The 57,671-nt window shown below is 35.3% G+C and carries 58 protein-coding genes and 3 pseudogenes (1 of these 61 running past the window's edge); 49 read left to right on the forward strand and 12 right to left on the reverse strand.

The genetic code is table 11. From position 1 onward, the window contains the following. Positions 1–274: 274 nt before the first annotated feature. The gene (locus tag ACTDJC_RS13805) at positions 275–679 is read left to right on the forward strand and encodes a BsuPI-related putative proteinase inhibitor (protein WP_440603742.1); all 405 of its coding nucleotides are present in this window, start codon (positions 275–277) and stop codon (positions 677–679) included. Between the two features lie 520 nt (positions 680–1,199). Beyond that, on the forward strand, positions 1,200–1,772 hold the full coding sequence (locus ACTDJC_RS13810) for a hypothetical protein (RefSeq protein WP_440603743.1): 573 nt from the start codon (positions 1,200–1,202) through the stop codon (positions 1,770–1,772). A 121-nt stretch (positions 1,773–1,893) separates the two neighbouring features. Here ACTDJC_RS13810 and ACTDJC_RS13815 read toward each other — a convergent pair whose 3' ends face one another. Beyond that, a complete protein-coding gene (locus ACTDJC_RS13815; protein WP_440603744.1) occupies positions 1,894–2,916 on the reverse strand; it encodes an endonuclease/exonuclease/phosphatase family protein in 1,023 nt (340 codons plus the stop codon). A 517-nt stretch (positions 2,917–3,433) separates the two neighbouring features. Between ACTDJC_RS13815 and ACTDJC_RS13820 the strand changes: the two are divergent. From ACTDJC_RS13820 to ACTDJC_RS13840, 5 genes and pseudogenes are all read left to right on the forward strand, one after another. Next, positions 3,434–3,826 (forward strand): annotated as a pseudogene (locus ACTDJC_RS13820) (LytS/YhcK type 5TM receptor domain-containing protein); the annotation flags it as partial. A 6-nt stretch (positions 3,827–3,832) separates the two neighbouring features. After that, positions 3,833–4,687: pseudogene (locus ACTDJC_RS13825) on the forward strand (ATP-binding protein); the annotation flags it as partial. A 34-nt stretch (positions 4,688–4,721) separates the two neighbouring features. After that, positions 4,722–5,297, forward strand: coding sequence for a DinB family protein (locus tag ACTDJC_RS13830; RefSeq protein WP_440603745.1), 576 nt, complete (start codon positions 4,722–4,724; stop codon positions 5,295–5,297). A gap of 52 nt (positions 5,298–5,349) precedes the next feature. After that, positions 5,350–5,493: a hypothetical protein gene (locus ACTDJC_RS13835; protein ID WP_440603746.1), complete on the forward strand. Its 144-nt coding sequence runs from the start codon at positions 5,350–5,352 to the stop codon at positions 5,491–5,493. Between the two features lie 362 nt (positions 5,494–5,855). Next, the gene (locus ACTDJC_RS13840) at positions 5,856–6,806 is read left to right on the forward strand and encodes a nucleoside hydrolase (RefSeq protein WP_440603747.1); all 951 of its coding nucleotides are present in this window, start codon (positions 5,856–5,858) and stop codon (positions 6,804–6,806) included. A 141-nt stretch (positions 6,807–6,947) separates the two neighbouring features. Here the strand turns inward: ACTDJC_RS13840 and ACTDJC_RS13845 are convergent, their stop codons facing one another. Continuing rightward, entirely contained in the window at positions 6,948–8,291 is a 1,344-nt protein-coding gene (locus ACTDJC_RS13845; protein ID WP_440603748.1) for an APC family permease, read from the reverse strand. A gap of 504 nt (positions 8,292–8,795) precedes the next feature. Here ACTDJC_RS13845 and ald point away from each other — a divergent pair. The 20 genes and pseudogenes from ald to modB all read left to right on the forward strand — a co-directional run bounded on the left by ald (position 8,796) and on the right by modB (position 27,346). Then, positions 8,796–9,908: an alanine dehydrogenase gene (gene ald / locus ACTDJC_RS13850; protein WP_440603749.1), complete on the forward strand. Its 1,113-nt coding sequence runs from the start codon at positions 8,796–8,798 to the stop codon at positions 9,906–9,908. Beyond that, positions 9,905–10,903 (forward strand): bifunctional threonine ammonia-lyase/L-serine ammonia-lyase TdcB, encoded by a 999-nt coding sequence (gene tdcB / locus ACTDJC_RS13855; protein ID WP_098309747.1) that lies wholly within the window; start codon positions 9,905–9,907, stop codon positions 10,901–10,903. Before ald ends, tdcB begins: the two co-directional genes overlap by 4 nt. 353 nt (positions 10,904–11,256) lie before the next feature. Further along, positions 11,257–11,976: a YebC/PmpR family DNA-binding transcriptional regulator gene (locus tag ACTDJC_RS13860; protein ID WP_440603750.1), complete on the forward strand. Its 720-nt coding sequence runs from the start codon at positions 11,257–11,259 to the stop codon at positions 11,974–11,976. 653 nt (positions 11,977–12,629) lie between these two features. After that, positions 12,630–15,569 carry a formate dehydrogenase subunit alpha gene (gene fdhF, locus ACTDJC_RS13865; protein WP_440603751.1) on the forward strand — a complete coding sequence of 980 codons (2,940 nt, stop codon included), beginning with the start codon at positions 12,630–12,632 and terminating at the stop codon, positions 15,567–15,569. A 15-nt stretch (positions 15,570–15,584) separates the two neighbouring features. After that, positions 15,585–16,067 (forward strand): DUF1641 domain-containing protein, encoded by a 483-nt coding sequence (locus ACTDJC_RS13870; protein ID WP_440603752.1) that lies wholly within the window; start codon positions 15,585–15,587, stop codon positions 16,065–16,067. Between the two features lie 181 nt (positions 16,068–16,248). Continuing rightward, positions 16,249–16,593, forward strand: a complete 345-nt coding sequence (locus tag ACTDJC_RS13875) for a DUF2294 domain-containing protein (RefSeq protein WP_002168730.1) — start codon at positions 16,249–16,251, stop codon at positions 16,591–16,593. Between the two features lie 16 nt (positions 16,594–16,609). Then, positions 16,610–17,407: a formate dehydrogenase accessory sulfurtransferase FdhD gene (gene fdhD / locus ACTDJC_RS13880; protein ID WP_440603753.1), complete on the forward strand. Its 798-nt coding sequence runs from the start codon at positions 16,610–16,612 to the stop codon at positions 17,405–17,407. A gap of 65 nt (positions 17,408–17,472) precedes the next feature. After that, positions 17,473–18,489 (forward strand): GTP 3',8-cyclase MoaA, encoded by a 1,017-nt coding sequence (gene moaA / locus ACTDJC_RS13885; protein ID WP_440603754.1) that lies wholly within the window; start codon positions 17,473–17,475, stop codon positions 18,487–18,489. 265 nt (positions 18,490–18,754) lie between these two features. Further along, complete coding sequence (locus ACTDJC_RS13890) at positions 18,755–19,537, forward strand: formate/nitrite transporter family protein (RefSeq protein ID WP_440603755.1); 783 nt, start codon at positions 18,755–18,757, stop codon at positions 19,535–19,537. Between the two features lie 86 nt (positions 19,538–19,623). Next, positions 19,624–20,640 (forward strand): molybdopterin-synthase adenylyltransferase MoeB, encoded by a 1,017-nt coding sequence (locus tag ACTDJC_RS13895; RefSeq protein ID WP_440603756.1) that lies wholly within the window; start codon positions 19,624–19,626, stop codon positions 20,638–20,640. Between the two features lie 20 nt (positions 20,641–20,660). Continuing rightward, entirely contained in the window at positions 20,661–21,947 is a 1,287-nt protein-coding gene (locus tag ACTDJC_RS13900; protein WP_440603997.1) for a molybdopterin molybdotransferase MoeA, read from the forward strand. 32 nt (positions 21,948–21,979) lie between these two features. Then, on the forward strand, positions 21,980–22,444 hold the full coding sequence (locus tag ACTDJC_RS13905) for a molybdenum cofactor biosynthesis protein MoaE (RefSeq protein ID WP_429707511.1): 465 nt from the start codon (positions 21,980–21,982) through the stop codon (positions 22,442–22,444). A gap of 4 nt (positions 22,445–22,448) precedes the next feature. Next, entirely contained in the window at positions 22,449–22,685 is a 237-nt protein-coding gene (moaD, locus tag ACTDJC_RS13910; protein WP_440603757.1) for a molybdopterin converting factor subunit 1, read from the forward strand. Positions 22,686–22,756: 71 nt separating this feature from the next. Next, positions 22,757–23,242 carry a cyclic pyranopterin monophosphate synthase MoaC gene (gene moaC / locus ACTDJC_RS13915; RefSeq protein ID WP_440603758.1) on the forward strand — a complete coding sequence of 162 codons (486 nt, stop codon included), beginning with the start codon at positions 22,757–22,759 and terminating at the stop codon, positions 23,240–23,242. Positions 23,243–23,434: 192 nt separating this feature from the next. Beyond that, positions 23,435–24,484: a P-loop NTPase gene (locus tag ACTDJC_RS13920; protein ID WP_440603759.1), complete on the forward strand. Its 1,050-nt coding sequence runs from the start codon at positions 23,435–23,437 to the stop codon at positions 24,482–24,484. Between the two features lie 136 nt (positions 24,485–24,620). Further along, positions 24,621–25,147, forward strand: a pseudogene (gene mobB / locus ACTDJC_RS13925) (molybdopterin-guanine dinucleotide biosynthesis protein B). After that, positions 25,140–25,361 carry a hypothetical protein gene (locus ACTDJC_RS13930; protein ID WP_440603998.1) on the forward strand — a complete coding sequence of 74 codons (222 nt, stop codon included), beginning with the start codon at positions 25,140–25,142 and terminating at the stop codon, positions 25,359–25,361. The pseudogene mobB and the gene ACTDJC_RS13930 overlap by 8 nt, the downstream one beginning before the upstream one ends. Before the next feature lie 67 nt (positions 25,362–25,428). Next, positions 25,429–25,794: a hypothetical protein gene (locus tag ACTDJC_RS13935; RefSeq protein ID WP_440603760.1), complete on the forward strand. Its 366-nt coding sequence runs from the start codon at positions 25,429–25,431 to the stop codon at positions 25,792–25,794. Between the two features lie 67 nt (positions 25,795–25,861). Continuing rightward, entirely contained in the window at positions 25,862–26,680 is an 819-nt protein-coding gene (gene modA, locus ACTDJC_RS13940; protein ID WP_440603999.1) for a molybdate ABC transporter substrate-binding protein, read from the forward strand. A 9-nt stretch (positions 26,681–26,689) separates the two neighbouring features. After that, positions 26,690–27,346 carry a molybdate ABC transporter permease subunit gene (gene modB, locus ACTDJC_RS13945; protein WP_440603761.1) on the forward strand — a complete coding sequence of 219 codons (657 nt, stop codon included), beginning with the start codon at positions 26,690–26,692 and terminating at the stop codon, positions 27,344–27,346. Positions 27,347–27,591: 245 nt separating this feature from the next. Here modB and ACTDJC_RS13950 read toward each other — a convergent pair whose 3' ends face one another. Beyond that, entirely contained in the window at positions 27,592–28,077 is a 486-nt protein-coding gene (locus ACTDJC_RS13950; protein WP_440603762.1) for a hypothetical protein, read from the reverse strand. A gap of 129 nt (positions 28,078–28,206) precedes the next feature. On the opposite strand from ACTDJC_RS13950, the gene ACTDJC_RS13955 reads away from it, so the two are divergent. The 4 genes from ACTDJC_RS13955 to ACTDJC_RS13970 all read left to right on the forward strand — a co-directional run bounded on the left by ACTDJC_RS13955 (position 28,207) and on the right by ACTDJC_RS13970 (position 31,499). Next, on the forward strand, positions 28,207–28,332 hold the full coding sequence (locus ACTDJC_RS13955; protein WP_440603763.1) for a hypothetical protein: 126 nt from the start codon (positions 28,207–28,209) through the stop codon (positions 28,330–28,332). 74 nt (positions 28,333–28,406) lie between these two features. After that, the gene (pepT, locus tag ACTDJC_RS13960) at positions 28,407–29,639 is read left to right on the forward strand and encodes a peptidase T (protein ID WP_440603764.1); all 1,233 of its coding nucleotides are present in this window, start codon (positions 28,407–28,409) and stop codon (positions 29,637–29,639) included. A 618-nt stretch (positions 29,640–30,257) separates the two neighbouring features. After that, positions 30,258–30,704, forward strand: coding sequence for a GNAT family N-acetyltransferase (locus ACTDJC_RS13965; protein WP_440603765.1), 447 nt, complete (start codon positions 30,258–30,260; stop codon positions 30,702–30,704). Positions 30,705–31,073: 369 nt separating this feature from the next. After that, the gene (locus ACTDJC_RS13970; RefSeq protein WP_440603766.1) at positions 31,074–31,499 is read left to right on the forward strand and encodes a GNAT family N-acetyltransferase; all 426 of its coding nucleotides are present in this window, start codon (positions 31,074–31,076) and stop codon (positions 31,497–31,499) included. Positions 31,500–31,772: 273 nt separating this feature from the next. Here ACTDJC_RS13970 and ACTDJC_RS13975 read toward each other — a convergent pair whose 3' ends face one another. Then, positions 31,773–32,678: a DMT family transporter gene (locus tag ACTDJC_RS13975; RefSeq protein ID WP_440603767.1), complete on the reverse strand. Its 906-nt coding sequence runs from the start codon at positions 32,676–32,678 to the stop codon at positions 31,773–31,775. A gap of 110 nt (positions 32,679–32,788) precedes the next feature. Between ACTDJC_RS13975 and pdxR the strand changes: the two genes are divergently transcribed. Continuing rightward, positions 32,789–34,180: a MocR-like pyridoxine biosynthesis transcription factor PdxR gene (gene pdxR, locus ACTDJC_RS13980; RefSeq protein ID WP_440604000.1), complete on the forward strand. Its 1,392-nt coding sequence runs from the start codon at positions 32,789–32,791 to the stop codon at positions 34,178–34,180. Between the two features lie 268 nt (positions 34,181–34,448). On the opposite strand, the gene ACTDJC_RS13985 is transcribed toward pdxR, so the two are convergent. Both ACTDJC_RS13985 and ACTDJC_RS13990 read right to left on the reverse strand, forming a co-directional pair. Next, positions 34,449–34,961 (reverse strand): methylated-DNA--[protein]-cysteine S-methyltransferase, encoded by a 513-nt coding sequence (locus tag ACTDJC_RS13985; RefSeq protein WP_429707694.1) that lies wholly within the window; start codon positions 34,959–34,961, stop codon positions 34,449–34,451. Between the two features lies 1 nt (position 34,962). Beyond that, positions 34,963–35,517, reverse strand: coding sequence for a bifunctional transcriptional activator/DNA repair enzyme AdaA (locus tag ACTDJC_RS13990; protein WP_440604001.1), 555 nt, complete (start codon positions 35,515–35,517; stop codon positions 34,963–34,965). Between the two features lie 440 nt (positions 35,518–35,957). On the opposite strand from ACTDJC_RS13990, the gene ACTDJC_RS13995 reads away from it, so the two are divergent. The 3 genes from ACTDJC_RS13995 to ACTDJC_RS14005 all read left to right on the forward strand — a co-directional run bounded on the left by ACTDJC_RS13995 (position 35,958) and on the right by ACTDJC_RS14005 (position 38,511). Beyond that, the gene (locus tag ACTDJC_RS13995) at positions 35,958–36,263 is read left to right on the forward strand and encodes a hypothetical protein (protein WP_098311221.1); all 306 of its coding nucleotides are present in this window, start codon (positions 35,958–35,960) and stop codon (positions 36,261–36,263) included. Between the two features lie 430 nt (positions 36,264–36,693). Beyond that, positions 36,694–37,233, forward strand: a complete 540-nt coding sequence (locus ACTDJC_RS14000; RefSeq protein WP_098311219.1) for a DUF420 domain-containing protein — start codon at positions 36,694–36,696, stop codon at positions 37,231–37,233. A gap of 114 nt (positions 37,234–37,347) precedes the next feature. After that, positions 37,348–38,511 (forward strand): iron-containing alcohol dehydrogenase, encoded by a 1,164-nt coding sequence (locus tag ACTDJC_RS14005; RefSeq protein ID WP_440603768.1) that lies wholly within the window; start codon positions 37,348–37,350, stop codon positions 38,509–38,511. 320 nt (positions 38,512–38,831) lie between these two features. Here ACTDJC_RS14005 and ACTDJC_RS14010 read toward each other — a convergent pair whose 3' ends face one another. Continuing rightward, positions 38,832–39,074 (reverse strand): hypothetical protein, encoded by a 243-nt coding sequence (locus tag ACTDJC_RS14010; protein WP_098311217.1) that lies wholly within the window; start codon positions 39,072–39,074, stop codon positions 38,832–38,834. Between the two features lie 194 nt (positions 39,075–39,268). Here ACTDJC_RS14010 and miaA point away from each other — a divergent pair, with 194 nt between their 5' ends. Together miaA and hfq are read left to right on the forward strand one after the other, a co-directional pair. After that, positions 39,269–40,219, forward strand: coding sequence for a tRNA (adenosine(37)-N6)-dimethylallyltransferase MiaA (gene miaA / locus ACTDJC_RS14015; RefSeq protein WP_440603769.1), 951 nt, complete (start codon positions 39,269–39,271; stop codon positions 40,217–40,219). A 25-nt stretch (positions 40,220–40,244) separates the two neighbouring features. Then, positions 40,245–40,469: an RNA chaperone Hfq gene (hfq, locus tag ACTDJC_RS14020; protein WP_000813896.1), complete on the forward strand. Its 225-nt coding sequence runs from the start codon at positions 40,245–40,247 to the stop codon at positions 40,467–40,469. 366 nt (positions 40,470–40,835) lie between these two features. Here hfq and ACTDJC_RS14025 read toward each other — a convergent pair whose 3' ends face one another. Next, positions 40,836–41,654 carry a collagen-like repeat preface domain-containing protein gene (locus ACTDJC_RS14025; RefSeq protein WP_440603770.1) on the reverse strand — a complete coding sequence of 273 codons (819 nt, stop codon included), beginning with the start codon at positions 41,652–41,654 and terminating at the stop codon, positions 40,836–40,838. Positions 41,655–41,768: 114 nt separating this feature from the next. Beyond that, complete coding sequence (locus ACTDJC_RS14030; RefSeq protein ID WP_098311112.1) at positions 41,769–42,731, reverse strand: tyrosine-type recombinase/integrase; 963 nt, start codon at positions 42,729–42,731, stop codon at positions 41,769–41,771. Between the two features lie 119 nt (positions 42,732–42,850). On the opposite strand from ACTDJC_RS14030, the gene spoVK reads away from it, so the two are divergent. Beyond that, entirely contained in the window at positions 42,851–43,807 is a 957-nt protein-coding gene (spoVK, locus tag ACTDJC_RS14035) for a stage V sporulation protein K (protein ID WP_098311111.1), read from the forward strand. A 74-nt stretch (positions 43,808–43,881) separates the two neighbouring features. On the opposite strand, the gene ACTDJC_RS14040 is transcribed toward spoVK, so the two are convergent. From ACTDJC_RS14040 to ACTDJC_RS14050, 3 genes are all read right to left on the reverse strand, one after another. Then, on the reverse strand, positions 43,882–44,016 hold the full coding sequence (locus ACTDJC_RS14040; RefSeq protein WP_440603771.1) for a hypothetical protein: 135 nt from the start codon (positions 44,014–44,016) through the stop codon (positions 43,882–43,884). 12 nt (positions 44,017–44,028) lie between these two features. After that, the gene (locus ACTDJC_RS14045; RefSeq protein ID WP_176524747.1) at positions 44,029–44,166 is read right to left on the reverse strand and encodes a hypothetical protein; all 138 of its coding nucleotides are present in this window, start codon (positions 44,164–44,166) and stop codon (positions 44,029–44,031) included. Between the two features lie 327 nt (positions 44,167–44,493). Beyond that, positions 44,494–45,126 carry a trimeric intracellular cation channel family protein gene (locus ACTDJC_RS14050; protein WP_440603772.1) on the reverse strand — a complete coding sequence of 211 codons (633 nt, stop codon included), beginning with the start codon at positions 45,124–45,126 and terminating at the stop codon, positions 44,494–44,496. A 91-nt stretch (positions 45,127–45,217) separates the two neighbouring features. On the opposite strand from ACTDJC_RS14050, the gene hflX reads away from it, so the two are divergent. The 11 genes from hflX to ACTDJC_RS14105 form a co-directional block, all read left to right on the forward strand. Beyond that, positions 45,218–46,495 carry a GTPase HflX gene (hflX, locus tag ACTDJC_RS14055; RefSeq protein WP_440604002.1) on the forward strand — a complete coding sequence of 426 codons (1,278 nt, stop codon included), beginning with the start codon at positions 45,218–45,220 and terminating at the stop codon, positions 46,493–46,495. Next, positions 46,488–47,759: an aminotransferase class I/II-fold pyridoxal phosphate-dependent enzyme gene (locus ACTDJC_RS14060; RefSeq protein ID WP_440603773.1), complete on the forward strand. Its 1,272-nt coding sequence runs from the start codon at positions 46,488–46,490 to the stop codon at positions 47,757–47,759. The genes hflX and ACTDJC_RS14060 overlap by 8 nt, the downstream gene beginning before the upstream one ends. A 222-nt stretch (positions 47,760–47,981) precedes the next feature. Further along, a complete protein-coding gene (locus ACTDJC_RS14065; RefSeq protein WP_098311113.1) occupies positions 47,982–48,323 on the forward strand; it encodes a MerR family transcriptional regulator in 342 nt (113 codons plus the stop codon). Between the two features lie 48 nt (positions 48,324–48,371). Then, positions 48,372–49,706: a type I glutamate--ammonia ligase gene (gene glnA / locus ACTDJC_RS14070; protein ID WP_098311107.1), complete on the forward strand. Its 1,335-nt coding sequence runs from the start codon at positions 48,372–48,374 to the stop codon at positions 49,704–49,706. Positions 49,707–50,508: 802 nt separating this feature from the next. Then, on the forward strand, positions 50,509–51,264 hold the full coding sequence (locus tag ACTDJC_RS14075; RefSeq protein WP_440603774.1) for a YveK family protein: 756 nt from the start codon (positions 50,509–50,511) through the stop codon (positions 51,262–51,264). Beyond that, entirely contained in the window at positions 51,213–51,875 is a 663-nt protein-coding gene (locus ACTDJC_RS14080) for a CpsD/CapB family tyrosine-protein kinase (RefSeq protein WP_440603775.1), read from the forward strand. Before ACTDJC_RS14075 ends, ACTDJC_RS14080 begins: the two co-directional genes overlap by 52 nt. Before the next feature lie 270 nt (positions 51,876–52,145). Continuing rightward, complete coding sequence (locus ACTDJC_RS14085) at positions 52,146–53,972, forward strand: polysaccharide biosynthesis protein (RefSeq protein WP_440603776.1); 1,827 nt, start codon at positions 52,146–52,148, stop codon at positions 53,970–53,972. Positions 53,973–54,029: 57 nt separating this feature from the next. Then, positions 54,030–55,184, forward strand: coding sequence for a glycosyltransferase family 4 protein (locus ACTDJC_RS14090; RefSeq protein ID WP_440603777.1), 1,155 nt, complete (start codon positions 54,030–54,032; stop codon positions 55,182–55,184). After that, a complete protein-coding gene (locus tag ACTDJC_RS14095; protein WP_440603778.1) occupies positions 55,169–56,278 on the forward strand; it encodes a glycosyltransferase family 1 protein in 1,110 nt (369 codons plus the stop codon). Before ACTDJC_RS14090 ends, ACTDJC_RS14095 begins: the two co-directional genes overlap by 16 nt. A gap of 5 nt (positions 56,279–56,283) precedes the next feature. Then, positions 56,284–57,177 carry a glycosyltransferase family 2 protein gene (locus ACTDJC_RS14100; protein ID WP_440603779.1) on the forward strand — a complete coding sequence of 298 codons (894 nt, stop codon included), beginning with the start codon at positions 56,284–56,286 and terminating at the stop codon, positions 57,175–57,177. 32 nt (positions 57,178–57,209) lie between these two features. Then, positions 57,210–57,671, forward strand: partial view of an EpsG family protein gene (locus tag ACTDJC_RS14105; protein ID WP_440603780.1) — the 5' portion only. It continues 600 nt past the right edge of the window; the window shows 462 of its 1,062 coding nt (coding positions 1–462); the start codon lies at positions 57,210–57,212; its stop codon lies off the right edge, out of view.

Here is a 57,671-nt window from a genome sequence, read left to right on the forward strand (position 1 = left end):
AAACGGGATAGAGGGGTTAGGCGTGAAACAGCTCGCTAGTGTGTTAACTCCACTGACGTTAATCGTCCGTTAGGTCGAAACGTTAGAAACCCCCACTTCAAGCTTTGCTAAGTGGGGGAGTATTCATTGGGTTTTTTATAAAGTAATTAAGCAATACTAAAGGGATACATCTATGCATTAGGAAGGAGTATCACCTTTGAGAATAGCTATCTTTTGTTTTTGGATGATTTTTATTAGCGGGAATCAATTAATCTTAGCTCAGGAGGTTAGAGACATGACAGATTGGAAATGGGATGGGGATGTCATCGCAGACGTGGAACAAGCCACATTTACTTTTACGTTTAAAAATAATAGCAATCAGCCAATGCTTATAGAGTTTCCAACAAGCCAGTCTTATGATTATACCGTGTATAATGCACAAGGAGAACAGGTGTATCATTTTAGTAAAGGGCAATTTTTTTTACAGGTAATTCAACAAAAGTCGTTAAACAGCGGGGAACAAATCCAATGGAAAAGTACGTGGAATTACAAAACGAATGAGGGCAAGAGAGTACCTGCAGGAACATATACAGTTAAAGCCATATTAAATGTATGGAAAATAAATGACAAACTTGTTCATCCGAAGCCACTTACTTCCTTTACATTCAATATTCAGCCTGAAAATACAGCCATTCGATAAGTGAAAGTTGCAGGAAAAAAATAGGATTATACTGTAACAGGAGAGGCCAAGGTAGGGGGACGGCAACGATTCCTTCTTTTTGGAGCCACTCACAAAGTAAAGCAAGAAAGGAGGTTATATGAATTCTCCTCCTCTCTTGCTTATATTAACCAGTTACTTCAATTGGAATCGGTGATACAGGTATATCAAATTCAATATTATGAAACTACTTCATCATCTAGGAGCTCATTTTCTAAATAGAAAGTAATTAATGTAGCGTAAGAGAGATGTAGAAAAGAAGGCTTTGAGGAAGAAAGAAATGAAATTAATACAATTAATGTATAAAAATAGAGTAGAAGTGGGGGAAGTGCTGTTGATTTGAAATAAAGTCATGATGTCCTCTCCCTTTTTTTAATATTCATAGAGGAGTAGTCCGCATTCCAATTGATCGAAAAGAATGACTGACAAGTAATACTGCATAAAATACAAGGCAATGAATAGTATAGGAAGTGGCAAATGGGAGATTTGAGGGGGAATTTCAATGAAACTGTTTGTTCGTTATTGGTGTCAATCGATGATAGAGACAGGTTCAAATTCTCTTCATGTAAGAAAGGTGGCCCTTGCAACCCGGTTGGTAATTACAGCCTTATTGAGTACATTTGCTGCCATATTTCAATCAGCAGGTGGCTTTATGCCTGGTATAGGCTTTCTGATTAGTATTTTAGCGACATTACCTATTTTTTTAGCTACTTGCTTTTCTATCCGTCAAGGAATCCTTTCTTATACCCTTACGATTTTCCTCTTATTTATTATCCAGCCGAGTGAACTTATTATCTTTCCCTTTACTACAGGTTTATTAGGTGTGACGCTGAGCATGGCTTTTTTACAATTGAAGAGGAGAATAGTGGTCGTTTCTTTTTCAGCAGCATGTTTACTTGTGGGGATTATGATAATCCTGTATGTATTTCGTTTTCCGGTGTTAGGTCCTACGGTTGATACAACTATGGATCCAAAGGTTATTGCATTCATATTTATATTAAGTTTTCTTTACTGCTGGATCATCGCAGAGATTTGTAGAATGTTCATAAATAGGTTGTATCAGGTGCTGTCTTGAAATTGGGGTGGAGGTCTTTTCAAATGAATAAGCGTTGTAATAACTTAGAAAAGTCCCTTCAGAAATCTGAGGGGACTTTTCATTCACGTAATCAATGCTATCGGTAGTTCCTTATTAGAGGTTAGTTTTTGCCTACTCCATTATTAAACGGCGTTTTTTTTGTCAGTACGAGCTCTGCAGTAATTGGTAAATGATCAGATGCAAGAGTGTCTATGACTTCCCCAGTACGAATTTTGACATCTTCAGAAGTAAAAATATAGTCGATGCGACTTGTTGGTTTATCTGCAGGAATAGTATAGTCCTCATTTTGACCGAGTTCGGCAAATACGTCTTTATATTGTGCAGTCATCTTCAAAATTTCCGCGCTTTTAGGGGCGGCATTGAAGTCTCCCGCAAAGATTTTTGTTCCTTCTTTTTGTTTTGCAATGTCGAGTATTTCTCTTATCTGCAGATTTCTTTGTTCTGATCTCCTATGATCAAGGTGAGTGTTGTAGAAATGAATGTGGTTTCCTTTCACGTTAATCACAGTTTCCAAAAGACCGCGCTGCTCTGTAGGGTTTACTGGATATGGAATATTAGTGAGCAGATGATTTTGGGATGAAAGGATCGGATATTTGCTTAACACGGCCGTTCCATATTGGCGACGGTGGTCTCCTTCTTGTAAGGGTTCATAGTCAAGATTTGCAGCATATGCATAGTGCATTCCTAAATAATTTGCCAACCATTTTGCTTGGTCTTCGAAATTACTGCGCTGTGAAAAATGATTATCTACTTCTTGCAAACCGATAATATCAGCATCTGATTGTTTAATAACTTCTGCAATTCTTTTCAAGTCCAAAATAGCATCTGTACCTTCTCCATGATGAATATTATAAGACATGACTTTAATTCCAACCTCGTTGCCTCTTTCAAATACGGGCGGTTCTGCCGCAAGCGTTTTACTGTTGTACGAGAACATAGGAATCAGCAATAAAATAAAAGCAAAAATAAATGATTTCTTAAACAAGTCTAACACCCTCTCAAAATTTTCTATTAACTTACTTTTAAAGAGTAAAATATTTTTATTTTCAAAATATAAGAATTTTGTAAAAACTGTGTAAAAATCCCTTGAATTTGAGAGACTGAAAAACTCATATGTAAACAAAAACAATATTATCCTTTAACAGAAATTTTCATAATGAATACTATATACATGTGAGATTTACATAACATTTCATTATCAGTAGTCAATCTATCTAGAAAATCTCCCCTCAGAAAATCTGAAGGGAATTTCTATTTTTTATATGAAAAATAAAATATTCTACAATTTAATACAAAAAACGACTGAAAAGATAAAATTTTCTGTTTTTTTTGTTGTAACATGACGATTTTCATGTTATTATAAAAGCAATCACAAGATAGGTGGTGATATCCTCTTAAAAATTAACAGAATATTCAAAAAAAGTGCGTAATTATTGGTCGTTATCGTTATTTGCTTCTTCTTGCATTTCCCTATAAAAAGAGTATTTTTAAGGTTATTTTTGTAGGGAAATAAAAAACATTCCCTTTAGAGAATGTTTTACTACCATCAATTCTAATATAAGCAGTAAAAAAGCACTTGAAAGAGTGCTTTTTTACCTTTTCTTTCACTTTTTTTACAAAGAATTAGGGAGGGATAAAACATGTGGATCTCTACACTACTATTAAATGCATTTATTATTATAATTTGTATCCTTAGTTATCAAGTGTTTTGGTTAGACAAAACTGAAAAAAAAGCACGCAACAATATATTAATTTCTTTTCTTGCATCCATTGCAATTATTCTTTGTATGACCTTCCCAATTCATTTTCACGCTGGGTATATTTATGATCTGCGCTTTATTCCTATTCTTTTAGTTTTACTATATGGAAACACAGGAAGTATAATTTTTATCAGTATTGTATATTTTTCATATAGATTTTACTTAGGTGGAACTGGTTTTTTTTCATCAGTTATTATATATGGTATTTTTATAATTACTATTACAATATTTCATCATTTTCTCCGCATTCATTTCGAAAGAAAAAAAACAGTATTCAACATACTACTTATTTTAATTTGTACCAGTTTTCTTTCAGTTTTTGCTGTAATAAATCAAATTGAAATAATTGGTAAAATACAATTTGATTTTATTAAATTATTAGCTAATTATATAATAATTAATATTTTCACAGGATTATTATCTATTTATTTGGTAGAAGGAATGATAGAAAAGTTTAAGATGAAAGAAAAAATTCAAAGAGCAGAGAAATTTTGTCTAATTAGCGAGTTAGCGGCATCTATTGCACATGAAATCAACAACCCAATCACTACTGTATACGGATTCGCTCAATTACTTCATAGAAGTGAAACCTTAAAAGCATCTCAAGATAACTACTTGGAAATTATGTTAGTCGAACTAGAAAAAGTACAGTGCATTATTAATAATTATTTATCTTTAACAAAACCACAAAATATACTAAAAGAATCGATAAATATTAAGCAACTTTTTCATCAAGTAAAAAATAGTATTTTACCACTTGCACTCTCACATAATGTTGAAATAAAAAGCAATATCACGAATTCTATATACATAAATGCTAATCCAGAAAAATTAAAACAATGTTTAATTAACATTGCACAAAACGGAATTGAAGCTATGCAAAATGGTGGAGTATTACAAATTAATATACAAAAAATAAAAAATAATATTGTAATTGATATTATTGATTCAGGAATAGGAATGTCTTCTCAAGAAATTAAAAGAATTGCCATGCCATTTTATTCAACTAAAGAAAAAGGAACCGGACTTGGCACTATGGTCGCTTATAGCATCATTAAAGAATTAAACGGAGATATAGAAATAAAGAGTAAAAAAGGAAAAGGAACACATTTTTCTATCATTATACCTTGCTAATAATTCTTATGAAATAAAATGGTGGAGTTAATAGATGAAATCTGAAAGTATGACACACCATTTTCAAACATTAAGACAGCAACGATATTGTTTTTTTCAAAAAATACAATTCATCTCAAATGATAAACTATGGGACCAAAAAGAAGGAAAATGGTCTATTGGCGAGCACATATACCATCTATACTTAATTTTAAGAATGGTTAAAGTTGCAACAAAATTTTCTTTTGTTCTTATTCCGTATGCAAAAATGAGAAGAAAGAAATCATTTGCTAATCAAATACATGATATTTATACAGAATATAAAGAAAAGCATGGAAGAGGGATGAAGGCGCCTTTCATTTTAGTGCCACCGAAAAAAGTACTTCATACTATGGATAAAGAAGAGTTAAAGAAATTGTTGTTAAATGAAACGGATAAATTGAGAGAGTTAGTTATAAATATTGAAGAAGACATTGCTGGACATATTGTGTTTTTTGATCCAATGGCCAACTATCCTAACTTAATTCAGGCTATTCAACTTTTAGCAATACATGAAGAGCATCATTATAAAATTATCGAAAAACATTATAGCGACATGATTAATGAATTTGGTACTGAAGATAAGAAATAATTGATATTTTTATTACTAATATTTGAAAATGAAAAGTGTTGTAGTTAATCGAATGTCAAAACGTATCGAGGCTGTTTCGTCAAGTGTGAAAGAAGGAAAGATGCTACTTGATGAAACAGTTAATGAATTTGAATCTATTTCTGAATCGGAAAGTTCTCTAGATAGACAGGCTAAGCAATTCGTAGAAATTTTATAACGAATTTTGAGTTGATACATATACTTTACTTAATGTTTGACAGACTTGTCTCGTAAAGCAAGTTGCCCTTTTTTATGATATGGATTTCTTATATTTTGGAAAGGGGAGATTTAACTGTACGAAAAGATTTCAATTTTAACATCGCACTAGTACTACCCCCTTTCCACATAAAATAAGCCGAATTTTTCTCTTGTTTTTAAACTTGATGACGATGGAGTCTTGTTAATTATTCTAGGCATTGACTTTTTTTTTTACTTATTGGTATATACATTAACTGATTAATAGAATATAAGATTCAAGAATACATAAAATATATAAGTCCCATGAAATTTTGCTTCCATTGCTTTTGGGAGGGGAGATATATGCTAAAAAAAGTTCTCTTGTTTACAGATTTAGGAATTGATGATGCGTTTGCCATTTTGTACACCTTTTTTCGTAGTGATATCCAATTATTAGGAATTGTAGCGGATTATGGGAATATCTCAAGAGAGAATGCTATAAGAAATATTAACTATTTAAAATACATCGCGGGAAAAAAAGAAATACCTGTATTTCTCGGTGCTTCCGTACCTTTAACAGGTATCTTAGTTCAATATTTTCCTGAAGTACATGGAAAAGTCGGATTAGGACCAATCATTCCGCCTGAGATTTTGTATCCTGTTTATCCTATTAATCATATTTACGAGGTCATAGATTCAAATTTAGACGATCTGACAATTATCAATTTAGGAAGACTTTCCTCTTTAGCGACAGCATTTGTATTAAATTTAGAAAAGATGCGTAACGTAAAGGAATATATTTGTATGGGAGGCGCATTTTTCTATCCTGGAAATGTGACGGCTGTCGCTGAAGCTAATTTTTATGCAGATCCTTATGCAGCGAATTTAATTCTACAACATGCAGCGAATTTGACGATTATTCCGTTAAATGTCACCCAGCATGCGATTGTTACACCTCAAATGGTCCGAGAAATTGACAAATTTCATCAGACCACACAGGATCCTGCGGGGCTTATTATCAAACCCATGTTAGACTATTATTATAATTTTTACTCCAAGTCGAATCCCGGTATAGGAGGAAGTCCTATGCATGATTTTGTAACAATATGGTATTTGTTGAATCCGGATGCAGTCCACCTCTCCAAAGTCCCTATAAAAGTAATTCCTGATCAAGGAGAAGGGTTCGGTCAAAGCATTGCAGACTTTCGTTTTACGCCAAATCCAGGATATAAAATACATAGTGTGGCTTTTCAATTTGATTATGAAAGATTTAAGAGAGATATTATGGGAACATTCTTAACGAAGAGATTGTAGCATACTTAGATAAGTTTCTAATAAACACTGATTGTGTATCAAGCCCCTTTAGTAAGCAACTTGAAGGGGCTTGATACATTGAATATTGATCAAAGTTGTGACCATATAAGACCAAATCGAAGTGTATTTGTCTCCAAATGATTATTTATTACTTTGAACGTGCTTGTTACGCATTGCAAAGTAAATTGGAAGCCCTAAAGCAGTTAAGCCTATACCACATAATGCTAGCAACGTTTGTGTGAAAAGAGTATTAATAACGATAAATGATCCGCCGATAATAGATATTAACGGTATAATGGGATATAGAGGCACTTTGTAAGGACGTACAAGTTCTGGTTCCCTTTTACGTAAAATGAATACTGCTATAAATGTCATTGTATAGAATATCCATATAACAAACACTAACATATCTGTTAAAGTATTAAATCCACCGATCACCATCATAATGACAGAAACGCATAAGATAAATATTCCTGAATTATAAGGAACTCGACTATTGCTAGATAATGTAGCAAACCACTTACTAAAAGGTAGTTTGTTTTCTAATGCCATTGCATAAGGGATACGCATTCCTGTCATGATGTATCCATTGATTGTTCCAAATACAGAAATTAAAATACCGATTGTAACTAATTTTCCTCCTATTGCTCCAAACAGAATTGTCGCTACTTCAGATGCAGGTGTATCAGTTCCAGCAAGCGCTGTTGCAGACATAACCATAAGGAAAGCAATATTAATGAGTAAGTAAACAACCATAACAGTAGATAATCCGATTACGATTGCTTTAGGTAAGTCTTTTTTAGGATTTTTCATTTCCCCAGCGATATTTCCTACATGAATCCATCCATCATAAGCAAACATTGTTGCAAGTAAGCCAGATCCAAGGGCTGAAATAAGGGATTTACCTGGTCCTGCTTCAACTGGAAACAGTTGTAGAGTTACGTCGCCTTTGTGGAATAACCCAAAAATAATAAGTAATACTAAAGGCAGTAGTTTACATATAGTCGATACAGTTTGAATTCCTCCAGCTGCCTTTGCACCTAAGAAGTTCATCAGGGTTACGAATGTTGCGGTAACAACAGCAATTCCAATAATCATCATTTTATGTTCATTCGCATTTAATCCAAATAAACTAACTGCTTGTGTTCCGAAAATAATAGCAAGTGCGGCAATATTAGCTGGAAAGTAAATGACTGTTTGTGCCCAGCCCAGTAGGAAAGCAGTCAAGTTTCCATAAGTACGCTTTAAATATGCCATCATTCCACCTGTTTCAGGAATAGCTGCCGATAGTTCAGCAGCAGTTAAACCTGCGCAAACAGTTAGTATTCCACCGATTACCCATGCGAGTAATCCTAAACTCGCTGTTCCGGTTACACTGTATAATGCAGTAGGCTTAAAAAATACACCTGCTCCAATAACGGTACCAATAACAGTGGTTAATGCTGCAAAGAAGCCAATTTCTTTTTTTAGTTGTGTTTGTGACATAATAATCACTCCTGTTTGGAAAAATACATACAATCTCTGATGAATTCATTTTTATTTCAATTTTAATAGTATATCCTCTCATTTTTTTAATAGTGCTTTATAAAAATTTAATTTCGTTTGTGATATAATTCACAATTTTATAGAAATTAATACAAAGTATTTCTATATTTATATGTGAAAAAATTCACAAAAATAATTAAAAAAATAAAATTGCATTTCATTTGAATTCATAAGAGATGTTACTCGTGACAAAGTCTAGCACAGGTTGAAAACGGATTCAATGCCTATTTGAATGAAAAAAATTATTTCAAAATAAATAAAAACATTTTGTGAACTATTTCACAAAATGTTGACTCATCATTTTTCTGAGTGCTATCTTGTAGGTGTAAACAGGCGATTCAGACAAATGAGGAAATATAGAAACGTTTGATATATTTCGCAATTTTATTTGGGTCGTATAACAAATAATGTAATTTACATTACATTTAATAAGGATGTGTCAACATGAAAATTGGCGTAGTAAAAGAAATTAAAAAAGGTGAAGCACGTGTTGGGATGACACCAGAAAATGCCCAGAAATTAATTAAAGCTGGACATGAAGTCTTAGTCGAAAAAGACGCTGGTGTAGGATCAGGTTATACAAATGAAGAATATACAAATGCAGGTGCTACTTTAGTAAATCAAGAACAAGCCTGGGATGTTGATATGGTAGTAAAAGTAAAAGAACCTTTAGCGGAGGAATATAAATATTTTAAGAAAGATTTAATTGTTTGGGGATTTTTACATCTAGCAGCTTCAAAAGAATGTGTTGAAGCGATGAGAAAGGCGGGAACAACCGCAATTGCTGGAGAAACAATTAGTGAAAATGGAGTTTTAACGTTATTAAAACCGATGAGTGCCATTGCTGGGCGCCGGGCAGTATTTATGGGAGCTTATTATTTAGAAAAACAACATCAGGGAGAAGGTATTTTATTATCAGGAATAGATGGTATTCCTGCTGGTAATGTTGTCATTTTAGGCGGAGGCAATGCGGCAATTAATGCTTGTGATATGGCTGTTGGAATTGGTTGTCATGTAACGATTTTAGAGTTAAATAAAACACAGATTACTTATTTACAAGAAAAATATGCAAATGCTCCAGTTGAAATCATGGAATCTAATACTGAGAACTTAGAGAAAACAATTAAAAATGCAGACTTATTTATTTCAACCATTTTAATTCCAGGTTCTAGACCACCAAAAATTGTGAAAGAGTATATGGTTCAGTCTATGAAACCGGGAAGTATTATTGTTGATATTGCAATCGATCAAGGCGGGACAGTTGAAACGATTGATCACTATACAACACATAATGATCCTATATTTATTAAGCACGATGTCATACACTATGCTGTGCCAAATATGCCTGGAGCGACTCCACGTACTTCTACTATGGCATTAGCGAATGGAAATATTGATTATTTATTAGCGATTGCTAACAATGGTTTAGAAGAGACAATCCAAAACAAACCTGCATTAGCATATGGTATCAATATTTATAAAGGCACCATTACTTATGAGAATTTAGGAACAACGTTAGGGTTAGATTATAAACAATTGAAAGAAGTGTTAATATGATTACTAAAACTTTACCGCTAACCATTGTTGATATAAAAAAAGCTAAACAAGTTCTTGATAGAAATGCTCGTAAAACACCGCTTGTTAAATCGTTTTATTTAACAAGCAAAACAGGTGGGGAAATATATTTAAAATTAGAAAATATGCAATTAACAGGATCATTTAAATTTCGTGGGGCGTTTAATAAAATTTCTAATTTAACAGATGAAGAAAAAGCTCGTGGAGTTATTGCTTGTTCAGCTGGAAATCATGCACAAGGTGTTGCACTATCTTCACACTTACTTGGAATTAAAAGTAAAATTGTGATGCCAACTTCTGCTCCAAAGGCGAAAGTTGAAGCAACGAAAGGATATGGTTCAGAAGTCATTTTATATGGTGATACGTTTGATGATGCGAAAGCAAAATGTGAAGAAATTATAAAAGAAACGGGAGAAACATATTTACATCCATATGATGATGTAGAAGTAATGGCAGGTCAAGGAACAATTGGCTTGGACATTCTTGATGATATGTGGGATGTTGATACAGTACTTGTACCGATTGGCGGCGGCGGAATTATTGCTGGAATCGCGGTAGCACTTAAATCTTTTAATCCGTCTATCAATATAATTGGTGTTCAAGCTGATAATGTTCATGGAATGAAAGCTTCGTATGATAAAGGCGAAATCGTAGAGCACTATGAAGCACCTACTATAGCTGATGGGTGCGCAGTAAAAATTCCAGGAACCTTAACTTTTAAAATTGTGAGAGAGTTAGTAGATGATATTGTAACTGTATCAGAAGAAGAATTAGAAGTAGCTATGAAAGATTTATTACAACGTGGAAAAGCTGTTGTAGAAGGTGCGGGAGCATTAGCGACAGCTGCTCTCCTTGCAGGGAAAGTTGATCCATATATAAAAGGGAAAAAAGTAGCAGCGATTATATCTGGTGGAAATGTTGATTTAACTCGTATTTCTAGTGTTTGTGAGCATTTCTTTGCGAATGAAGTAAAGTAGTGGTACGAAAATTGTAAAATACAAAATGAGACTGAACGATAGGTTCATAGAATACGAGAAGAGCTAAGAGATAGAACCTCTTAGCTCTTCTTCGTAAAAGAGGCATCAATTGTAATAGCTCAATATTTTTACATCAACGGATGAGAACTATCTGTCTTTCTTTGATTATTAAACTTGTAATGAGGTATAATACAATATAGTGAATAAATGCGACTTCTTCAATTCATATTGTTTGTCAGTAATGTGAAATATAAAGAACTTTTTATATTTAGTTTGAAAAAGTGTTGAAGAAGCAGCATATTTCATATTACTATTTTTATGTAGATTCAAAGCTGAAAGAGAGTGAAACAAGTATGGGCCGTAAATGGAACAATATTAAAGACAAAAAAGCGTCAAAGGATGCAAATACAAGTCGTATCTATGCAAAATTTGGACGTGAAATTTATGTAGCAGCAAAACAAGGTGAACCAGATCCAGAATCCAATCAGAATTTAAGAGTGGTACTTGAGCGTGCAAAAACGTACAGCGTACCGAAAACAATTATTGACCGTGCGATTGAAAAAGCAAAAGGTGGTTCAGAAGAAAGCTATGACGAACTTCGTTATGAAGGCTTTGGACCAAATGGATCAATGGTAATTGTAGATACATTAACAAATAACGTAAATCGTACTGCAGCAGATGTGCGTGCTGCGTTTAGTAAAAACGCTGGTAACATGGGAGTAAACGGATCAGTAGCGTATATGTTTGATGCAACAGCTGTAATTGGTCTTGAAGGCAAAACAGCAGATGAAGCGCTTGAACTTTTAATGGAAGCAGATGTAGATGTGCGTGATATTTTAGAAGAAGAGGAAGCAGTTATCGTTTATGCAGAACCGGATCAGTTCCATGCGGTACAAGAAGTATTTAAAAATGCTGGTATAACGGAATTTACAGTTGCAGAACTAACAATGCTTGCGCAAAATGAAGTAACACTTCCAGAAGATGCACAAGTGAAATTTGAGAAAATGGTTGATGCATTAGAAGATTTAGAAGATGTTCAGCAAGTGTACCACAATGTTGATTTAGGTGAATAATATAGAAAAACAGACCTTTGTTTTGTAACAAAGGTCTGTTTTTTTTGAGTGTTCATTGAAATTTAAAGGCTCTTTTCGTATAGATTGTTGTTTTTTTGCGATAAAAATAAGACTTCAGATTAAATCCAGTTCTTAGGTATTTATGAACGCTTTCTTCGTATGGCTGTTCAAGAATAATAAAGTTATTTAAAAGATAATAAAATAGCAGTGCACATTGATTTTGATATAAAACAACGTGTGATATGAAGTATAACTGTGCATAAAATGCAGATTTATGCTTTCTTTCTCCTATGTTGAAACGGATGGAGGCTGCAAAGTTAATTAACCAAAAGCTCAGCAGCATGCGGTGCAATTATGCTTGTCAACGCATAGTTTCGTGATTAAACGAATATATCCAAAAAAGTATTAAGTACTGTGACTCTTTTATGATTTTTATATTGTGTATTTTTGGATTAAACGCTATAATTACAGTGTTAAAGATGGAAACGTGATATGACCTGTTACGACTCTATCATTTTATTTACAAATAAATGGATTGGTATTTTAGCAAGATGTGCTAATGAACTACTCCACCATGATGATAGCGTACCTATTAATTCGGTGCGTATATTTTCGTGGTGGAGTTTTTTTATTCTCAAAAAGGGGGAACGACCATGAACGACAGCATGGTTCATATTACAATCGACGGAAAAGAATATACAGCTGAGCCCGGTTCAACTATCTTGGGTATCATTAATCAAAATGGGATTGAACATCCACAAATCTGTCACGTGCCTGAAGTGGATCCTATCCAAACGTGTGATACTTGTATTGTAGAAGTTGATGGAAAACTTGTGCGGTCCTGCGGTGCGGTAGCGACGAACGGTATGAATATTGAGTTGTCCTCTATTAGTGCGAAGGCAGCACAAAATGAGGCGATGGACCGCTTATTGGAAAACCATTTACTTTACTGTACGGTCTGTGACAACAATAATGGGAACTGTAAATTGCATAATACGGCAGAATTAATGGAAATTGAGCATCAAAAATATCCTTACAAACCAAAAGTAGATGCGAGTGAGGTTGACATGTCACATCCATTTTATCGCTATGACCCTAATCAGTGTATCGCGTGTGGTCAATGTGTAGAGGTTTGTCAAAGCTTGCAAGTAAATGAAACGTTATCTATTGATTGGGAGGCAGAGCGTCCTCGTGTTATTTGGGACGATGGAGTGGATATTAACGATTCTTCATGTGTTAGTTGCGGTCAATGTGTAACTATTTGTCCTTGTAATGCTTTGATGGAAAAATCGATGCTTGGTGAAGCTGGATTTATGACTGGGCTGAAGCCGGACATTCTTGAGCCTATGGTTGATCTTATAAAAGAAGTTGAACCTGGATACAGCGGTATTTTCGCTATATCAGAAGTAGAAGCTGCCATGCGTGAAACTCGTACGAAGAAAACGAAAACTGTATGTACGTTCTGTGGTGTAGGGTGCTCATTTGAAGTGTGGACGAAGGGACGTAAAATTCTTAAAGTACAACCAACTTCTGAGGCACCGGTTAACGCAATTTCTACTTGCGTAAAAGGAAAATTTGGTTGGGATTTCGTAAATTCTGAAGAACGACTCACTAAGCCTTTAATTCGTAAAAATGGAACATTTGTTGAATCAACTTGGGAAGAAGCACTTGAATTAGTGGCAAATAAATTAGGATCCATTAAAGAACAATACGGTAAAGAATCTGTAGGCTTTATTTCTTCTTCTAAAATTACGAATGAAGACAACTATGTCATTCAAAAATTAGCTCGACAAGTGTTCGAAACGAACAACGTGGATAACTGCTCTCGTTATTGTCAATCACCAGCAACAGATGGATTGTTCCGTACAATTGGTATGGGCGGAGATGCAGGAACGATTAAAGATATTGCACAAGCAGGTCTTGTTATTATCGTCGGTTCAAATCCAACAGAAGGTCACCCGGTTTTAGCTACTCGCGTGAAACGTGCGCATAAACTTCACGGTCAAAAACTAATTGTTGCAGATCTTCGTAAAACCGAAATGGCAGAGCGTTCAGATATCTTTATTAGTCCAAAGCAAGGAACAGACCAAGTATGGTTAATGGCTGTTACGAAATATATGATTGATCAAGGTTGGCATGATCAACAGTTCATCGACGAGAATGTAAACTTCTTTGAAGATTTCAAAGATAGTCTTGCAGAGTATACGCTTGAATATGCAGAAGAGATTACTGGCATTTCAAAAGAGACTCTCGTTCAAATGGCCGAGATGATTCATGATGCAGATGGTACTTGTATTCTTTGGGGGATGGGTGTAACTCAAAATACTGGTGGTTCAGATACTTCCGCTGCGATTTCAAACTTACTTCTTGCAACAGGAAATTATCGTCGCCCAGGTGCTGGTGCATATCCGCTTCGAGGTCATAACAACGTACAAGGTGCTTGTGATATGGGAACTCTCCCAGGCTGGCTTCCAGGATATCAGCACGTTACTGACGATGTGGAACGTGGGAAATTTGAAATAGCTTACGGGGTAAAAATTGATAATAAACCAGGTCTTAACAACATTCAAATGCTTCACGAAATTGAAGAAGGAAAAATGAAAGCAATGTATCTTGTTGGAGAGGATATGGCTCTTGTAGACTCTAACGCAAATCATGTACATGAAGTTCTATCAAGCCTTGATTTCTTTGTCGTTCAAGATGTATTCCTTTCTAAAACTGCTCAATATGCAGATGTAGTGTTACCAGCAGCGCCATCTCTTGAAAAAGAAGGTACTTTTACAAATACAGAACGTCGTGTACAAAGACTATATCAAGTACTTCCTACGCTCGGAGATGCGAAACCAGACTGGTGGATCGTACAAGCGATTGCAAATAAATTAGGTGCAAACTGGAACTATAGTCATCCAAGTGAAATCTTTGCTGAAATGGCAAGTTTATCGCCACTTTTCGCAAAAGCAAACTATGAAGTGCTTGAAGGTTGGAACAGTTTCCATTGGGGAAGCTTTGAAGGAACGAATACGCCGCTCCTTTTCCAAGATGGATTTAACTTCCCAGACAAAAAAGCTCGTTTTGCGATAGCTGATTGGGTACGTCCTGCTGAATTCCCAGCGGAATACGATCTTCACATTAATAATGGTCGTATGCTTGAACATTTCCATGAAGGTAACATGACAAATAAATCAAATGGTATTCAAACTAAAGTGCCTGGTGTTTTCGTTGAAGTTTCTTCAGAACTTGCAAGGGAACGTGGAGTGAAAACTGGTTCGTTAGTACGCCTTGTTTCTCCTTTTGGAGCACTTAAATTACGCGCACTTGTAACGGATCGTGTAAAAGCAAATGAGCTGTATTTACCGATGAACTCGACAGATAACGAAACAGCGATTAATTTCTTAACTGGTCCGGCGGTCGATCAACGTACAAATACGCCTGCATATAAACAAACGAAAGTGCGTATGGAAGTGCTACAAGTAGAAGGTGAAAATCCGATGCCAAAAACGAACCCACGTAATAAAAAGCGTCATCCTCAAAACGGGATTGAGGTAAATCGCAAATGGGCTCGTCCAGGATACGTGCACTTAACGGATAACTAGGGAGGAGAAAAGAATATGGCAGCACCTATTAAAGCGATCCAACAGCAGGAGCTAACTGAGGAAGAACAAAAACAACAAAAGCTAGAAGATTTAAAGCTACTCTTAGCTAATAATGAAGAAGCTTTAAATCAAATGTTTCATATTGTAGGTGAACTGAATGACATTGGGATGCTAGAAGCTGCAAATTCGATGCTTAAAGCGAAAGAACAAATCGCAAAAATTGTTCTAGGTCAAGTCACTCGTGAACCGGTTACGAATTTAATTAATAATATGATGGGCGCTGCAGGAGCTTTAACAGAACTTGATCCGGAACTTACTAAAAAACTTGTAAGTAGTGTATTAACAGGTATGGATGAAGGAAACCAACATCTGCAAAGTAATAAAAAAGTAGGAATACTGGACCTTATGAAAGTACTTAAGGATCCAGATATTAACCGTGCTATCGGATTCGGTCTTCATTTCTTAAAAGGTATGGGTAAAGGGCTAAAAGACGAATAGGTAAGCAACAATAATATTATTTCATACGTTGTATGCATGTTTGAAATAATTCTAAAAGATGAGCCTTTTCGTCTAATTATTTGAGTGGAATAATTTAGACGAGAAGGTCATTTTGTTAAAATGTTTATGATGAAGTAATATTTGAAAACGTATTATTGATTAACTGGGGAGGAATGAGAGAATGTCAAAAATGGTACATGAATTTAATGATATGATACGAAAGCTTCGAAAGGATTTGTTCGGTAAAGGGCCGGAACGAATTCATACTGTATTTGCTGAGAATATGGCTATTGCCACACTTTATGGGAATTTGACACCTACTGAGAAATTCATTTCGGGAACTATGGATGGTGCGGAAATGGTTCATATGGCTAGAACGAAAATGATTCAGGAGGTTTATGCTGTTAATTCTCGTGAACATTTGGAGGAACTTGTTGGGGCGAAATTAGTTCATCTGTTTTCGGATATGAAAGTGGACGAAGATATTGCAGTTTCAGTGTTTGTCTTTGATAAAAATATAACGTGAGAGAAGGATACTGATCGTGAAATCGATACAGGTGGAACGGGAAATTTTCCGTTATGAGCAAGGGGAATTTAAACATTTAGAGGACAGCATTGTAACAGAGTTTCCAGTTACAGTTAAAATTAACGGACAGGAATTTGTTACAATGGTTAGTACTCCAGAGTATATTGAAGATATGGTAATCGGCTATTTAGCATCTGAAGGTATTATCCGAAAATATGAAGACATTGATGAAATATGGGTACAGGAGAAAGAAGGATATGTACATGTAAAAACGACAAAAATCAATCCTTATTATCGTGACATCCAAAATAAACGTTATATTACTTCATGCTGTGGAATGAGTAGACAAGGATTTGTTTTCGCAAACGATGCGCTGACTGCAAAGAAGATGAATGATATTCGCGTAAAGATCTCTGCCCAGGATTGTTTTCGATTAATGAATGATATGCAGCAATCTGCGTCCACTTTTCAGCATACAGGCGGGGTTCATAATGCAGCTTTATGCGATGTGAATGGAATCATTTTAAGCCGAATGGATATAGGAAGACATAATGCTTTAGATAAAATTTACGGTTATTGTTTAAAAAATAACATTCCTATTGGTGATAAAATTGTAGTTTTTAGTGGCCGTATATCTTCTGAGATCCTATTGAAAGTTGCAAAAATTGGCTGCGAAGTAATATTGTCAAAATCCGCTCCAACTGAGTTAGCACTAGAGCTAGCAGAACAGTTAGGGATTACTACAATAGGCTTTATTCGTAATCAATCTTTAAATGTATATACTCATCCAGAGCGGGTTGTAAATATTAAGTAAATCAAACTGGCTAACAAATAAAACTTGTACGGAATTATAAAATATGTAGAAGCGAGGCAATAAACATGAAATCTGTCACATTAGACAAATTGCACCGTCCTTTAAAGGATTTACGTATTTCTGTTACCGATCGCTGTAATTTTCGCTGTCGATATTGTATGCCAGAGGAAATATTTGGTCCTGACTATTCTTTTTTGTCTAATGATAAAATTTTATCTTTTGATGAAATTGAAAGAGTAACACGTATTTTCGTTTCTTTAGGTGTAAGAAAGTTGCGTATTACTGGGGGAGAGCCTTTACTTCGGAAAAACCTTCCTGAACTAATCGAGCGACTCAACAAAATTGATGGAGTTGAGGATATTGGTTTAACTACAAATGGATCTCTACTTAAGAAGTTTGCTGCTGATTTGTATAAGGCGGGGTTATCACGTGTGACAGTTAGTTTGGATTCTTTGGAAGAAGAGCGTTTTGCTTATTTAAATGGTAATAGAAGTAAAGTAAAAACGGTTCTTGGAGGAATACAGGCTGCAGCGGAAGTCGGGATGAAAATCAAAATGAACATGGTTGTCCAAAAAGGAAAAAATGAACAGGACATCATTCAGATGGCGCAATACTTTAAAGAGAATAAACATATTCTTCGATTTATTGAATATATGGATGTCGGGAATTTTAATGGCTGGAAATTAGACGAAGTAATCTCTAAACAAGAGATATTAGAGACTATTCATAAAGTTATGCCGCTTGAACGAATTAAAGCAAACTATCCTGGCGAAGTCGCCACTCGCTATCGTTATATCGATAGCGATGAGGAAATAGGAATTATTTCATCTGTAACAGATTCTTTTTGTTCATCATGTACAAGAGCTCGTATTTCCGCAGAAGGAAAGCTATATACTTGTTTGTTTGCTTCCAAAGGAAATGATCTTAGAGAATTACTTCGTTCTGGGTATACCGATGAGGAGATTACCAATGTTATTCGTGACATTTGGAATAATCGTTCAGATCGCTATTCAGATGAACGGTTAAGCAATACAAATAAAAAAACATTGCCAAAAATTGAAATGTCGCATATTGGTGGTTGAGAAATAAATGATATGTTAGGATGACATTCAAAGTACTATGAAAGAAGGCTATTAGTAGCTAGCTTCTGTTTGTTATAGCAGATAACGCTTGAATATACGAAATGGAAAGTGTGTAAGTCCTGCAGATTTTCTATTTTATAGTAAAAGTGATGATTGATATCTCTGTAAGAGAAGTGCAGGGAGATTAAGCAGCATTCAAAAATTCTTACTATGTTAAGGGTTTCTTGAAGCTGTTTTTTTATTTGAAAAAATGGAGGAATTGGTTATGGCATTTCATAAACCGGAAAAAATCGCTGAGCTTGTGATTGAAGCCGGTGTTCAAAAGGTAAGGCAACCGCTATCCGCCATGCTTATCCTTGGTTTCTTAGGAGGAGCATTCATTTCGTTAGGGTTTTTGCTTAATATTCAAATTCTTGGTAATTTACCGGAGCGATGGGGAAGTCTAGTAAATTTTTTGGGAGGAGCAGTTTTTCCTATAGGGCTTATGCTCGTTGTCCTGGCAGGAGGAGAATTAATTACGGGAAACATGATGTCAGTGTCCATGGCCCTGTATGCACGAAAAATCTCATTGAAAAGTGTGTTACATAATTGGGCTTGGATAACTTTAACTAATTTTGTTGGTGCACTTTTCGTAGCTTATTTTTTCGGTCACCTTGGCGGGTTGACGGAGGGGGCATATTTAAATAAAACAGTAGAAATAGCCCAAGAGAAATTACATGAACCGTTTGGGAAAACATTAATTTCAGCAATCGGTTGTAACTGGCTTGTTTGTCTTGCAATTTGGTTGGCTCATGGAACTAATGATTTTGTTGGGAAAATTATCGGAATTTGGATTCCTATTATGACATTTGTGGTAATTGGATTTCAGCAAGTGGTAGCAAATATGTTTGTAATCTCAGCAGCTATTTTTGCGGGGCACCTTTCATGGATAGATCTTGCAGAGAATTTTGTTCCTGTTTTTATAGGAAATGTAATTGGTGGAGCTGGATTTGTTGGATTTGCTTACTTTTCTTGTTATCAGAAACAAAGTCATATAGAGAAAGAGTAAAAAGAACAACCTCATATGAAGCAGATTTTTTTAATTAATGGGGTGTTTTAGAACAAGAATTATCTAAAAGAAAGGAAGGCTTTCTAATGATAGAGCGGTATTCACGACAACAGTTGTTCACTCCTATTGGGAGTAAAGGACAAGAGAAGATTAGAAATAAGCATGTGTTGATTGTGGGGGCAGGTGCATTAGGAAGTGCAAGCGCAGAAGCGTTGGTTCGTGCAGGTATCGGAAAGTTAACGATCATTGATCGTGATTACGTAGAATGGAGTAATTTACAGCGACAACAACTTTACGTTGAACAAGATGCAACAGAAAAATTACCAAAAGCAATTGCAGCTCAGAATCGTTTAAAACAAATCAATTCAGAGGTACAAATTGATGCTTTCGTGATGGATGCAAGGATAGAGAATATGGAAGTTTTGTTAGGCGACGTCGATATAATCATTGATGCAACAGATAATTTTGATATTCGATTTGTGATAAATGATCTATCGCAAAAATATGATATTCCCTGGATTTATGGTTCTTGTGTGGGGGGATATGGCATGAGTTATACCATTATTCCAAGGAAAACACCGTGCTTACATTGTGTACTTAAAAGTATTCCGGTTACAGGAGCGACGTGTGACACTGTTGGAATCATTAGTCCAGCTGTCCAAATGGTGGCAGCGTATCAAGTGGTGGAAGCATTCAAAATTCTAGTAGAAGATTTTTCAGCAATTAGAAACACCTTTTTAATGTTTGATATATGGAGTAATCAACACCATTCTGTCAAACTAGAAAAGATTAAAACGGACAATTGTCCTTCGTGCGGAACGCATAGAACTTATCCTTATTTATCTTATGAAAACCAAACAAAGACAGCTGTTTTATGTGGGAGAAATACGGTTCAAATTAGACCCCCGCATAATAGTCGTTACAATTTTGACCATTTAGAAAAACAACTAAAAAAACATGGGAAAGTAGATCGAAACCCGTATTTGCTATCTTGCCAACTAGATGATTATCGTTTGGTCATGTTTCAGGATGGGCGTGTATTTATCCACGGGACAAATGAAATTCAAAAAGCGAAAAAAATATACTATCGTTTATTAGGGTAACAGAAGGAGTGAGGAAAATGATAGAAAAACGAATACCGATTGCAGTTGGAGAGGCCGTCCATAAAGTAATGGAATTTGCCAACCATGGTTTAAAAGAACTGGTACCACTTGAATTAGCATACGGACGTATATTAGCCGAGGATTTAGTAGCTGATCATGATGTTCCCTCCTTCGATCGTTCACCCTATGATGGATTTGCTATTAGGGCAGAAGATACTGCCTGGGCAAGTTATGAGAATCCAACTATATTCGAAGTAATCGGCGAAATTGGGGCAGGTTCCATATTTCCTCAAGAGGTAGGGCCATTTCAAGCGGTTCGAATCATGACGGGGGCACAAATTCCGGAAGGATGTAACGCGGTTGTGATGCTGGAACTGACCCGTCAATATGAGGATGTCGGTAAAATCTATATGGAAGTGAAACGCTCATCCAAAAAAGGAGAAAATATTTCCTTTCAAGGTGAAGATACACGTAAAGGGACGATTCTTGCGAAGAGAGGAGTTTACATTAATCCAGGTATTTCAGCTCTCCTTGCTACATTTGGTTACAGCGAAGTGCCAGTTGCTAAAAAACCTATGATTGGAGTATTAGCGACTGGGAGTGAGCTTCTTGATGTAAATGAATCGCTAAAACCTGGGAAAATTCGAAATAGTAATACGTACATGATATTGTCCCAAATTCAAAGAGCGGGGGGAAGAGTGAAATACTTTGGGAAGTTTAGTGACGATTTTGATACGTGCTTCACAGCCGTAAAAGAAGCGTTAAGTCAAGTGGATATGTTAATTACAACCGGCGGTGTTTCGGTAGGGGATTATGATCATTTGCCAGCTATCTACGAAAAACTAGGGGCATCGGTTCTTTTTAACAAAGTAGCAATGCGGCCGGGCAGCGTGACGACCGTAGCACAATTAAATAAAAAATTATTATTTGGATTATCAGGTAATCCCTCTGCTTGTTATGTAGGCTTTGAGTTATTCGTAAGACCTAGCATTCGTACCTATATGTTTAGTGAAAAGCCACATTTAAAAAAAGAAAAAGCATTACTGGGAGAAAATTTTTTAAAACCTAATCCATTTACAAGATTTGTGCGAGCAAAGCTCATATATAACGAAGGACAATTAATCGTCTATCCATCAGGATTTGATAAGTCTAGTGCTGTTTCTTCATTAGCAGAATCAAACGCTTTTATCGTACTCCCAGGCGGTACAAGAGGATATAAAAAAGGGATGTTTGTAGATATTCTCTTATTAGAAGATAATCAAGGAAGTGAATGGCCTTGGAGCAATATTATTCCATCTTATAAATAATGGAGCTTTAAAACAAGAGGAGGATCATGTTGATGGAACAAGTATTATTTGAAATTGTAGATACTCCTATTTTAGTCGAAGAAGTAACGAATAAGGTAGCAAGAAGAGAAGCAGGTGCCATTACAACCTTTATTGGAACAGTAAGAGAATTGACAAAAGGAAAACGAACTTTACATCTAGAGTATCAAGCATACGAATCAATGGCAGTAAAAATGCTTACTCAAATTGGTGAAGAAATCAAGAAAAAGTGGCCGGATGCAAAAATAGCAATTACACACCGGGTGGGACGACTAGAAATAATGGATATTGCAGTTGTAATTGCAGTTTCGTCGCCACATCGTAAAGTGGCCTACGAAGCGAATGAATACGCAATTGAACGCATTAAGCAAATCGTCCCAATTTGGAAAAAAGAATTTTGGGAAGATGGAACAATGTGGATTGGGGATCAGCTCGAAAATACGCCGTACCCAGAAGGGGAACCAAAGAAGGAAGAGTGAGAAGATGATTACAATTTTATTGTTCGCAAATTTGCGAGAGGAAGTCGGCTCTGATCAATTACTAATAATAGAAAAAAAAGAGATGAGGGTTCAGCAATTAAAAGAATGGCTCAAGGATAGCTACCGTTTACAATCTTTGGATCAAGTCATGACGGCTATCAACGAAGAATTTGCAATTGACGAGGATATTGTAAAAGATGGAGATACAGTTGCGTTTATCCCTCCTGTAAGTGGAGGATAATATTGTTTGGTTTTTGTCTTAAATATAGCATCTTTCAAAGTCATTTACGCAGTACATTAAGGAGAATAACTATGAATAATTTTTCACACTGGAACGAAGAGGGAAGGCCCAAAATGGTTGATATCTCTCAAAAGGATATTTCAATACGGACAGCTGTTGCACAGAGTACAATTTCTTTATCTGATGAATTATTTCAAGCGATTCAAAGTGGGGTACTGAAAAAAGGTGATCCACTTCAAGTAGCACAAGTTGCTGGAATTATGGGTGCTAAAAAAACAGCTGATGTAATTCCTATGTGTCATCCTATATTAATACAAGGAACAGACTTTACGTTCAATTATGAAAAGAAAATCAATGGATATGATTTAATTTTACAAGCTACAGTAAAATGTAGTGGTAAAACAGGGGTAGAAATGGAGGCGTTAACCGCTGTATCCATCGCTGCTCTTACCTTTTATGATATGTGCAAAGCTGTTGATAAAACAATGGTCATTAAAGAGACATATTTGGTTCGAAAAACGGGCGGTAAAAGCGGAGATTTTTTTCATAAATTGTAATGATTAGAATAGATGGAATGATAATAATGGATTGTTATCATTTTATTTATGTTATAAATGGTTGGATTGGTATATTAGTAAGTATTGCTAGTAATCTATTCCACCATGAGTACACAAGCCTATCTCATTAGGTTCGAGTACTCGTGGTGTTTTTTTGTTTACAAATTAAGGAGACAGGAAGGACTGAGATTTATGCTTACTCATGAACAAATTATGAAAGCTCTAAACCATGTTCAAGATCCAGAGTTGCACAAAAGTATCGTGGAATTAAACATGGTAAGAAATATTCAAATTGACGGTACACAGATTCAACTTGAAGTTGTTTTAACTATTCAAGGTTGTCCTTTAAAGGCAAAAATTCAACAAGATATTGAAGACTCTCTTCGAAACATTGGAGCCTCTAAGGTTTCTTTGGCCTTCGGCTCCATGACACCGGAAGAACGAGCTGCATTAACACAGACTTTAAAGAAAAATTCTAGAACGGAAACCGGCATGCCTAGTATGCTGCGACCTGATTCAGGTGTGCGCTTTATTGCTGTGACAAGTGGAAAAGGTGGAGTAGGGAAATCAACTGTCACAATTAACCTTGCTACTGCTTTAGCTCGTATGGGGAAAAAGGTTGGGATTTTAGATGCAGATATATATGGATTCAGTATCCCAGCTATGATGGAAGCTAATCAAAAGCCAACAATGATAGATCAGACAGCGATTCCGGTCGTTAGTCATGGCGTTAAAATCATGTCAATGGGATTTTTTACAGAGAGTAATAACCCAGTTATGTGGCGAGGACCAATGCTAAACAAATGGATTCAAAATTTCCTTGCTAACACTCACTGGGGAGAATTAGATTATCTTCTTCTTGATTTGCCTCCTGGTACAGGAGATGTTGCGATTGATGTAGCTGCGATGATTCCTCACGCGAAGGAAATTATCGTTACTACTCCTCATAATGTAGCTTCGTTTGTTGCTTCCAGAGTAGGGGTAATGGCAAAGCATACAAAACATGATATTTTAGGTATCGTTGAGAATATGGCATATTATGAGGAACAAGATGGTTCAAGGAACTATCTCTTTGGGAAAGGTGGAGGCGAAATGTTAGCAGAACAACTGCAAACAGAAGTGATAGCACAAATCCCTTTTGCAAAGCCTGAAGAAAATAAAGGTTCGTCCGTATATGACGAAGATTCGCTTGTTGGAGAGATGTTTACATCTTTAGCTCAAGATCTTATCTACAAAGGGTAATCTATCAGAAAAAAATAGTAGGAAATTTCTTTATGCTAATCTTTTAGTTAGCTAAAATAACTTTTCGTTTCTTATGAATGGAATCGGCGATTATTTCTTATGAAGATAAAATGAACACAGAAATTTAAGGAAGTGAATGACCGTGGGGAAAAATTGTCCTATCCTGCAGATTGTAGGATTCCAAAACAGTGGCAAAACAACGCTCACAGAAAAATTAATTTTTAGAGCTAGTAAAGACGGATTAAAGGCTGCATCAATCAAACATCATGGTCATGGAGGAACCCCAGATCATGAATTAAGCTCGAAAGACAGTATGCGTCATCATGTAGCAGGTGCTGTAGTTTCTAGTGTGGAAGGAGATGGAGTCTTACAGCTACGTGCTAAGTTTGATAATTGGAATCTCGAGGAAATGATTAAGCTATATCATTTTTTTCTGTAGATGTCATTTTCGTAGAGGGATATAAGAAAAAGCCTTATCCCAAAGTTGTTTTAATCCGAGATGAGGACGATCTATCATTACTTAATTCACTAATTAATGTCCGGTGTGTAATAAGTCATGTGAAATTGGATAGTAAGGAACTCAAGCATTATCAGGTTTTTCAGCTAGAAGATGATGATTTGTATATAGATTTTTTAAGGAGGGATTTTAATGGGAATGTGTAATGTAGATCATTCTTCTGAAGATGTAATCAATAAACTTGAAATTCAACAATGCTTTTTATCCGAATTTTTGGTTAAAGACTTACATGAATTTCTAAAGAGCAATCATTCACAGCAAATATTAAATGAACTATTTCACCTTTTAAAAAAGTACGACCTAGCATCTAAAGAAGAGCGGGAGAAAAGAAATGAACAGTTAATGTTACTTATAAGTTAATCAATAGAATTAATGGTAGTATTTAACTTGCGTTTTTTTAGTTAGCTTTTCGGAAAGGGTGAATCTCATGGATATCAAAAAGATGATAGATACAATAGAGACAAAAGGAATTGATGCAGAGTCATTTGTTCCTGAGCTACATGATAAACTGGTAAAACTCTATAATGAAAAAGATATTGAATGGTATATTGAGATGTTAAAAGATATGCTATCGTTGGCTGTTCATCTTAAATTTGATCTTGTTTTGAAATATTTTGGAGTACGCCCTATTGTTACTTCAGATGAACGAAAACAATTTCAGGAAATATTTAAGTGCCTGGCTACGAGGAATAATAATAAAGATTGGTTTTTGAATTTATTTGCTTTATATATAGGATTAATCGTTGTTTTTCAATTTGATGCCAAAATTATTGAGAGAAACTTTTTTGGTTAGTGTAATCGTGAAACCTTATAATATGACATGTTATAACGAAAAGTAGGTGAAAGAAATGAAGAAGGGATTGAAAAGGTTACTTACAACAGTGTTCTTTTTGGTAGCCGCAATTGCGATTGTAGTTGGTTGTTCTGGTAATTTAAATACAAGCAGTAAGTCAAGTAATCAAAAAATTACTGGAGAGAAAAAAGAAAAAGTAGAGTTAACTATATCTGCTGCTACGAGCTTGCAAGACGCTCTTATAGAACTTCAAAAAACGTTTGAAAAAGATCATTCCAATATAAAGTTAAAGTTTAATTTTGGAGCTTCCGGAGCATTGCAACAACAAATTGCACAGGGAGCACCAGTAGATATATTTTTCTCAGCTGCAAAAGATAAATTTGATGCGTTAGTAAAGGATGGATTAATTTCTAAAGAAGATGGTGTTGATTTAGTTGGAAATGAGCTTGTGTTAGTCGTTCCTAAGGATACAGCTTCTGGTGTGAAAAGTTTTGGGGATTTAACAAAAAAAGAAGTTAAAAGGATTTCAATTGGGACGCCTGAATCAGTACCCGCTGGTCAGTACGCAAAAGAGTCGTTTAAAAATACGAACATATGGACGGACATTGAATCAAAGGTTGTATACGCAAAAGATGTACGTCAGGTTCTTTCATATGTAGAAACAGGAAATGTAGATGCTGGAGTTGTTTATAAAACAGATGCTCTTTCTTCGAATAAAGTTAACATTGTAGCAACAGCAGATAAACAAACTCACACACCTATCATTTATCCTGTTGGTATCATTAAGGATACGAAACATCGTACGGAAGCGATGGAGTTTTACAAGTTTCTTCAAAGTAAATATGCTATGAAGACTTTAGAGAAATATGGTTTTACATCGAATTGAGGGGATTAAATGATTCAAGAATTCCTAACACCGCTGCAGTTGTCCTTTAAAGTCGCCATTATATCTGGACTCGTTGTTATTATTTTAGGAACTGTGGTGGGGCGAGTATTATCTCAAAAGTCATTTAAAGGAAAAGTAATAGTAGAAACTATCCTAATGCTTCCTTTAGTTCTCCCCCCTACTGTTGTGGGATTCTTTTTGATTATTATCTTTGGTAAGCAAAGTATACTTGGAAAAGTTATTGAATGGATTTTTAAGCAACCTATTATTTTTACATGGTGGGCAGCTGTTCTCGCGTCGATTGTTGTAGCCTTCCCACTTATGTATCAATCAGCAAAGACTGGTTTCCAAGGGATAGATCACGATATTGAAGATGCAGCTCGAGTGTGTGGGGCTAATGAATGGCAAGTCTTTTTCTTTATTTCTATCCCTTTATCTTTAAAAGCTATTGTCTCAGGAAGTATCTTAAGTTTTGCCAGGGTTCTCGGTGAATTTGGCGCAACATTAATGTTTGCAGGTAATATTCCAGGAGAGACCCAGACGATTCCAACAGCGATTTATCTAGCTATTGATTCTGGAAATATGAACATGGCCTGGCTATGGGTTCTTTCAATTGTTTTACTTTCCTTTATTATGTTGTTCATTATGCAAGTAAAACAGAATTAATCAACTTTATTATTCGCTCAAAAACCCATTCTTATCACACAACTAGATTTTTAAACGACTTGAATAGCCTTTTGTCATTTACATAGACAGAAGGCTACTGTATTTTGGGCGGCAAAATTAAATAGCTTTAATATTACTGTACAATGGCGATATTAATCTTCATCATGATTTCCAAGTCCAAACAATAACCCAAATAGATGCATAAGATAGAATCTGAAAATCAGCTTCACAAATATAAATATTTACTAAAATTCTATTTTTTTGTGCACATTCGCACTTAGAACATTCTTGCATTTCCTAATTTTTTGTTTAATTTGCCGATTTTCAAAAAAATAAACCTCTGTACCTGCCCAAATAAAAACCCAACACACAATGCTTAATACTCCTGCAGTATAGGCATGAGTGCTTGAAAGCTTCAAGTATATCACCCCAACAATAATCCCAATCACAAACAAAATAATAGCCTTTTTGACATTTCTAGCATATGTATATTCCTCTTCGTTCAAGAGGTTAGAAAAAGTGTTAAATGTGGCAGTCTTCAATGGCTTTTCATCAAAATCATTCTGACCTAAAAAAAATATTTCTACTTCTTTTCTTTTGCCACTGTGTAGCTTTGACAAAAGAAAATCTTCAAGGTCAGAGCTTAGGTGAACATCATCAGAGCTATAATATCTTGAAAACGGAGTATCAGTTTCATCTAAATAGATATTTATACTTAATTCATCTTTCATGTTAACCCTCCTTTAACTCCAGTTTACTAGTTGAAAGTCAACCTTTTATCCCGCTATTCGCAGGCAGTAAGACCCCCACCTCAAGATTCAAAGAGAAACGAGGAAGATAGGTGGGGGGCAACTGCTGGCATGCGCCCGATTGGTTCAACTAACCATCAGTGGGGGATGAAAAAAACCCCACTGATGGAAGTTTCACTTTATCAGTATGGTCAAGATAGCAATAATTCTTACGAAAACAGCGAATTTAAAAGATAAAGTCAAAAGAAATAAAAAAATGTGTAATAAGGGCGTATAATAAATAAAGATGTATAAAAAAGGAGTGTAGTAGAATGAAACAGGAAATTATAGAACGCTTTACAAGATATGTTCAGGTGGATACACAATCTGATGCAGAAAGTCATACTGTACCATCAACGCCTGGCCAAATTGAGTTTGCAAAGCAACTAGTAGAAGAGTTGAAGTCGATTGGATTATCAGAAGTAACGATGGATGAGAATGGCTACGTAATGGCAACGCTTCCTGCTAATACGGACAAGCAGGTTCCTGTAATCGGTTTTTTAGCTCATTTAGATACAGCTACAGATTTTACGGGGAAAAATGTTAAGCCACAAATTCATGAAAATTTTGATGGTAAGGCAATTACGTTAAATAAGGAACTTGGTGTTGTTTTAACACCAGAATTATTTCCAGAGCTCCCATCTTACCAAGGGCATACATTAATTACAACTGATGGAACAACACTTCTTGGTGCAGATGATAAAGCGGGAATTACAGAAATTATGACAGCAATGAATTATTTATTACATAACCCACAAATTAAACATGGGAAAATTAGAGTAGCATTTACACCTGATGAAGAGATTGGTCGCGGTCCATCCCACTTTGATGTAGAAGCCTTCGGAGCTTCAGTTGCTTATACAATGGATGGAGGCCCACTAGGTGGATTAGAATATGAAAGCTTTAACGCTGCTGGTGCTAAGCTAATTTTTAAAGGGAATAGCACTCATCCTGGTACAGCTAAAAATAAAATGGTCAATGCAACCAAATTGGCAATGGAATTCCACAGACAACTACCAGTAGAAGAAGCGCCAGAACATACAGAGGGATATGAAGGCTTCTACCATCTTATTTCTCTAAATGGTGATGTTGAGCGAAGTCAATCTAACTATATTATTCGTGATTTTGACCGCGCTCATTTTAATACTAGAAAAGAGAATATAACAGCTATTACAAAGCAGATGCAAGAGAAGTATGGTGAGGAAAATATCATTCTTGAGATGAATGATCAGTATTACAATATGCTTGAAAAAATTGAACCAGTGAAAGAAATCGTTGATATTGCTTATGAAGCAATGAAAAATCTAGATATCGAGCCGATTATCCAACCAATTCGCGGTGGAACTGACGGTTCCCAATTATCATATATGGGTCTGCCGACACCAAATATTTTTACGGGCGGAGAAAACTACCACGGTAAATTTGAATATATTTCTGTAGATAATATGGAAAAAGCTGTTCAAGTTATTATCGAAATCGCACGATTATTTGAAGAGAAAGCTTAAGAGAAATAAAGTGAAACTAACCGGGCTGTTACCGGCAGTTATCCCCAAACTATCTTCTTTGCTTCTCTCAGAATTTTGAGGTGGGGGTCTTACTGCCCGCGAATAGCGGGATAAACTCGGATAGCGATCTTTTTTATTTAGATTCAAGAAATTTGAATCAATCTTTGGTTTAACAAGAATAGACATATAATGTTACACATTATATAAGAATAAAAGAAGCGGATAGTGACAGGCAGAATTATTCTGTATGTTCTATCCTTTTTTTGTACCACAAATGACCTCATTTACCAAAACATTTGTATTGGCTGTCCACTTGTTATCAAGTTAATGCTCTCATTGGCTTTTATAAGCCTTTTAATGACTTCATCGACCTTTTTGTCTGAAAAATAAACGAAATCACCTCTCGTGATAGAATTAATGTTCTGTGAAGCGGAACAAAAAAACGGGATAGTATTAAATAATATATTCGAATATCATAAAAAAGGAGGAATTAACACCACAGAAGATGTCTTGACACTCTCACCCATAAAAGGGCAAGTTGGCTAACATCAGTGGGATGAAAGTATCGCAAAATCTGTAATAGAGGTAGCAACAACAAAAAATGTGGAGGGGTCCTTAGTGGAGATAAGAAAATATAATTCTGATGACATCAAACAATTTACAGATTTAATGCCAGATTTAGGTTATCCTAGTTCATTAGATGAAATGAAAGTAAGAATGGAACGTATCGAATCTAATCCAAATTATTACACTTTTGTTGCAATAAATAATAATAACTTAGTAGGAATGATAGGAATAACAATTCATACAACGTACACAAACAACGATGAAAAGATTCAAATAACATCGCTAGTTACAAAGAAAGAATATCGCGGTCAAGGTATTGCGAAAGCGTTGATTAAATATGTGGAAGAATGGTCTTTGAAAAGAGGATCTGATTTTATTTATCTTCTAAGTGGAAAAAGTGAAAGAAGGGTAAAAGCACACGAACTATATAAATTCCTTGGTTACGAAGTAACTGGTTATAGGTTTGTAAAGCGTTTGGGAAAAATGAATACTATTTAACAATTGGAGCGAAATTGTTAAATAATTAAATCCCAACTCAAAAAAACTTTTCGACTTCGTTAGTCGTCAGCAGGGGAATAAATTGTCATTCCCAACCCGTTAGCGTGGAACATAGATGATTAGCTGTCAATTTCTTGAAATTATACTATGATATGTAAATGATGAACAAGGTGTATATGGGGTGATCCCCTATAAGCTCATCCTTTTTTAAATTTTTTTACGTTTCCTAGCATAGATGTTCCTTCTACTTCAATGAGGGATTATGTTAACTTTTGCATGAATATGATATATACTTAAATCTGAACATTCGGAAGAAAAAGAAGTGCAAAAATGCTAACTTGAAATTATAGAGAGATAGGGGGAGGACTTATGGAAAGACAATATACAATCTCAAATTATGCACCAACATTAGAAGAATATAAATATTTATGTTCAGTTGTGGGTTGGGAAGATTATATGAACTTTGATGTTGCCGAAATATCATTAAAAAATTCTGTTTTTGCCGTTACAGTTAAGGATGAGAGTAAGGCCATAGGAATGGGAAGAATTGTTGGGGATGGAGCTATTTACTTTTACATTCAAGATGTGGTAGTTCATCCAGATTATCAAGGAATGGGTATTGGCAAAAAAATTATGAATGCGTTAGTAGAGTATCTAAAAGAAAACGCACCAAATAAAGCGTTTGTAGGATTATTTGCATCAGAGGGAAAAGAAAAATTTTATGAAAAATATGATTTTAAGGATTACTCACCTAATATGACAGGAATGTTTACTGTAATAACGAAATGTGATTAAAAAATTTATATCGGGGTCCCGCCCCATCGCTATCAAGCTAACAAAACAAAATTCCCCCTAAAATGAAAAAAACGCCATCCTTTCTGTATATTTCTACAAAAAGAATAACGCTTTCTATGAATTATGGATATAAATTCCTCTTAGGTTGATAGTAATGTATGGTGACCCCTATAGTCTATATTCCATTTGTTTAAGTGTTCATGCATTCTTGGTCAACAATCTGAGAACCAAATAAATGAGCTCTATTTTCAAGTTCACAAGACTTATTCCTTCTTAATTAGCTCTTTTTAGAGATAATTTCGCATTTTGCTTCCGAGTTCCAAACCCTAATGCGATGGCAGCGCCAGTACAGCTAGAAAAGCAACCAGCAAACAAATACAATGATGGATCTGACTCACCGATTAAAACGGAAGCTATTCCTCCAATTACCGGGAAAAGTGCAACCATATAGCCACTTTGAGCTCCTCCAATTTTTTCTACAAGCTTCAAATAGAATAACCATGCTACAAATGAAGCAACCAGAGTTAAATATAGCAACACAGATAAGTATGAAAACGATGTTGGAAATATAAATTCTTGTCCTTGAAATAATACAATTACTCCCATCAATATACTGCCCACTGTAAATCCAATGGCATTTGCGTAGATAGGATTCACCTTGTGACTTGCATTTCGTGCTGAGCTGGCATCACCTACTGCTGTAAGAAGCGTACCTAAGATCGCAACCATAATTCCTTTTATGTCATTGGACCCTTGAAAGTTGTTCAAATTCGGATAGATGAGAATACATACGCCTAATACACCCAAAATCCCCCCAAACAAAACGCGTGAATGTAACTTTTCTTTTAAAAAAATCCGGAGAGTAATCGGGGTCAAAATCACCTTTAATGAAAAAACCAATGTTACGATTGCTGCAGAACTCAAAATTGTGGCGTAATAAAGGCATAAGTAGCTTAATGCAAAGTTACATACACCAAAAACTATTACAAATGGGATATCTTTTCTTGTTGGCCTCCCTCTTGGTTGAAGGAACCAAACAAGAATCAAAAATAAAAAGGCTGTCATAACTAAACGATAAGTTAAGGATAATTCCAAGCTGACAGGAGTTCCTTGAATTTTTACTGCTATAAAGTTGAGTCCCCATACAATCAAACAAAATATGTACATAAATATTGTCATAAGTTATCTCCCAAGTCAAAATTTTTTCTAAATTCATTATTCATTTATACTGTCATTTCTAAAAGGTACAGTTTACAATAAAAACAAATGACAGATGAGGTATTTCAATGATGAATGAACTAATATTTAATATCAATCGGGAAAGTAACACTCCTATGTACCAACAAGTTTATCAATACATACGTACTCAGGTTTTATCTGGTAAATTAGAAAGAAATACAAAGTTGCCATCGATTAGACAACTTGCTCTCCAATTAGAGGTCAGCAGAAACACAACTCAGGTAGCCTATGAACAATTGCAATCGGAAGGATATATTCGAAGTGAGAACAAAAAGGGATTTTTTGTAGAGGCAACTATATCGGATGAGACGCTTAATTATGAACCCATTAGAGAACAGCATCATGAAAAAAATCAAACTGACATAAAAACTATTGACTTTAAGATTGGGACAGTGGATCAAGAGAACTTCCCTTTGAAAAAATGGAGAATGCTTACAAACAAAATCGTTAAAGACTCTAGCATGTTTTCATACGGAGAAAAGCAAGGCGATATTAAATTAAGAAAGGTACTAGCAGATTACTTGTTTCAATCAAGAGGGGTTAATACTTCTGCTGAACAGATTATTATTGGCAGTAGCACACAACACTTGTTATTACTTTTGTCGCTGTTGCTAAAGCAAGACTATCATTATCTGGCAGTAGAAGACCCTGGATATAATGTGGCAAGGGAACTATTTGCTCTTCAGTCATTTATTATTGATCCGATCCCGGTAAAAGAACAAGGCATCCAAGTCGATCGCCTTTTAAAGTCGCCTTCTAGACTTTTATATGTCACTCCTACTCACCACTTTCCATATGGAGTAACTATCCCCATCAATGAAAGATTAAAGTTAATTCAATGGGCAAAAAGGGTGGAAGGATATATTATTGAGGATGATTACGATAGTGAATTTCGATACATCCATCAACCTATACCGTCTCTTCAAAGTTTAGATTCTAATGATAGGGTGGTTTATTTAGGAACTTTTTCAAAAGCACTGCTACCTTCTATCCGTGTCAGTTATATGGTTTTGCCTAGGAGGCTAGTAAGTGAATATAAAAAGATACTCCCTTTGCTTGAGCAAACATCCTCATCTATTCATCAGAGAACACTGGCGACCTTTATGAATGAAGGATATTGGTACTCACACTTAAGGAAGATGAAAGCTTTGTATAAACGTAAAATGAATCTATTGAATAGGGAATTATTAAAACACTTTAAGAATTATGTTGAAATAAAAGGTGGTAGCTCCGGAATTTTCGTTATTATTGAAGTTAAAACAAAAATGAGTGAAAAAATGCTAATTGAAAGGGCATATGAACACGGAATTGCAGTTTATCCTTGCTCAAAATATTTCTCGAAATATGTACCACAATATCCACATATTCAACTTGGATTGGGTAATTTATGTGAAGAAAAGATAATAAAAGGAGTATCTCAACTAGCAAAAATTTGGTTGTAATCTTGATTTTTTCCCTAAAAAAGTTTTTTCGTTTTTCCTATTAGGGGTAGCACCACATCGCTATCAAGCTAAGATTTTAAAGTACCCCCTAAACGAAAATTTTGTGTTTTTTATAGCACCGAAGTTCATTTTTATCGTTTTGGGACAACCTGTTCTGTTAGGTTGATAGGCATGTGGCGAGACCCCTAATACAAATTTGAAAATATTCGGGTTTTTACACTTATATAATACGGGTATCTCTTTTATTGGTATTTTTATCATTTTTCATTTACTTTTCAAGCATTAGTAGCTGCTTCTTCATTTCTAAGCCACCTCTAAATCCAGTTAATTTTCCATTCTTTCCAATGACGCGGTGACAAGGAATTACAATTAAAACGGGATTAGTTCCGATTGCGGTACCTACTGCACGTACTGATTTTGGTTTTTGGATTAACTCTGCAATATCCGAATATGAATAAGTTTGTCCATAAGGAATGTCACATAATGCATTCCAAACTGTTAATTGGAATGGTGTTCCGATAATATGAACAGGACATGAAAAAGCCTTGCGTTGTCCCTTAAAATACTCTATTAATTCATCAACATATGGCTGTGATTTTTGGTCGTCTTGTACTAAAGTATACTGCGGTAATCGTTTATTAACCCAATTTGATAACTCTTCAAAAGATTGATTTTGGGAGCCTATATAACATAGTCCTTTTGATGTCGCTGCAATATACATACTCCATTTTCCATAAACAAATGATGTCCAATAGATTGTTTGATTTGTTTTTGATGTCATTTTATTTCACCTCTTTTGTGCGATTCATTCTTCGATAATCTGTAGGTGTATATCCTGTTTTCTTTTTAAATAGGGTTGCAAAATGTGCGGTATTCGGTATACCTACAGCAAAACTGATTTCCATAATTGTATGATTCGTATTAGTAAGGTATTGCATAGCTTTGGAAATGCGTGTTTGTTGCATATATTCAATTGGAGTTATTCCGTTTATCTTCTTAAATGTGCGCTGTAAATGATAAGGGCTACCGTGACACATATTTGCTAGTATTGCAAGTGTTAATGTTTCGGAGTAATGGTTATCAATGTATTCCGTAATTTGCACTATCCAGTCTTCTTCAGGTAGCCTTAGTCTATTTGGCTTACATCGTTTACAAGGACGAAACTTTTCTGAGAGAGCTTGCTGTGCAGTAAGAAAGATTCGTACATTGTTTCTGTTAGGTACGCGAGACTTGCAAGACGGGCGACAAAAAATACCTGTTGTTTTTACAGCGTAATAAAATTTGTCATCATATAATGAATTATTGTGTACAATCGCTTGCCATCTTTCATCTGTCATTAAATCTTGATACTTAGTTGTTTCTTTTTGAATATTTTCATGGCGTGTTGATCTTTCGCTTTTCATATAACCACCTCTGAAATCAGTATATCCTGAATGGGGTACGTATGTACGGATTTATGAATGTAAGAGCAAGATTACAAAGATGAAATATAAAATGTTATTCGAAGAAAAAAGATGTATGAGTAATAGTGATTTTTCTTATTATTGAAATTTTACAATTATAATCAAAATAATCGTCTTCTAGGCTTATATGTGTAATGTAATAAGGAAAGTGAAGGAAATGAAGGAAATGAATTTCAATATTGACTAAGTGGAGATCAAGCGATTAGGGGATACCATTATATGTAATCCCTATTGTCATGGTGAATATAAAATATTTTTCTTGACTTTTTATACGAACACGAGGAAAATAGGGAAAAAAGAAGGGAGGGGTAACGTTGGAGGAATATGTGCTAGATATATATAATTTTTTGAGTACAACTGATTGGGAAGATATCATTTCAATTGTAAGTATTTTATTATGTATCCAATTCGTCTTTTTATATGCGCGAATGAATGGCGCTGATTTTTCTTTAACGTCCCCATCCGACGTACAAGGGAAAATATCTCTAAAACAGACAAATATAAAGCATGTATATTTCCCTTTAATTATTATATTCTTTATTCGTTACATTACTGCTGTTGTAAAGAAAAAAGAAGGAGACGACCACTGTAATCCGATTTGTCATTTAGATTTTAAATGAATGATAAAAGGAGGAGATTCGTATGTGGATTCGTTTTCTATTAATTGGATTCTTTTCATTAACAGCAATTTCTCTTATAAGCTATCAATTAATTGAGATGTTTCAAGCATATAGCGATATGTTTTTAAATAAAAACTAAAAAAGACATTATAATTTGAAATTTTTAGTGTGAAACGATACAATCCTTCTTAAGTGGTAAAAGACTTAAGGAGGATTTTTTATTTTATCCTGTTATTCGTGGGTAGTACCCTCGCCTCAAGATTTTAAGAAAAAAAGAAGAAAGGTAAAGGATAACTACTGGCATGCCTTCGATTGATGAAAGCTTCACTTTATATAATTATTTCAAACATTTGTCACATTTACACTGTTGATAATATGTTAAAATAATGAAGTTACTATATACTTTAAGAAGAATGAGGGAGTGAACAATTTGACTGATCGTTCTGTTAAACAGAAGAGCTATGCTCCTGTTGTAATAACGCTTTCTGTGGTCGTCAATGCAATTATTTTGTTCTTATTTTTTGGACCGATTGGTTACAAAGGAGAAGTACATTTTGATGTGAAAATTTTGCCGATGTTAAATGCGATTTTTAATAGCTTTACATTTGTGTTTTTAATCGCAGCATTGTATTCAATTATTAAAAAGAATGTAAATCTACATAAGGGATTTATTCTTGCAGCATTTACAACAACATTGTTATTTTGTGTTTCGTATTTAACGTATCATTATTTAGCACCAGCAACGCATTTTGGCGGAGAAGGAATCATTAAATATGTATATTTCTTTATTTTAATTACACATATTTTCCTTGCTGCTATTATTGTACCGCTTGCATTATTTTCTTTAGTATTCGGATTTACAAATCAACTGACTCGCCATCGTAAAATTGTACGTTGGACGATGCCGATTTGGTTATATGTAAGTCTTTCTGGTGTTATTGTATACTTAATGATTTCACCTTATTATTAAAAGGGTCTCAGTTTTAACTGAGATTCTTTTTTTGTATAAGCAAATATTTTTGTAAAAAGCTAAATATATGATATATAAAAGTATGGTTACTTTTGTTAAGGAAGGATGAAAAGTATGCAAAACTTTGTGTTTCGTAATCCAACAAAGCTTATTTTTGGAAAAGGTCAATTAGAGCAATTGAAAACTGAGGTGCCACAGTACGGGGAAAAAGTTTTACTCGTATATGGTGGCGGTAGTATTAAACAAAATGGAATTTATGATAACGTGATATCTATGCTAAAAGAAATGAATGCAGAAATTTTTGAGTTAAGTGGTGTCGAACCCAATCCACGTTTATCAACAGTACATAAAGGTGTTCAAATTTGTAAAGAAAATGATGTCGAGTTTATATTAGCTGTGGGTGGTGGCAGTGTAATAGACTGTACAAAAGCTATTGCGGCTGGCAGCAAATATGATGGAGATGCATGGGATCTTGTTACGCAAAAAGCTATTGCAAAAGAAGCATTGCCTTTTGGGACAGTGTTAACTCTTGCGGCAACAGGTTCTGAAATGAATGCAGGTTCTGTTATTACAAATTGGGAAACAAATGAAAAGTATGGCTGGGGTAGTCCAGTGACGTTCCCGCAATTTTCTATTTTAGATCCAAATCACACAGTATCTGTACCGCGCAACCAAACAATTTACGGTATTGTTGATATTATGTCGCACGTACTAGAGCAATATTTTCATCAAGGTACGAATACATTGCTGCAAGATCGCTATTGTGAGTCTATTTTACAAACGGTTATTGAGACAGCTCCGAAGCTACTGCATGATTTAGAAAGTTATGAGCACCGTGAAACGATTTTATATTGCGGTACAATGGCGTTAAATGGTATTTTAGCCATGGGTGTACGCGGAGACTGGGCAACGCATAATATTGAGCATGCTGTTTCAGCGGTGTATGATATTCCGCATGGCGGCGGCTTAGCAATTTTATTCCCAAATTGGATGAAACATGTTTTACATGAAAACGTAGCTCGTTTTAAACAATTTGCAATTCGAGTATTTCACGTTCAAACAGAAGGTAAAACTGATGTTGAAATAGCATTAGAAGGTATTGAAGCATTGCGTCAATTTTGGACATCTATTGGAGCGCCATCTCGCTTAGCTGATTACGAGATTGGTGAAGAACAAATTGATATTATGGCTGAAAAGGCAATGGTATATGGTGAGTTTGGACAGTTTAAAAAGTTGAACAAGCAGGATGTTTTAGATATTTATCATGCATCGTTATAAACAAACAAAAAACACTTCTTTTGAGAGGTGTTTTTTGTTTGTTAATTTTCCTACCAAGATATGTTTGCGTTGGTAGAAAGCGCACTGACAACTGTTACGGAAGCGCTTATTGTAATAGAAATAGCCTAATAATGAAGATTTATTAATATCAAATTAAAGATGGATGAAAAAACGGAAATTAGCGGAGAGAAACCTTTTGTTGAGAGCATTATTGTAAGTTATGCGTATGAAGTGGCAGAAGGGTACAAGATGAACCTAAAAGCCTCTTAAAAACTGTCGTGGACGAATTCTTAAACAATTAGATCAAGCTGGAAGATTATTTAGAATGGATATATTGTTCGGCCTGTCAAGATGTTATATGCGGTGTAAAACTGTGTTTGTATATATTCAGTCGTTTTTATATCTGTTTCTTCAGCTGTAAGTATTGGATGAAACGAACGCAGTAAACAGCTTAGTGCAAAGTATAATTCTTCCTGAGAGCAATTTTTTTCTTTTGTTGCTGTTGCTAAAATTAAATCTTCTAGTAACGAGCGAAAATCAATAGTAGCTTGTCCAACTTTCATAGTATCATCTCCGTTTTCGTTTTTAACATGTATATGAAGTGGTTGGACAAAACATGCAAAATAGATTATATTTTTTAACAAGTGTATATAATTTCAATTACCGTAATGGGATAACTTGCATTTTGACTGTTAAAATTGGTAAGATTGGGTATAATAATCAGATGGATAACTTTACATAAAGAGAGTTGAAGTGTATGGGAGAAGAAAAACGGGACAAAGTTATTGTTATTATTGGACCAACTGCAGTTGGAAAGACAAAGCTTAGCATTGAACTGGCAAAAGCGTTAAATGGAGAAATTATTAGTGGCGATTCAATGCAGATCTATCGTAATATGGATATAGGTACGGCGAAAGTTACGGAAGAAGAAATGGATGGAATCCCGCATTATATGATTGATATAAAAAATCCAGAAGATCCATTTTCCGTTGCTGAGTTTCAAGAACTTGTGCGCGGTCATATAGCAGATATTACAAAACGTGGTAAACTACCTATTATTGTTGGTGGAACAGGTTTATATATACAATCTGTGTTGTATGATTACCAGTTCTCTGATGAACCGGGAGATCATATGTACCGTAAACAGCTAGAACAAGAGGCGGAGGAATATGGTGTAGAGTATATACATAGGAAGCTAGAAGAGGTTGATCCGATAAGTGCAAAGCGTATTCATCCAAACAATGTGAGACGTGTGATTCGTGCTTTAGAAATTTTTCATACAACAGGGAAGACGATGAGCGATCAATTAGAACAACAGGAAAATGAGTTGCTATATGATGTTGCTTTAATTGGTTTAACAATGGATCGAGATTTATTATATAGTCGCATTAATTTACGTGTAGATATTATGATGGAGCAAGGTTTATTAGCTGAAGTTGAGCGTTTGTATGAAGATGGAGTTCGTAATTGTCAGTCTATTCAAGCGATTGGTTACAAAGAACTGTATGAGTATTTTGAAGGGAAAACTTCGTTAGAAGAAGCTGTGATGGCTTTGAAAACAAATTCACGTCGCTATGCAAAACGGCAGTTAACTTGGTTCCGTAATAAAATGGATGTTAATTGGTTTGACGTTACAAGCGGTGAAAAAAACATAGAAATTTTAGAGTATATAGAAGGAAAGCAACAACTTAAGTCGAATAATAAGTAAGTAGAGAAAAAGAGGAGGATTCGACATGAAGCAATCAATCAATATTCAAGATCAATTTTTAAACCAACTCCGTAAAGAGAATACGTTTGTCACGCTGTACTTATTAAATGGTTTCCAACTTCGTGGTCTAATTAAAGGCTTCGATAATTTTACTGTACTGTTGGAAACGGAAGGTAAGCAACAGCTTATTTATAAGCATGCAATTTCTACATTTGTTCCACAAAAGAACGTTTCAATCGAATTAGAATAGTAAAGAATTGTACATAGCAAAAAGAGCGAATCATTCGCTCTTTTTTTATGCTCAAAATATACAGGAATCCTAATGCGAAATCTTTTAATGGATACATAAGATAGAGAGTCTAGCTGTTGTGTCATCTATTTCGATGGGATCTTTTTGATTGAAAATTTATCCCGCCCGTAAAAGCCCGATTGGTTCAACTAACCATCAGTAGGGGGGCTTCATCCCCTACTGATGGAAGTTTCATTTTATGTTGAAATGGATATTTTGAGCCGGCTTTACAGATTGTAAAGGTGTTGGCTTTTATTATACAGGTCGATGTTGAGGAATTAGATCCTGTTGGTCCTCGTTCCTTCGAAGTTTCTTATCTTCATACCCTTATTTGCCTAAAAGTTCAAGTCCATCCTGGAGTCCGAGTTCTTCTGAAAGTTCCTGTTCGTCTAAAAGTTCAAGTCCATCCTGGAGACCGAGTTCTTCTGAAAGTTCCTGTTCGTCTAAAAGTTCGAGTCCATCCTGGAGACCGAGTTCTTCTGAAAGTTCCTGTTCGTCTAAAAGTTCAAGTCCATCCTGGAGACCGAGTTCTTCTGAAAGTTCCTGTTCGTCTAAAAGTTCAAGTCCATCCTGGAGTCTGAGTTCTTCTGAAAGTTCCTGTTCGTCTAAAAGTTCGAGTTTACCCTGGAGGTTGAGTTCGTCTAGAAGTTCATGGTTACCTTGAAATTGGCCATTCATTCCGATTGGCGTAATTTGTAGTAAAGTTATTTGTAATTCTTCTGTTTGCTCAATGATATTTTCGAATCCATGATGATTCATCATAGATAATTTTGTAATATGCAGTGAAAAGTTGAGTAAATTTTGTAATTCAATATATACTGTATTTGCTGCAAAAGGTTTCTCGTTCAAAATGGTAATTAAATTTTCGACAATCGCAATGCCAGTTTCTTGCTGTGTAAGTGTTAAGTTTAAACGTTTCAGCCCCCCTTTTAGTATTTCTAATATGTTTATAAGTTTCTTCATGTTAGATTGTGATGGGTTCGAAAATGCAGTTGGAATTATAGCAGTTAAGTCATTTAGTGTTTTTGAAAAAAGGTTGCCGTACGATTCTGGAGCAGGGGTGTAATGAACAGCTGGAAGTCGGTCAGATTGTTTTGGAAAATAAGGTTTTGAGATTTTTTTCTGATTGGCTTTAAAATAAGACATTGAAAGTCTCCTTCCTAATTGTGATAGTGAAAAACCTATCATAGTAGATGCAAGTAGCATATAAAAAGGAATAGGAGAACGAGCAGTTTCTATGAAAAATAACAAAAACGCCTATTATGAGGCGTTTTCTTTTTGCTTTGCATAGTTATAATATCTTTTTAATGAAATCTTTGATTTGAAACCAATTCGCTTCATAATTTCTTGTTCTGGAACATGGTTTTGGATGAGGCGTAAAATAAATGTATTTCGTAAATGTTGACCAGAAATTCCTTTTCGCAGCCCGGCGCGTGCTACTTCAAGCCGAATCATTTTTTGTACAGCAATTTCTGTTAATGCTTTTGGAGCGTCATTTTCGTATACCCAGCGGAATGTATTTCGGTTAAAATCAAAAGCTACAAATAATGGATCTGTGCTATGGTATTTTGGACGTACTGGTTCGGGAATTTTCTTGTAGTAATGATATAACTTTTTTTTATCTTCTTCTGTTAATGTAATGATTCGTTCTATTCCGGATACAGCTGGAATAGATAATGTATTATTTTCAAAATGAACGTGATGCATATTTAGTGAAACGAGCTCTTGTAGTGATAAACCGTAATCAAGCAAAATCATAATAATACATACGTTTCGATCCATGAGTAACGGACGTACAGGACGTTGTTTGTCTGAAAGCCCTTCTAAAGAAGTTAAAATATATTTTAAACGCTGTTCTTCTTGTGTTGAAATGAAATCTGCATCTCGTAATGCTCGATCTGGCTGTATAACAAGTTCCATATTTTTTAGTGGGCTAGGTAGGTTTAAAAAATCATACAGTCGATTTAAGACAATAAAAACACGGTGCATTGTTTTTTCGGAGTAATGACGTTTCATTTTTAAGTCTGAAAAATAATCTTCATAGTCTTTTGTACAAAGAGTCCCCCATATATTATTAGAAGAAATTTTTTTGTTCTTTTGTAACCAATGAACAAAATCTTCAATGTCATAGACGTATCGCTTAATAGTTGAAGGCTTCCGACCCTTGTTGAATAAATAAGCAGAGAAAGCTTGTACTGTATCATCAAGTTCTTTTGTTGTCATAGTCCCACCACCCTAGTTTTCTTACATTATACCAAAAATTTTCAGAAAAAGTTTATTTCTTGGGAAAGCGCAAATTTTGACAATAATCGTCAGTGAAATGATAAAGGTGAGGTGATTGTATGGAACAGTCGATGCGAAAGAAGAATAATAATCAAATTAACATTGTGCTAAATCACCGAAAGAAAATTTCTGTTTCTTCGCCAGAACAAAAGCCAAATCTTTCAAACGAAACTGTTACAAAACATGAAATGTTACAACGGATTGAAGAAGAAATGAGCAAGCTTGTTGGAATGCAGGAAATTAAAAAAATTATAAAGGAAATTTACGCATGGATTTATGTAAATAAAAAACGGCAAGAAATGGGGTTGAAATCAGAGAAACAAGTCCTTCATATGTTATTTAAAGGTAATCCAGGAACGGGGAAAACAACTGTTGCTAGAATGATTGGGAAATTATTGTTTGAAATGAATGTTTTATCAAAAGGGCATTTAGTTGAAGCGGAACGGGCGGACTTAGTTGGTGAATATATTGGGCATACTGCACAAAAAACACGTGATCTTATTCGAAAAGCAATGGGCGGGATTTTGTTTATTGATGAGGCCTATTCGCTTGCGCGTGGCGGTGAAAAAGATTTTGGAAAAGAAGCGATTGATACGCTCGTTAAACATATGGAAGATAAGCAGCATGCTTTTGTACTTATTTTAGCAGGATACTCACGTGAGATGAACCATTTTCTATCACTAAATCCGGGGCTACAATCCCGTTTTCCTTTCATTATTGAATTTTCTGATTACACGGTCAATCAATTATTAGAAATCGGAAAACGTATGTACGATGAACGGGAGTATCAATTATCAAAAGAGGCAGAGTGGAATCTTCGTGATCATTTAAATGCGGTAAAATATTCATCGCATATTACTTCTTTTAGCAACGGGCGTTATGTTCGTAATATTGTGGAAAAGTCCATTCGTACACAAGCGATGAGATTACTTCAGGAAGAAGCGTATGATAAATATGATTTAATTACGATTTCAAGTAGTGATTTAACACTTGAAGAAGAAACACACGGTTTATAAAGTGAAACTTTTACTGCTTAAAAGTAGCAGGATAAATTGCTTAAAATAAAACACGAAGCGTAACGCTTCGTGTTTTATTTTGTATTCTTTGTTTTTGCGCGTTGTTCTAATTTACTTTTTGGGCCTTGATCTGCTACATCTGATGCAATTCCTTGTGGGTTAACGCTACTATGTTGTCCTCGGTTGCTTTTGTTATTTCCTTTTGCCATCCTATATCACTCCTATTCTTCTTTGACTTTTTGTTGATACTCTCTATGATATTTCTCCATTTTTTTGCTTTTTTCGTAAGCTGAATTTAAATCATGCCCAGATTGATCTACGGAACTTCTTTGTGCACCTTTATTTACGTGTTTTGTCATTTATCTCACCTCTCTTTAAGAAATAGTATTTACGGATAGGTACAAAAAACATGCAATAAAGTACAACTTCTATTAGTGGCATTTTTTTGTCACTATTGATGGTCGGCACTTTTAATTAAGATTTCATCTCTGGTTAGAGCGAAGGAAAATAGAAAAACCCTTTACAGAAGTAAAGGGTTGATTTGTTATTTATCCCGCTATTGATTGGCAGTAAGACCTCCACCCTAAGGGTCAAAGAAAATAAAGAAGACAGGTGGAGATAACTGCTGATATGTGCCTGATTAGTTCTGCTAATGATCAGTAGGTAACGGAAGATCCCCTCACTGATTAAAGTTTCACTTTATCATTGAAATGTTCTATCTTTTCTACACTGCGATGTGGCAGATGCCATTTGTAATGAATAGAAATCATACGGAAACATACGATAAGAACGAATAAAATATATAATGCCCAGTCGCTCGTAACAATTTTAGCTCCAATTAAAAATCCAGCTAAAATCGTCCAAAATGCATAAACTTCAGCTCGCAGTACAAGTGGTTTACGACGTGCCAATAAATCACGGATAATACCGCCGCCAATTCCTGTTAACACAGCTGCGACAATCGTTGCGCTAATTGGTAAGTTTAGTTTTTGTGCATATAATGCCCCTTGAATTGCAAAAGCAGATAAACCGATTGCGTCGGTAATATTTTCCCAGCGTTTCCAATGTTTGATAAGTTTGTTCGGGAATAAAAATATAATAGTCATTGATAAGATTGCAATTTCAAATAACATATCTTGTTTCCAAAACGCATCAATTGGATAACCGATTAATAAATTACGCAGTGCTCCTCCCCCGAATGCAGTTGCCATTCCTAAAATATAAACTCCGAAAATATCGTATTCTTCTTCCATCGCGATGATTGCTCCGCTTAAAGCAAATGCAATTGTACCAATGATGCTAAATAAATCCCATGCCATGAAATTCTCCCTCACTAACTAGATGAAATGTTCTTACTCTGCTATTATATTAGAAGGTTTAATTTTCGAAAAGGATGAGTGAGCATATTTGATAGAAAAAAAAGAAAAAGTGATACTAGTTGGTTGTCAATTGCCGCAAGATGATGATGAACGTTTTGAACAATCGATGGAAGAATTAGCATCATTAGCGAAAACAGCACAAGCGGAAGTGTTGGTTTCAACGATACAAAAGCGTTCTAAGTTTCATCCGGCAACGTATGTTGGAAAGGGAAAGTTAGAAGAACTTTCTCTACTTGCAGAAGAATTAGAACCAGATGTTATTATTTTTAATAATGAATTAACACCAAGTCAAATTCGAAATTTATCAGCACAGTTAGACGCGAGAGTCATTGATCGTACACAGCTTATATTAGATATTTTTGCTCAGCGCGCGAAATCAAGAGAAGGTAAATTACAAGTGGAACTTGCGCAGCTTCAATATGTGTTGCCTCGTCTTGTGGGACAAGGACAAGCTTTATCTCGTCTTGGTGGCGGTATTGGTACAAGAGGTCCAGGGGAAACGAAGTTAGAAACGGATCGTCGTCATATTCGCTCTCGTATCGATGAGATTAAAAGGCAGCTTTCTGGTGTGGTAGAGCACCGCAAGAGATATCGTGAACGTCGTAAAGAAAATCAAGTCTTTCAAGTTTCTTTAGTTGGATACACAAACGCTGGGAAATCTACGTTGTTTAACAGATTAACGGCGGCTGATACATTCGAGGAAGATTTATTGTTTGCAACACTTGATCCGACGACGCGTAAAATGCAGTTGCCGTGTGGATATACAGTTTTATTAACAGATACAGTTGGATTTATTCAAGATTTACCAACATCGTTAGTTGCAGCATTTCGTTCTACGTTAGAGGAAGTGAATGAAGCGGATGTTATTTTGCATGTTATCGATTCAGCTGATCCAAATTACATCGGGCATGAGGAGACAGTGAAAAAATTACTGCAAGATCTTGAGTTTGACCACATTCCAATTATTACAGTGTACAATAAAAAAGATAAGTTACATCCGAACTTTATTCCATTCCCAAAGAATGATTTTATTATGACGAGTGCTTTTGATGCGGCGGATTTAGAGAAATTAAAAAAAGTTGTGGAAATAGAAATGATGAAGCGGATGGATTCATATGAATTAATGATTCCGGTAAGCGAAGGTAGATTGTTGACGCTTTTAAGAACAGAAACAGTATTAACAGAAATGGCGTTTCAAGAAGAGAAGCAAGTATACGAATGTACAGGGTATATTTTTGCTCATTCTCCGCTAAACGGACAAATCAATAGATATTCAGCGAGAAAAGGAGAAGAGAAAGAAGATGTTTAATCGATTGAAGAATGGGGAAAAGATTGCTCCAATTGTAAAAGAAGTTGAAATGCAAATTGCAGACATACATAAACGCATTGATGAAGTAATTGAAAGTAATCAATTTCGTGTGTTAGAAAGTTTTCGTAGTCATAAAATTAGTGACTCACACTTTATTCCGACAACAGGGTACGGCTATGATGATATCGGTCGTGATACGTTAGAAAAAGTGTATGCTGATGTGTTCGGGGCAGAAGCTGGTCTTGTACGGCCGCAAATTATTTCTGGAACTCACGCAATCTCTACAGCGTTGTTTGGGATTTTACGCCCTGGTGACGAATTGTTATATATAACTGGGAAGCCGTATGATACGTTAGAAGAAATTGTTGGTGTTCGCGGGAAAGGTGTTGGCTCATTTAAAGAGTATAACATCGGTTACCAGGCAGTTGATCTAACAGAAGAGGGACGTGTTGACTTTGCTGCGGTGCAGGCGGCGATTCATGAAAATACAAAAATGATTGGAATTCAGCGTTCGAAGGGATATGCAACTCGCCCATCATTTACAATTGCCGAAATTAAAGAAATGATTGCGTTTGTAAAAGAAATTAAGCCTAATGTCGTTGTGTTTGTAGACAACTGTTACGGAGAATTTGTGGAAGAGCTTGAACCATGTCATATCGGTGCCGATTTAATGGCGGGTTCACTTATTAAAAATCCAGGTGGCGGCATCGTGAAAACGGGCGGTTACATTGTTGGGAAAGAGCAATATGTAGAAGCGTGTGCATATCGTTTAACATCTCCAGGTATCGGAGCAGAGGCTGGTGCATCTTTGTATAGTTTACAAGAGATGTATCAAGGATTTTTCCTAGCGCCTCATGTTGCTGGTCAAGCATTAAAAGGTGCAATCTTTACAGCGGCCTTTTTAGAACAGCTTGGTATGAATACATCGCCAACTTGGAATGCACCGCGAACAGATTTAATACAATCTGTTCAATTTGATGATAAAGAACGCATGATTGCATTTTGTCAAGCAATTCAATATGCATCACCAATCAATTCGCATTTTACACCGTATCCGAATTATATGCCTGGATATGAAGATGATGTGATTATGGCTGCAGGTACATTTATTCAAGGTGCGAGTATTGAATTATCAGCAGATGGTCCGATTCGTCCGCCTTATGTTGCGTATGTACAGGGGGGCTTAACGTATTCGCATGTGAAGATTGCGATTTGTTCTGCTATTGATGCGCTTATTGAAAAAAATCTATTAGTAATTTCTTAAATGAAAGCTACCAATTTTGGTAGCTTTTTTGTATATAAGTAGGTAATTGAGACATTTTAATAAGTGTGAAAAAATTTTTAAAAAAATCATGTAAGAAAAGCTAACATCTGTTGACAGGATACATAACATGATATAAAATGAGAATCAAGTTAAGGCGAAGGAGGAACTGAAGTGACACAACATGATCGACGTTCTGCCCCGCTGTTTCCAATAAGTATAGTTATGGATTTAACACAATTATCTGCGCGTCAAATTCGTTATTATGAAGAACATAAATTGATTTCCCCAACCCGTACAAAAGGAAATCGTAGATTATTTTCATTTAACGATGTAGATAAATTGTTAGAGATTAAAGATTTGTTAGATCAAGGTTTAAACATGGCTGGTATTAAGCAAGTACTACAAATGAAGGAAAATCAATCAGAAGTAATACAAGTAAGAGAAGAAGTGAAAGAAATTTCGAAATCTGAGCTTCGTAAAATTCTTCGAGATGAACTGCAACATACAGGCAGGTTTAATCGAACGTCTTTACGACAAGGTGATATTTCAAGGTTTTTCCATTGATGATTGATAATTTTCAAGATGTTTAGAGGGACTAAGGAGGAATTTAAAATGGCAAAGTACACAAAAGAAGATATTTTCCGCTTGGCGAAAGAAGAGAATGTAAAGTATATCCGTCTACAATTTACGGATCTTTTAGGAAGTATTAAAAACGTAGAAATTCCAGTTAGTCAGTTAACAAAAGCTCTAGATAACAAAATGATGTTTGACGGATCTTCTATTGAAGGATTTGTTCGTATCGAAGAATCTGACATGTACTTATATCCAGACCTAGATACATGGGTAGTATTCCCATGGACTGCTGAAAAAGGAAAAGTAGCGCGATTAATTTGTGATATTTACACTGCAGACGGTACACCGTTTGATGGTGACCCACGTAATAACTTAAAACGTATGTTAAAAGAAATGGAAGCACTAGGCTTCACTGATTTTAATCTTGGACCAGAGCCAGAGTTCTTCTTATTTAAAGTTGATGAAAAAGGAAATCCAACATTAGAATTAAATGATAACGGTGGATACTTCGACCTTGCACCAATGGATTTAGGAGAAAACTGCCGTCGTGATATCGTTCTTGAACTTGAAGAAATGGGCTTTGAAATCGAAGCATCTCACCATGAAGTTGCACCAGGACAACACGAAATTGATTTCAAATATGCAAGTGCAATTAGAGCGTGTGACGATATTCAAACATTTAAACTTGTTGTAAAAACAATTGCACGTAAACACGGTTTACACGCAACATTCATGCCAAAACCGCTATTTGGTGTAAACGGTTCTGGTATGCACTGTAACTTATCACTATTCAAAAATGGTGAGAACGTATTCTATGATCAAAACGGTGATTTACAATTAAGTGACGATGCTCGCCACTTCATCGCAGGTATTTTGAAACACGCATCAAGCTTTACAGCGGTAACAAACCCAACTGTAAACTCTTACAAACGTTTAGTACCTGGATATGAAGCACCTTGTTACGTAGCATGGTCTGCACAAAACCGTAGCCCGTTAATCCGTATCCCTGCATCTCGCGGTGTAAGTACACGTGTAGAAGTACGTAGCGTTGATCCAGCTGCAAACCCATACTTAGCAATGGCTGTATTATTAGCAGCAGGTCTTGACGGAATTAAAAATAAACTAGCGGTACCACCTGCAGTAGATCGCAATATTTATGTGATGACACCAGAAGAACGTGAACAAGCAGGTATCATTGACTTACCAGCTACATTAGCACAAGCATTAAATGAATTAAAATCAAATGAAATTATTTGCGGTGCATTAGGTGAACATTTACTTGAGCATTTCATCGAAGCAAAAGAAATTGAGTGGGATATGTTCCGCACACAAGTTCACCAATGGGAACGCGATCAATATATGACTCTTTATTAAGAGTTTCAAACCCTTGACACATAATGTGTTGAGGGTTTTTTGTTTTCATAACTGCCTTAATCAAAAATAGAAAGATTCCTTGGGACATCTTCATCATAAATTGTCTTTTGTAGACCTTACATCGTAGTACAGTTTGAACTATAACAAAAGGCCTTGAATTTATATCTAAATTAGGAAATATTCATTTAGTAGAAAGAGTAATTCTGTTAGCTCCATAATGTATAAATTTTTGATGATTAATCTTATTTATCCTGTAAGATCACGCCTCAAGATTCTGGGAAAACAAAACAGATAGGCGGGGGATAATTACTTGTAAGAGCCTGAATGATGAAAACTTTTCCTGAGTCGGGATGAAAACAATCTCCTACTGACGGAAGTTTTACTTTATATTTGCTAATTGAATGTTTTTAAAAACTTTACAAAAAATCTATATTTGTAGAAGGTAAATACAGAGGATTATTAGAAGATTTAGGAGAAGAATTAGGTAGGAAATAAAGTTTCTCAACTTTTCGGTAAAAAATGGTAGGATAATAAAATAGAAAATGATATATTATGAGGAGAAAAGAAAGAATTTGCAGAATAATTTATATTGACTTGTTCTATATAAAGAACTAAAATCTATTTTAAATAGAACATATTGTGTTCCATTCGATGAAATGATGTTCTTGTGTATAAAAAGTTTTTCAACATTTTTCTAAAATATCTGAATAAAAATGTTTTTATAGGGTGGAATAGTTTGGATATTCTAAAATCGATAAGTAGTGCTTAGTATATTTATAAAAAAATTTTGCGGGGGGAAACTATGGAGAAGGAAATAAACCTTAAAAATTTATTTGCTGTTATAAGAAGAAGACTATGGATTATGGTTGTACTTACACTCACCATTACATTGGTAGGAGCAGCTTATAGTATTTTCTTAAAAACCCCATTATACACATCTTCTGCAAGAATACTCATTCCAGCAAATAATGACACTATGAATACGCTTAAAGTAATGATAAATGAACCGGTTGTGATGGAGAAAGTAGCTGCGGAGTTGGCTGCGGAGTTGGACATTAACAGATCGGCAAGCGCGTTGAGTGGACAAATAAGTACTGAAAGTGTACAAAACTCGCAAATAGTGAGAATTACTGTGGTTGATAAGGATCCCGAACTTGCAGCTAAAATTGCGAATACTACAGCAGCTGTTTATAAGCAAGAGGCTTCAAGTACATTAAAATTTAATGATGTCAGTATCTTATCGGAAGCGACAGCATTGAAAAATTCTGTACCAATAAACATAGACCATACCAATACGATAATGATTGCCTTCTTTGTTGGTTTGGTATTAAGTATCGGCTTCATCTTTTTACTAGATTCTTTGGATGATAGGATTAAATCGGAGCGAGCTATCGAAAAATTATTAGATATCCCTACTTTAGGAAGTATTTCTAAAATGAATAAGAAAAACATAGTAGACAAATATAGCAAAAAAGGATCTGTATCCTTATTAAGGGGGGGCAAGAATTGGTTTACAAAAGTAGAAGAAAAAGAGACAAAATCAAGGAAGAAAGCCTAGTTACTTATGCTGCGCCCAATTCCAAAGTTGCTGAAGATTATCGTACGATTCGTACGAATCTTCAGTTTTCATCTGTTACCAATAAGGATAAGACCATCGTTATTACCTCTCCAAGATTTGGCGAAGGAAAATCAACTATTACGGCTAACCTTGCTGTGTCCATAGCTCAACAAGGTGAAAAAGTATTGGTAATTGATGCTGATTTACGGAAGCCAACAATACATAAAATATTCCAGCTTGAAAACACGATTGGACTGACAAATGTCTTGAGTGGTAAAACAACAATGGAAGGGGCTGTAGTGCAAACAGGAATTGGAAGGCTCTGTGTGCTAACAAGCGGTCCAGTACCGTTTAATCCAGCTGAGCTGCTTAGTTCAGCAGCAATGGAGACTTTAATTCAAAAAGCAATGGAGCAATATGACATCATATTATTTGACTCTCCGCCAATTTTAGAAGTAACAGATACCAGCATTTTAGCTGGCCGGTGTGACGGGGTAGTATTAGTAATAGGATATAATCATACTGTGAATGAGGATGCAGTGGAATCTAAAAGAATATTAGGCTTCGTAAGAGGAAATTTAGTGGGGACTATTCTAAACAATAAGGTATAAGGATTATTTCGGACTATCGTGTTCTTTATAAAGAACTTGAATATTATTTATAAAAGGAATGTGGTAATGTCTCCTTACCAGTATCAATGGAGGCACTCGATCATGCTGTGGGTTGGATAAACCTTAGATGCTAGTCATCAAGAGTGTGATGTGAGGGCGGGTTAGATGCCCGAATTTTATTAAAGCTTTTAACTATGAGTTTTTGAAAAGATCTCATAGTTAAAAGCTTTAATTTTTTTCGAAGTAATAATTAAAAAGGTGGGAAAATTTATGACATATCGGCAGAGGCTATCGTTATTGCTTTTAGTGGATTCATTCATTGTGTTAAGTGCAATTTTCCTTAGCTATTTTTTTGTAAATGCTAGTCTTCATGTTATTACATTATCATCAGTCATTAGCTCAATAACTTTGCTGCTTAGCCATCATTTTTTTGCTTTTATTTATAAGTTGTATAAAAAGGCATGGGAATATGCAAGCATAGGAGAATTATTAATTATTTTTAAAGCTATTACATTTTCTATCATTACTACAGCCTTTGTACAACAAGTGACAATACATAATATTTACTTTCGTTTGCTCGTAGTAACTTGGATGATTCATATTTTATTAATTGGCGGATCGCGTTTTCTTTGGCGAATGTATAGGGATACATATTTTAAAAAGGATGATACAAAAAAGAGAACCTTAATTATTGGCGCTGGTTCTGCAGGAACAATGGTGGCAAGACAATTGCTAAAGAACAACGATACAGAATTATTACCTGTTGGATTTATTGATGATAATGTGAAGAAACATAATCTTGATATTCTAGGGATTCCAGTAATCGGTGGGGTGAATCAAATTGAGCGTGCTGTTCAAGAGCTAAATATCGAGAGCATCATAATAGCAATTCCTTCGTTAAGTAAAAAAAGTTTGAATGCCATTTTTAAAGAGTGTTCAAAGACGAAAGCGAAAACTCAAATTCTTCCTATGTTAGAAGATTTAGTGACAGGAAAAGTTTCAGTTAATGAATTCCGTGACGTTCAAGTAGAGGATTTGCTAGGACGAGATCCAGTTGAGTTAGATATGAATAGCATTTCAGAATACATAACCGACAAAGTTATTTTAGTGACTGGTGCTGGCGGTTCAATTGGTTCAGAGATTTGTAGACAAATTGCAAAATTTAGTCCGAAGCAATTAATTTTATTAGGCCATGGCGAAAACAGTATTTACTCTATTGAAATGGAATTGAAAGAGTTATATGGTAGCACGAAGATTACATTTATTTCAGAGATTGCCGATATACAAGATAATAAGAAGATGATGTCGGTGATGAACAAATATCATCCACATGTTGTCTATCATGCTGCTGCCCATAAACATGTACCGTTAATGGAACATAATCCAGAAGAAGCTGTAAAAAACAATTTAATTGGGACGATGAATATTGCAGAAGCAGCAAGCTGGCATGATGTAGAGACGTTTGTCATGATTTCTTCTGATAAAGCAGTGAATCCAACTAGTGTCATGGGAGCAACGAAAAGGCTGGCTGAAATGATTATTCAACAGAAAGATAAAACGAGCCATACAAAGTTCGTTGCTGTTCGTTTCGGTAATGTATTAGGAAGCCGCGGGAGCGTGATTCCGCTATTCAAAAAACAAATTCAAAAAGGCGGACCGGTTACAGTTACTCATCCAGATATGGTTCGTTACTTTATGACTATTCCAGAAGCATCAAGACTCGTTATACAGGCGGGAGCTTTAGCTAAGGGTGGAGAAATTTTTGTGTTAGATATGGGCGAACCGGTAAAAATTGTCGATCTCGCTAAAAATTTAATCAAACTATCAGGAAACTCTATAGAAGAAATCGGCATAAAATTTACTGGAATGAGACCCGGCGAAAAGCTTTTTGAAGAGTTGTTAAAAGATGATGAAATCAATGAACAACAAATTTATCCGAGAATTTATGTAGGAAAGGAAACTAATATTTATATAGAAGAAATTGAAAAAGTCATTTCTACATACTCTGAATGGGATAAAGAGGAGTTACGAACAAAGCTACTATACTTAGCTAATAATCATGATATCTCAAAAATACCAATATCCATCTCTGGTTAAATGTCTGCGAAAACTGTACCTTAATCGAAAATATAGTTGAATGGGTGTGTGATCTAAGTGCCTAAGAAAGTGTTGTTTTGTGCAACAGTTGACTATCATTTCAAAGCATTTCATTTGCCATATATGAAATGGTTTACAGAGCAGGGCTGGGAGGTACATGTTGCTGCAAACGGCAATATAGAGCTTCCGTATGTAGATGAAAAATATGACATTCCTATCCAAAGATCACCTTTTAAACTCCAAAACTTTCATGCATACAAGGAGCTTGCATCAATCATCAATAAAAATAAGTACAGCATCATTCATTGTCATACACCTATGGGAGGAGTACTGGCCCGCTTAGCTGCAAGAAAAGCGAGAAAACAAGGAACAAAAGTGATATATACAGCACATGGATTTCATTTTTGTAAGGGTGCCCCGATCATAAACTGGCTTGTATATTATCCAATTGAAAAAGGACTAGCTCCTTATACAGATTGTCTCATAACAATCAATAAAGAAGATTACAATCTTGCCGTGAACCATCGCTTTAAAGCAGAGTGTATTGAGCACGTTCATGGTGTAGGAGTAGATATAGAACAATTTAGCCCAATAAAAGAAATGCATAAACGTAATTTAAAGATGCAATTTGGTTATAAACCAGACGATTTTTTAATGTTTTATGCTGCAGAATTTAACAAAAATAAAAATCAACAATTGTTGATTCATTCGTTAGCTTTAATAAAAAATGAAGTTCCAAATGCAAAGCTTTTACTTGCAGGGAGTGGCCTATTAATGGAAAGTTGTAAGACACTAGCTGTTCAGTTAGGAGTTGCCGAGATGGTGCATTTTCTCGGTTATCGAACAGATATTGCTTCATTATTACCAATGTGTGATCTTGCTGTTGCATCTAGTCTACGTGAAGGTTTACCAGTTAATATTATGGAGGCTATGGCTTGCGGCCTTCCAGTTATAGCTACTGATAATAGAGGACATAGGGAACTTATTCTCAATGATGAAAATGGTTGGATCATAAGTCATAGCAATCTAGGTGGGATGTCCGATAAGATAAAATACCTTGCTCAAAATCCCAATTTGAGTATTCAGTTTGGGAATACCGGGCGTATTATGATTGAAAATAAATATGCCATTAATAAAGTATTAGAAGAAAAGAAAGACCTTTATGCTATGTTCACGGGTGAAACGGAGGAGTTAAAGTGGGCTGTCCATTAAGGATATTACATGTAGTTGTGAATATGAATCGAGGCGGGGCTGAAACTCTAATTATGAATTTATATCGAAACTTAGATCAATCTAAAGTCCAATTCGACTTTCTGACCTGTAAAGAAGGCGTGTTCGATGAAGAAATAGTCGAGCTAGGCGGAAAAGTTCATAGAATTCCATATATTACAGATGTCGGGCATATGGGATATATGAAAGCCTTAAATACTTTCTTTGCATCTCATCGAGAATATAGAATTGTGCACTCGCACATGGATAAAATGAGTGGATTTGTACTCCGTTCAGCTAAAAAAGCAGGTATACCGATTCGGATAGCTCACAGTCATAGCACTAGTAGTGAGGGCGGGTTTACAGCAAAGATGTATAAAGGTTATGCAGGGAAATTTATTTTGCCATGTGCAACACATTTGTTAGCATGTTCAAATGCAGCTGCCCGGTGGTTATTTACAACTAAAGCAGATACGGCCAAAATCTTAAAGAATGGCATTGCCTGTAATAAATTTTCGTTTTCTCCAGAAATTAGAAAAGAAGTAAGAAAAGAATTACAACTTCATCAGGATTCTTTTGTAGTTGGACATGTCGGAAGGTTTGCTCATCCAAAAAATCATTCCTTTCTTATAGATGTATTTGCGCAATTAATTAAGTTGAAACCGAATTCTATTCTTCTATTAGCGGGAGATGGCCCACTTCGCTTAAGTATTGAAAAGAAAGTAGAAGAGTTGAATTTAAGAGGTAGTGTAAAGTTTCTTGGAATACGAAGTGATATAAATCGGTTACTTCAAGCATTTGATGCATTTGTATTTCCATCTATTTATGAGGGCTTACCGGTTACTCTTATAGAGGCACAGGGAGCTGGATTACCATGTCTCATATCTGATGCTATCACGAAGGAAGTAGATTTGGGAATAAATTTAGTTGAATATTCCCCTCTGACTGACACAACAATATGGATAGAAAAAATAAAACATATAGCAACCAGGAATTTATCGAGGAATGTATCAGATCAAGCATTATCACAAAAAGGATATGATATAAAACATACTGCAGAATTAACCCAAGATTTTTATTTCGCAATATCGAGGTGAGTCAGTTGAAAAAGTTAACGGTTTTTACCCCCACTTATAACAGGGCGTACTGTCTTCACAATTGTTATGAGAGTCTGAAGTGTCAAACATGCAAGGAGTTTGTATGGTTAATTATAGACGATGGCTCCAGTGATAGCACAAAAGAGTTGGTGAGCAGCTGGATTGCTGAAAATTGTATAGAAATAAGGTATCACTGGCAACAAAACCAAGGCATGCATGGTGCTCATAATACAGCGTATGAGTTGATCGACACGGAACTAAATGTATGTATTGACTCTGATGATTACATGCCGGATGATGCCGTAGAAAAAATTCTTTCTTTTTGGGAGAATTATGGAAGTGATGAAGTCAGTGGCATAATTGGACTTGACTCGTACACAGATGGACGAATCATTGGTTCGAAGTTACCAGAGAATATTAAACGCTCAACACTTTTTGATCTCTATAATAAGTATGGTGTAACGGGTGATAAGAAACTTGTATATCGTACGGAATTGACGAAGAAGTATCCGTACCCAGTTTTCAAAAATGAAAGGTATGTAGGACTAGCATATAAGTATTATATGCTCGATCGGCAGTACGAGATGTTACTGATGAATGAAGTCCTTTGCTGTGTTGAATATTTGCCTGATGGCTCGTCCATGAACATGTTAAACCAGTACCTGAGAAACCCAAAAGGTTTTGCTTTTTATCGGAAGGAGCTTATGAATTTGCCATTTGTAAGTCAATCGTTTAAATATAGACAGGCTATTCACTATGTATCTAGCAGTCTTATATCAAAAAATAAAAGGTTTATGAGTGAGACACCGTGTAAAACTCTTACACTCTTCGCTATCCCACTTGGGATTATGCTGTATTGTTACATCACAACAAAAACAAGAGTATCAGAAATAACATAGGATTCTAGTATTAAGTTGAAAGGAAATTACAAATGACTATACTTTGGATGAATCTTGCTATAGTATTTATATTTTCTTTTTTTGCAAGATATTTTGCTATGCCTGTGACCACGGGTCCTGCATTGATAAAGCCGAATCAATTTCTGATTCTAATGGCCTCTCTATCGCTTGTGTTGGTAGCTGGGCTTCGGAATAATATCGGGGATACATATTTTTATATGCATGGATATACTGTTACTGATTTCAATTGGGAATATATTAAAAACAATAAAGACATGGGATTTAATATTTTCCAAATGATTTTACAAAAGTATACCGATGATCCTCAGGTCATGGTTTTTATTACAGCATTAATAACAAATGTATTAATCGTATTTATTCTATATAAGTATTCAAGGTTAATTGATTTAAGTTTATATGTATATATCACATCTGGAATGTACTTAGTATCAATGAATGGGATTAGGCAATATTTAGCTGCAGCTATTGTTTTT

The organism is Bacillus sp. GB_SG_008 (assembly GCF_052038115.1).
GTDB lineage: Bacteria > Bacillota > Bacilli > Bacillales > Bacillaceae_G > Bacillus_A > Bacillus_A rhizoplanae.

What these genes read in the sequence shown, in the direction of transcription:
- ACTDJC_RS13805 (WP_440603742.1), top strand. Translation starts at nt 275, where the DNA reads ATGACAGATTGGAAATGGGATGGGGATGTCATCGCAGACGTGGAACAA.
- ACTDJC_RS13810 (WP_440603743.1), top strand. Translation starts at nt 1,200, where the DNA reads ATGAAACTGTTTGTTCGTTATTGGTGTCAATCGATGATAGAGACAGGT.
- ACTDJC_RS13830 (WP_440603745.1), top strand. Translation starts at nt 4,722, where the DNA reads ATGAAATCTGAAAGTATGACACACCATTTTCAAACATTAAGACAGCAA.
- ACTDJC_RS13835 (WP_440603746.1), top strand. Translation starts at nt 5,350, where the DNA reads ATGTCAAAACGTATCGAGGCTGTTTCGTCAAGTGTGAAAGAAGGAAAG.
- ACTDJC_RS13840 (WP_440603747.1), top strand. Translation starts at nt 5,856, where the DNA reads ATGCTAAAAAAAGTTCTCTTGTTTACAGATTTAGGAATTGATGATGCG.
- ACTDJC_RS13845 (WP_440603748.1), bottom strand. Translation starts at nt 8,291, where the DNA reads ATGTCACAAACACAACTAAAAAAAGAAATTGGCTTCTTTGCAGCATTA.
- ald (WP_440603749.1), top strand. Translation starts at nt 8,796, where the DNA reads ATGAAAATTGGCGTAGTAAAAGAAATTAAAAAAGGTGAAGCACGTGTT.
- tdcB (WP_098309747.1), top strand. Translation starts at nt 9,905, where the DNA reads ATGATTACTAAAACTTTACCGCTAACCATTGTTGATATAAAAAAAGCT.
- ACTDJC_RS13860 (WP_440603750.1), top strand. Translation starts at nt 11,257, where the DNA reads ATGGGCCGTAAATGGAACAATATTAAAGACAAAAAAGCGTCAAAGGAT.
- fdhF (WP_440603751.1), top strand. Translation starts at nt 12,630, where the DNA reads ATGAACGACAGCATGGTTCATATTACAATCGACGGAAAAGAATATACA.
- ACTDJC_RS13870 (WP_440603752.1), top strand. Translation starts at nt 15,585, where the DNA reads ATGGCAGCACCTATTAAAGCGATCCAACAGCAGGAGCTAACTGAGGAA.
- ACTDJC_RS13875 (WP_002168730.1), top strand. Translation starts at nt 16,249, where the DNA reads ATGTCAAAAATGGTACATGAATTTAATGATATGATACGAAAGCTTCGA.
- moaA (WP_440603754.1), top strand. Translation starts at nt 17,473, where the DNA reads ATGAAATCTGTCACATTAGACAAATTGCACCGTCCTTTAAAGGATTTA.
- ACTDJC_RS13890 (WP_440603755.1), top strand. Translation starts at nt 18,755, where the DNA reads ATGGCATTTCATAAACCGGAAAAAATCGCTGAGCTTGTGATTGAAGCC.
- ACTDJC_RS13895 (WP_440603756.1), top strand. Translation starts at nt 19,624, where the DNA reads ATGATAGAGCGGTATTCACGACAACAGTTGTTCACTCCTATTGGGAGT.
- ACTDJC_RS13905 (WP_429707511.1), top strand. Translation starts at nt 21,980, where the DNA reads ATGGAACAAGTATTATTTGAAATTGTAGATACTCCTATTTTAGTCGAA.
- moaD (WP_440603757.1), top strand. Translation starts at nt 22,449, where the DNA reads ATGATTACAATTTTATTGTTCGCAAATTTGCGAGAGGAAGTCGGCTCT.
- moaC (WP_440603758.1), top strand. Translation starts at nt 22,757, where the DNA reads ATGAATAATTTTTCACACTGGAACGAAGAGGGAAGGCCCAAAATGGTT.
- ACTDJC_RS13920 (WP_440603759.1), top strand. Translation starts at nt 23,435, where the DNA reads ATGCTTACTCATGAACAAATTATGAAAGCTCTAAACCATGTTCAAGAT.
- ACTDJC_RS13930 (WP_440603998.1), top strand. Translation starts at nt 25,140, where the DNA reads ATGTGTAATGTAGATCATTCTTCTGAAGATGTAATCAATAAACTTGAA.
- ACTDJC_RS13935 (WP_440603760.1), top strand. Translation starts at nt 25,429, where the DNA reads ATGGATATCAAAAAGATGATAGATACAATAGAGACAAAAGGAATTGAT.
- modB (WP_440603761.1), top strand. Translation starts at nt 26,690, where the DNA reads ATGATTCAAGAATTCCTAACACCGCTGCAGTTGTCCTTTAAAGTCGCC.
- ACTDJC_RS13950 (WP_440603762.1), bottom strand. Translation starts at nt 28,077, where the DNA reads ATGAAAGATGAATTAAGTATAAATATCTATTTAGATGAAACTGATACT.
- ACTDJC_RS13955 (WP_440603763.1), top strand. Translation starts at nt 28,207, where the DNA reads ATGCGCCCGATTGGTTCAACTAACCATCAGTGGGGGATGAAAAAAACC.
- pepT (WP_440603764.1), top strand. Translation starts at nt 28,407, where the DNA reads ATGAAACAGGAAATTATAGAACGCTTTACAAGATATGTTCAGGTGGAT.
- ACTDJC_RS13970 (WP_440603766.1), top strand. Translation starts at nt 31,074, where the DNA reads ATGGAAAGACAATATACAATCTCAAATTATGCACCAACATTAGAAGAA.
- ACTDJC_RS13975 (WP_440603767.1), bottom strand. Translation starts at nt 32,678, where the DNA reads ATGACAATATTTATGTACATATTTTGTTTGATTGTATGGGGACTCAAC.
- pdxR (WP_440604000.1), top strand. Translation starts at nt 32,789, where the DNA reads ATGAATGAACTAATATTTAATATCAATCGGGAAAGTAACACTCCTATG.
- ACTDJC_RS13985 (WP_429707694.1), bottom strand. Translation starts at nt 34,961, where the DNA reads ATGACATCAAAAACAAATCAAACAATCTATTGGACATCATTTGTTTAT.
- ACTDJC_RS13990 (WP_440604001.1), bottom strand. Translation starts at nt 35,517, where the DNA reads ATGACAGATGAAAGATGGCAAGCGATTGTACACAATAATTCATTATAT.
- ACTDJC_RS14005 (WP_440603768.1), top strand. Translation starts at nt 37,348, where the DNA reads ATGCAAAACTTTGTGTTTCGTAATCCAACAAAGCTTATTTTTGGAAAA.
- ACTDJC_RS14010 (WP_098311217.1), bottom strand. Translation starts at nt 39,074, where the DNA reads ATGAAAGTTGGACAAGCTACTATTGATTTTCGCTCGTTACTAGAAGAT.
- miaA (WP_440603769.1), top strand. Translation starts at nt 39,269, where the DNA reads ATGGGAGAAGAAAAACGGGACAAAGTTATTGTTATTATTGGACCAACT.
- hfq (WP_000813896.1), top strand. Translation starts at nt 40,245, where the DNA reads ATGAAGCAATCAATCAATATTCAAGATCAATTTTTAAACCAACTCCGT.
- ACTDJC_RS14025 (WP_440603770.1), bottom strand. Translation starts at nt 41,654, where the DNA reads ATGTCTTATTTTAAAGCCAATCAGAAAAAAATCTCAAAACCTTATTTT.
- ACTDJC_RS14030 (WP_098311112.1), bottom strand. Translation starts at nt 42,731, where the DNA reads ATGACAACAAAAGAACTTGATGATACAGTACAAGCTTTCTCTGCTTAT.
- spoVK (WP_098311111.1), top strand. Translation starts at nt 42,851, where the DNA reads ATGGAACAGTCGATGCGAAAGAAGAATAATAATCAAATTAACATTGTG.
- ACTDJC_RS14040 (WP_440603771.1), bottom strand. Translation starts at nt 44,016, where the DNA reads ATGGCAAAAGGAAATAACAAAAGCAACCGAGGACAACATAGTAGCGTT.
- ACTDJC_RS14045 (WP_176524747.1), bottom strand. Translation starts at nt 44,166, where the DNA reads ATGACAAAACACGTAAATAAAGGTGCACAAAGAAGTTCCGTAGATCAA.
- ACTDJC_RS14050 (WP_440603772.1), bottom strand. Translation starts at nt 45,126, where the DNA reads ATGGCATGGGATTTATTTAGCATCATTGGTACAATTGCATTTGCTTTA.
- ACTDJC_RS14060 (WP_440603773.1), top strand. Translation starts at nt 46,488, where the DNA reads ATGTTTAATCGATTGAAGAATGGGGAAAAGATTGCTCCAATTGTAAAA.
- ACTDJC_RS14065 (WP_098311113.1), top strand. Translation starts at nt 47,982, where the DNA reads ATGGATTTAACACAATTATCTGCGCGTCAAATTCGTTATTATGAAGAA.
- glnA (WP_098311107.1), top strand. Translation starts at nt 48,372, where the DNA reads ATGGCAAAGTACACAAAAGAAGATATTTTCCGCTTGGCGAAAGAAGAG.
- ACTDJC_RS14075 (WP_440603774.1), top strand. Translation starts at nt 50,509, where the DNA reads ATGGAGAAGGAAATAAACCTTAAAAATTTATTTGCTGTTATAAGAAGA.
- ACTDJC_RS14085 (WP_440603776.1), top strand. Translation starts at nt 52,146, where the DNA reads ATGACATATCGGCAGAGGCTATCGTTATTGCTTTTAGTGGATTCATTC.